Raw genomic sequence first — 40,418 nt, 5'->3', positions numbered from 1 at the left:
CGGACTCGAAGTCCTCGGTGAAGGGAGGTGTGAAGACGGGAAGGACGAGGTCCTCAACGGCCACATCGTCGATGTACCAGCCGTCGTAGGGAACGACACTTGAGTTGGTCCGAACGGCAAAACGGATCCGGAGGTTCGGCTGCCCCTTCCACTCGGAGAGGTCGATCTGCTGGCGGGCCCAGGGATCCCGGATTCCGGTGACGGAGTAACGGCGGATCCAGGTGGTTCCGTTGGTGCTGACCTCCACAACCCCCCAGTCTCCGTTTGTTTCGAAGGCGAAACGATCCCAGAAGGTGAGGACCGGGCGGTTGGTTCCGATCAGATTAACTGCCGTGACGATGGAGGTGTCGGATGAATCAGCGTAATTGGCGAAGGGAGAGTCGGTAACGGAGAATGTTCCCCCGTGAACGGCCTCGTCGGTGACACCCCATGTCCCGGTGGCAACCCAGGAATTGAGGTTTTCCATTGGATCAAGAAAGGGAATCGTGATGGAAACAGTTGTCGCGGATCGCTCGTTGGAAGGGGTGGTCGTGCCGTAGGTGTTGTAGACAAAGACCTTGTAGTAGTAAGTCGTCCCGATGTCCAGACCGGTATCGGTCATGGCGAGGGTGTTGACGTTGGTGAATTCACCGATCTTCGTGGAGGAGAGGCTGACGCTGGGGCTGGTGGATCGATAGACTTCATATTTCCAGAAGTCTCCCAGGCCGGAGGCGGACCAGGAGAGGTCAATGGTTTTAAGGTGGGGAACCGGCGGATCGAGGACGACACTGGCCGGCAGATCTTCGATGCGGATATCGTCGATCCAGATGTCCTCGTCGGCACCGCTGCCGTCGGTATGGGTCTGGATTCTCAGCCGGAGGTTGGGATAGGTCTTATAGGTGGAGAGATCGAGCTGGTAGCGGGTCCAGGTGGAGTCGTACCTCCAGTAGTAGTTGATCTGGGACCCGGAGACCTCGGCCCAGGAGACGCCGTCGTTGGTGGAGGCGTAGACCCGGAACCAGGTGTGGTATTCGAGATGTCCCCGGACCCAGTAGGTCATCTGGGGGCTGGTGGTGGAGGAGAGGTCGAGGGTCCCGGCCAGATCGAGCATGTTGGGGGTGGAGGGATAGGTGTTGCCCTCGGGGGTGGATCGGAGGGAGGTGGTCCCGCCGTGGGGATCATCGGTGACCTCGGTCCATCGGGCCCGGAGCCAGTTACCCAGGCCGGACTCGAAGTCCTCGGTGAAGGGAGGTGTGAAGACGGGAAGGACGAGGTCCTCGACGGCCACATCGTCGATGTACCAGCCGTCTGCGACAACGCAGCAGCCGTTCGTTCTTACGGCGAATCGGATTCTCAGATCGGGCTGCCCCTTCCACTCGGAGAGGTCGATCTGCTGGCGGGCCCAGGGATCCCGGGTCCCGGTGACGGAGTAACGGCGGATCCAGGTGGTTCCGTTGGTGCTGACCTCTACAACCCCCCAGTCATTATTGGTTTCGAAGGCGAAACGGTCCCAGAAGGTGAGGACCGGGCGTGCCGTGCCCGTCAGATCAACAGAAGTGGTGGCGGAGGTGTCGGATGAATCGGTGTAGAAACCCGGGCTGTCCTGAAGGCACCAGGTGCCGCCGTGGGCGGAGACGACATCGGTGGCAGACCATCCTCCGGTGAGCCACCAGTTATCCAGGTCCCCCTCAAAGCTGTCGTAAAAGGGAAGGGGGTTATTCAGCGTCTTCGTGCTGGATTCCGAGGCACTGTCGGGACTGTAGGCCCCATACTGATTTACAGCGTAGACGCGATAGTAGTACCACGTGTTGAGGGCAAGCCCCAGGTCCGTAAAGGTGGTTGTGGTCTGTTGATCCACTGTTCCCGCCAGGGGACTCGCTGCGGAAACACCTGTGGCCGTAGAACGGTGAATGGCATAGTGGCTGAAGTTGCCGTCCGTGTTCTGATCCCACGCCATGTCAATGGTGTGGGAGGTGACGTTGGAAAGGAAGGGAGAAGGAACAACGGTGGGCTGCTCTGAGACGGAGATGTTGTCGATGTGCCACCCGTCGGCTGTACCGGAGGCGTCCGTGGTGATCCTGAAGCGAATCATGACATTGGGAGTACGGTAGGGCGTCAGGTCTGCCTGGGCATGGCTCCACTCGGTCACCGTGTTGTTGGTAAACGTCAGCAGAGTCGTCCAGGAACTGCCGCCGTTCGTGGAAACCTCCACGAAACCAAAGTCACCTGCCAGAAAGGCATAGATGTGGTGAAAGGCCAGGATAGGGGCCGTCGACGTCGAGAGATCCAGGGATGTGGCAAGGACCATAGATTGAGAGGTTATGCTGTTGGTATAGTCTCCCCCAGGAGAGTCACTATAGGACCAGGTGCCGCTCTCCGCCCCCTCCTCTGTAAGGGCCCAGGGGCTTCCCAGCGACCAGAGACCCGCTCCCGCCTCGCCGTTGTCAAGGAAGGGAAAATCGATCCCGGCGGGGGTGACTACCTGTATTTCGTTGGAGAGGCTGTGGAGTTCGTTCGTTGTGAGGACCATGACACGGTAGTGGAAGGTTCTCTTGGGTGATGCCGTGATGTCGGTCGTCGAGGTGGATGTCTTTTCGGTGATCGTCTCCACGAGTGTAGCGGTCCGCCAGTCGAAACCGGCGGAAGTCGAACGGTAAATCCGATAGGCAGAGAAGTCAGACGCCGAACTCTCCGTCCATGAGAGAGCCACCGTAGTGGGTGTAACTGAACCATTGCTGAGAGATACAGCGGAGGGAGCTTCATCCACGCGGATATCGTCGATCGTCCATCCGTCCATGTTTACCGTCGCGTCCGAAGTCAGACGGAAACGAAGCGTCACGCTGGCAAGACCGTTGTAGGCCGATAGTGACAACTGCTCCCGTGACCAGTTGATGCTTCCCGTGTAGGAGGCGAGGGGTACCGGATCCCAGGAGGCCCCGTTATCTGTGGAGACTTCAACCCGGGCAATATCATACCCGTCTTCCAGGGTGTACCGGTGCCAGAAGGAGAGAACGGGATCCGTGGCCAGGGAGAGGTCCATCGCGGCCGCCTGGGTGAGGGAGAGGTCCACTCCGTTGGCGTAATTGCTCAGGGGGCTGTCGGTGAAGGCGTGGGTGGGGGAATGGCTGGCTGAGTTAGTCAGACCCCACGGAGAATCCAGAAGAAACTGGCCGGTTCCCGATTCGGCATTGTCAAAGAATGGATAGGCCAAAAGGAAGGAAGGGATAAGCGCAATAAGTGCCATACATGTAATAAAACTGCGTTTCATAGATCCTCCAGGACCCACAGGGTAAAAGCTATAAAAACCATTGATACATCCGATGAATATATCATATAGACCTGTCATTTGGTCTGGTATACCGGCTTAATTTGGAGAAACTCTCAAGTTCTTTATATTAAACAGTAATGATTGGTAATTTCTCTCTGGACCAGAAGAGGGTTTTCCGTTAGGATAGGCTCATGAGAGATCCCGGGAACGGGGTGATGGATCCTTGAGGGAACGATCTTCTTCCTTTTTTCAGGGAGCAAAGCTCAACCTTCAGCGATTGGGCATCGCAGAACACATGTACATGATCTTTATCGCGGTGGCCATTGGACTGCTGAGCGGTGCCGGGGCGATCCTTCTCCGCCTGGCGATCAAGGAATTTCAGGTTCCTTTCTTTGGAGAAGCAAACCCCAGCCTGGAGTATATCCGGGAAATTCCCTGGTTTATGAAGATCATCATTCCCGCTTCCGGCGGATTGATCGTGGGTGCGATTATTCACCTCTTCGCCCGGGATGTCCTGGGACACGGCGTACCTGAAGTCATGGAGGCGGTGGCGAGAAAAGGCGGTGTCCTTCGCCCGAAAGTCGTATTGACAAACATGGTTTCCACAGCCATCTCTATTGCTTCCGGCGGATCGGTCGGCCGTGAGGGACCAATCGTACACATTGGATCGGCCATTGGATCCGCCGTGGGACAGGCTCTGTCGATCATTGGAGGGAGGTTGAGAACCCTGGTCGGCTGTGGAGCTGCCGCGGGGATTGCTGCCGCATTTAATGCGCCGATTGCAGGGGCTCTCTTTGCGGTCGAAGTGGTTCTGGAAGATTTTGGCGTGGCCCATTTTTCTCCCATCGTGATCTCTTCGGTGACGGCCACGATTCTGTCCCGCCACACCTTTGGCGATTTTCCCGCCTTCGAAGTTCCTGCCTATGAGCTTGTCTCTGCCTATGAAATGATTCCCTATGCCCTCCTTGGATTGCTGGCGGGCCTGGCCGCGGTCCTCTTTATCAAGAGTGTCTATTTTTCGGCGGACATCTTTGACTCGCTTCGTATCCACCCCATTCTCCGGACTGCAATCGGGGGTGCCTGCGTCGGGATCATCGCTCTTGGATTTCCCCAGGTCTATGGTGTGGGCTACGAAACGATCAACCATGCCCTCCATGGCAATTTTGGAGGCATCCTTCTCCTGGGGATCCTGGCAGCAAAGATGGCGGCCACCTCCCTTTCGGTCGGGTCCGGGGCCTCCGGGGGGATCTTTGCCCCATCCCTTTTCATGGGATCGATGCTCGGTGGAGTTGTCGGAACCTATGCCCACCATGCTTTCCCCCATGAAACCGCCTGGATGGGCGCCTACGCCCTGGTGGGTATGGGTGCCTTTGTCGCGGGAACGGTTCACGCACCGATCTCGGCCATTCTGATCATCTTTGAATTAACGAACGACTATCGAATTATTCTTCCTCTCATGGTTTCCTGTATTATCAGCACCATCATTGCCACAAGACTCCAGAAATTTTCGATCTATACGCTCAAGCTCGTACGGAAAGGCATCCATATCCACCGAGGGAGAGACATCAACATCCTGAAGGATATCTCGGCCTTTGAATTTGCCCGGACCCAGGTCCTGACGCTACATCGGCATGCCAATTTTGATCAAATCATTCAGGCCTTTATCCAGCGAAGGGAAAATACGGTCTTTGTCCGGAACGATGACGGTACCCTGGCCGGAACGATTCACTTTGAACACCTTCGAAAGGTACTCCCCGAATGGGAGGATCTCAAGCACATCCTTGTGGCGGAAGACCTTCTCCTTTTACCTGATGTCACCCTGAGCCCTGCGGATACCCTCGATCGAGCCATGCGTCTCTTTTCAAAACGGGGAGAGGATGAACTTCCCATTGTCGGGGAAGACGGTATCTTTCTGGGAACGCTCAGTAAAAATGACACGATTGAAGTGTATAACCGGGAACTGTTAAAACATGATGTGGCCTTCGAAGTGAGGGAGGGAATCTCGGACACTTCCTTCATAAGCGAGTATCCGCTTTCGGTGGATTACATTCTCTCCTCGATCCGTGTGCCCCACCGATTCCAGGGTTCCACAATCGGAGATCTTGCTCTCCGAACCCGGTACCAGGTTGAGGTCGTTCTGATCAAGAGGGAAAACGGGGAAGCCGTCTTTCCTGATGCATCAACGGTTCTCGGATCCGATTCCACGCTCGTTGTGATTGGAAAAAGGGATGCGATCGAAAGGATTCGCGGGCTATGAAACGTGCCATCATGATTCTCGCACTTATTGCACTTCTGCGGGTTGTCCTTGCACTTGTCACTCCTGTCTCCGGGGACGAAGCATACTACTGGGATTGTGCCCGGAACATGGATTGGTCTTACTTCGATCAGCCTCCCCTTGTGATCTGGGCCGTGGCCTTGTTCCGACCCATTATGGGGAATACGTCCCTGGCCCTGCGGTTCCTACCCATCCTTGCTGCTTTTCTCTCGGGGTATCTTTTACTTTTACTCTCCCTCCGGCTTTCCGGAACCGTTCGTTACGGTCTGACCGCTTACCTGGTCCTGCAGCTTACCCCGCTCTTTTTCTTTGGATCGTTCTACCTGTCTACGGACAGCGCCCTGATCCCCTGCTGGCTCTGGGCCCTCTACGCCCTGGTCCGCATCCTTCGCGGCGACCCTCGGTTCTGGATCCATTTCGGACTGGCCACCGGGCTTGGGTTTCTGGCAAAGTTTCCTATTGTTCTGATCCTTCCCCTGGCATTTCTGATTCCCCGAAAATTTTGGAACTCGGTCTATGTTTTCCATGGAGCTGCCTTTTCTCTCCTTCTGACAGCCCCGGTATGGATCTGGGCCGGGCATCACCACTTTAACAACATCGCGTTTCAGCTTGTCGGCCGCCACGAAGGAGCTTCCGCAGGGATCGGTCACTTTTTTGAATTCTGGGCCGCACAACTTCTCCTTCTGGGCCCGGTTCTTCCCGTTCTCGCCGTTGGCCGGATCGTCAGACTCTGGAGATCCTGGTGGGAAGAACCCTGCCGACGAATCGTATTTCTCGCAGGATTCATTCCGATCGCTTTCTTTGGACTGGTTGCATTTCGAGACCATGCCGGGGCCCACTGGATTGCTCCGGGATTTTTCCCTCTGGCCCTCCTGATTACCCTTGACCGGCCCCTTACGAAGCGGCAGGTCGTCGGGTCACTTATCCCGGCATGTCTTATCATTCTCCTTGCCATGGTCCCTGTCTTCGCCCCCGGACTCCTGGCCCGAACCCACTCCATTCCCTCCAAAATTGCGGGAAACTTTTTCGGGTACCAGAGGCTTGCGGATCGTCTGAAGCAGGAACCTCCTGAAGTATTAACCGCCTCAACCTCGTATTCCCTTGTTTCCCTCGCCGGGTACCGTTCCGGCGGAAGCCTCTCTCCTCTGCTCATCCGATCGAGGGGAGGGCGGCACGGTCTGAGCTATCTCTACTGGCAGGAGCACCTGAACCTTGCCGGGAAAGATGTCCTGTTCTATTCCACAAGGGACGACATCATCAAGTATGCCTCGGAAATCTGCGAGCGGACCGATCCTCCCGAGTACCTGGACATCGTTACTGGAGGACGAACCGTTCGGCAGTTCATCCTGGTCCGGGGATACGACATCCAGAACGTCGAACCCTTTCTCCCGGAATAGAACAGCGGTTTAATTGAAGACCTGGAATTCCTTGCATTGGATGGTAGGATGGTAACGTCCCTGGAATTCATAATCTTTTCTGGTTAGATGTCGATGGGGTATCGTAATAAGAAAAGAATCAGGTTGAAAAAGTTGGGGGTTTACGTCAATGAAAACTATTTTATCGATCCAACTACAAATCCTTCTCTGGGTAATTCTATCCTTTTTCCTGTGCCTGGGCTGCGGCGCCAACGCTATTAAGGGTTCGGTGGAAAAAGTGGAAATTTCGTACGATATACATGGTCGTCATGTTGTGGAAACCTTTATGGGTAAGATAGATACAGCTTCAAGTTATCCGGCTTCCCTGTGTGTGAGTCCAGACGGCAGGCACATGGCGGTTGCAGTAAAGGATGGACTTAAAGTTGGCGTTGTTGTCGACGGTATCCATGTGGACAGCTATATGAAGCTTTTCTCTCCTTCCCGTGGTGGACCCCTCGGGGGCACCTTTCGATACAGTCCCGACAGTCAACATCTTACCTATATAGTGCGTGGATTACTTGGCTGGCATGTTGTCATGGACGGGGTGAAGCAGGACGGGTACAAAAAAGTGTCCCTTCCGGTCTTCAGCCGGGATGGTACCCGATGGGCCTACAGCGCGGAAACGGGAGATGGATCCTACCTGGTCACTTCTGATAATACATATGGACCTTATTCAAAAGTGATGATTCCAGTTTTCAGCCAGGATAGTCAGCATCTGGCTTTTATTGCGAAAGGGGAAACACAGTCCTTTTATGTGCTGGATGGCGTCACACAAAAAATCTACGGTCAAATTGTTATCGGTTCGCATCAGTTCAGTCCCGATGGAACTCGTTTTGCCTATGTCATTGACAAAGACAGTGGGTTGAATTTTGTTGTAGATGGAGAAATTGGAGAGTCATATCGAAATATCACTGAAATTATATTCAGCCCGGATAGTCGGCACATTGCCTATGCCGGGCTCGATTCTGAAGGTTACAGGGCGGTCATAGATGGGAAGAAAGGGAAACCCTGGAAACAGATCCAAAACCTTCAGTTCAGTCCGGACGGAACCCGGCTTGCCTATGTTGCAAAAAATGATGAACAAAATACCTTTGTTATTATTGATGAAACAACATGGGGTCCCTATCTCGATGCCGGCTCACCCGCCTTCAGTTCGGACGGGAAAAACATTGCTTGTCCGGTTCAGGGTCCCGATCGTACCTGGGTCGTACTTGTAAATGGTGACCCGGTATTTCAGGCCGAAGGTATCAGTGTAACTGCGGCATTCTGTGAAGAAGGAAACATTCTGGCCACCAGGGTCAGGGGATTTCATGGTTCCTATCTTGTTGTCGGTGACACGGTCCATCCGACTTTCGATCAAATCATGATCTTGCCCCCGTTTCAGGTAGAAGAAGGAGCAGGTATCTTGAGAAGCACAAGAAATGACGAGTTACAAGGGATCTTTCCACCCGGATGTAACCATTCCCTCTACACGGCCCGGAAGGGAAGGGAGAGTGTCCTGGTTATGGACGGAAAGGTGATACAGGAATTCCAGCAGGTCAATCAGCCGGAATTCAGTCCCGACGGCCGTCACGTTCTTTTCAGGGAAGTACGGATTTCTGACCGGCCCAATGATCTCCGCTCCAGCCCTCCGATTCCGGACTTGACAAAATATCAGACCCTGACCATGAATCTCGACGGCAGGTCGGGAAAAACCTATTCACGTATTCTTATGGGAAGCGAAAATTCCTTTGATGATTCCAACTCCTTCCACTATCTTGCGATGGTGGAGGATCATCTTCTTCTGGTGGAGGAAACCATCGTTCCCCTGGAGACGGGAGAAGTGTTAACGATTGACGCCATGATTCCCTCTGGAGCTGAAACGGAGGAATTGAAAAAAATACAATCTCCTGAACCGTTTGATGCCGATAGTAAAGATGATAGGGAAGAACCCCTGCAGTCTGAAGTTAAAAAACCTGCCCCCATAACCGTCGATCTGAAAGCTGGGGGTTATCAGTACGAGTTTGATCTGTCGAAGTGTCATATGTTCCCCGGGAAAAGAAATCGCTATCTTGACCTGGAACCCGGGACTATTCTGGTTCTGGCCAGCGACGAGGAAAGGCTTGAGATCACACCTCTTCGCAAAATTGTAAAAATTGGTCCGTTCGAGACCCGTGTTGTCGAGGAACGCGAGTGGAAAGATGGCAACCTTGTGGAGGTTTCCAGGAACTATTATTCGTACTGCTGGGAATCCATGGATATCTATTACTTTGGAGAAGATGTAGACATTTATCGGGATGGAAAAATCGTAAGTCATGAGGGATCATGGCGTGCCGGAGAGAATGGGGCCAGGCCCGGGCTGATCATGCCCTGGGATGCCCTGGTTGGGATGAAGTACTACCAGGAAATCGCACCCGGAATCGCCATGGACCGGGCGGAGGTCGTCAGTACCAATGAAACTGTGGAAACACCCAATAAGACCTTTACCCGCTGTATCAAAATCAGGGAAGGATCCGCTTTAAATCCCGGGGAAGAAGAGTACAAATACTATGCTCACGGTATCGGTCTGGTCAAAGATGGAGATTTACTCTTTGTTGAGAAAAAGAGTAATTTCGATTATTCGAGGTGACCGATCTGATCAAGATATTCCTGTTGGTTTGACACCTCCATCCCGGCGTGGTACAAACCCTCTATGGATGAATCCGCGATTTCAATACAAGAACTGAAAAAATCTTTTAACGGAGTTGAAGCCGTAAAGGGTGTCTCTTATGAGATCAAGAAGGGAGAGACCTTTGGCCTACTGGGTCCCAACGGTGCCGGGAAGACGACAACGATTAACCTCCTTGTCGGAATCCTGACTCCCGACAGCGGTTCGATCCGGGTCGACGGCTCCGACGACCCGACCCGGCCGGAGGTGCGCCGGAGCTTTGGAATCTGCCCTCAGTCCCTCTCCCTGTACGAGGAATTGACCGGGGAAGAGAATCTCCTCTTTTTTGGCCGCCTCTACCATCTTTCGGGAAAGCTGCTTTCCGAGCGGGTCCGCTGGGCCCTGGACTTCGCGGGTCTCACGGAACGAAAAGGAGATCGGGTCGTCCACTATTCGGGGGGGATGAAGCGGAGATTGAACCTGGTCACGGCCCTCCTTCACGATCCTCCGATTCTTCTCCTGGATGAGCCGACTGTGGGGGTGGATCCGCAATCCCGGAACCTCCTTTTTGATAATATTGAAAAACTACGGGCCGAAGGCCGCACCATTCTCTATACGACGCACTACATGGAGGAAGCTCAGCGACTCTGCGACCGCGTAGCCATCATGGATCACGGAGAAATTCTCGCGATGGACACCGTTGATGGGCTGATCCGGGCCCATGGGGGCCCCTCCGTAGTGGAAGTCGAGCTTGATTCGATACCTGACAAACCGGAAAGCCTTCCCGGGAGCCTGAACGGATCGCTTCTTAGGATTGAGACCGAGAGCCCTCTGGAATCGGTGGCCGATCTTGGGCGTACGGGCCTCTCCTTTTTAAATCTCAAAATCCATGCGGCGGACCTTGAAAATGTCTTTCTGAATCTCACGGGAAGGAGGTTGAGGGACCAATGAAAACTCTTCTCACCCTTGCGTTGAAAGATCTCCGTCTCCTGTGGCGAGACAAGTTCGGCCTTTTCTGGGTTCTCGTCTTCCCCCTTCTCATGGCGATCTTCTTTGGCGCCATCTTCTCGGGAGGAGGTGGAAATACGGCATCCATGTCCGTGGCCGTTGTGGATGAAGACGGCTCGGAGGCATCCCTCGCCTTTACCGAAAAGCTGAAATCTTCCGCGGCTCTGGATGTCCGGGAAATTTCCATCGAAGAGGCAAAAGATCAGGTTCGAAAGGGAAAGCTGGTTGCCTTTCTGATTGTGAAAAAAGGATTCGGAAATGCCGATCCCTTTTTTTCCGGGGGAGGCTCCCTTCTCCAGGTGGGCATCGATCCTGCCCGCAAAGCGGAGGCCGGGTATCTGGAAGGACTTCTGAACCAGGCCTATTATGAGACGCTCTTTTCGATCTATTCCAACCCTGCCAGGCTGAAGGAGAGAATCAGCGGGATCCCTGAGGAAATCGATGGGGATGACAAGCTGGACCCGGCGCAAAAAAAGGTCTTTTCCACCTTTATCACTTCGCTGGACACCTTTCTGACAGACGTGGATGAGGATGTTTACGCTTCGGGACCCGCCATGGGGGGAGTTGCCGTGGAAAAGGTCGATGTCGTTCGGGAGTCGGAAGGCCCCAGGAGCTCGTGGGAACTGACCTTTCCTCAATCCATCGCATGGGCCCTCATCGGATGTGTCGCGGCGTTCGCGATTTCCATTGTCGTAGAGAGAACTCGAGGTACCTTTCTACGGCTGAGAATGGCCCCTATCTCCCGGGCCCACATCCTGGGGGGAAAGGCTCTGGCCTGTTTTCTGGCCAGCCTTTCCGTCATCGTCTTTCTCCTTCTTGTGGGAAAGCTGATCTTTCACATACGGATCATGAGCCCGGCTCTCCTGGCCCTTGCCATCGTCTGTACCTCTCTCTGTTTTGTGGGAATCATGATGTTTATCTCCGTATTGGGAAAGACCGAACAGGCTGTGGGCGGTACCGGTTGGGCCCTTCTTCTTGCCATGGCCATGTTTGGAGGTGGGATGGTTCCTCTCATGGTGATGCCTTCCTGGATGAAGGGACTGAGCAGTCTCAGCCCCATCAAGTGGGCGATCCTGGCAACCGAGGGCGCGATCTGGCGAGGTTTTTCTTTTACCGAAATTGCCTTCCCCTGTTCCATACTCCTCGGTGTGGGTGCGGTTTTCTTTCTCACGGGCGTATGGATTTTTCGCAGGATGGACGGTTGATTCTTGAGCGATGGTATGGATTTCACAGCGAGATGATAGCAGGAGGCAAGATTGACCTTCACTGAAAAACGAACATTGGGCCGAAGCGGCCTCTCCGTGAGCCGGCTCGGTCTGTCCGGAGGATATGGTGTGCCCCGGGAATCGGTCGAAAAGGCCTTCTTTGTTCACAATATCAACACGTTTTACTGGGGATCGCTGAGACGGAAAGGGATGGGGGAAGCGCTAAAAAGCCTGGGGCGGAATCACAGAAAAGAACTGGTTCTCATTCTGCAATCCTACGATCATCTTGGATGGACTGTGGAACGATCGGTACGAAAGGGTCTCGATGCCCTTGGTTTCGACGTTGCGGATATTCTCCTTCTGGGCTGGCATAACCGTATGCCGGCAACGGGTGTCCTGAAGGGGGTCGAAACACTAAAAAAAGAGGGTGTAGTGAAATCTGTAGCCATGTCGGGCCATAATCGGAAGTTTTTTGGAAAGATGGCTGACCAGGATGGCTCCATCATTGATATCTTCATGGTTCGCTACAACGCCGCCCACCGGGGTGCGGAAGAAGAGATTTTCCCCCATCTTGCTGAAAAACAGCGGCCCGGGATCATGGCCTATACGGCGACCCGATGGGGAAAGCTGCTCAATCCCCGGAAGATGCCCCCGGGAGAGAAACCTCTTACCGCGGCGGACTGTTACCGTTTTGCCATTTCTCACCCCGCAGTGGATCTCTGCATGATGGGACCCAGGAGTGCGCAGGAGTTTGAAGAAGGGATCCAGGCCCTGGAAATGGGGCCCCTGACACAGGAAGAGATGGAACGTGCCCGGCGCATTGGTGACTTTATTCATCAGGGAAAGTAATGGTAGAAATGGTGTACGAAAGGTTGTCCCAACAACAGAATCAACGGGGAAAGGAATCGTGAGTCGGACACAACGCAGGCTTCCGGTATTCCATCCGCCCGTATTCCTCTTTGGAGCTATTCTGCTCATGGTCTGGCTTCATTTTATTTTTCCAGTCCTTCATATTCTTCATGGCCCCTGGTCGTGGACCGGTTTCTTCCCGCTGTTTCTGGGAGTGGGTGTCAACCTGCTGGCAGATCAAGCCTTGAAACGGGCCGGAACAACCGTTAAACCGAATGAAAAACCGACCACACTGATTACATCAGGAGTTTTCCAGATCACCCGGCACCCCATGTATCTTGGCTTTGTTTTGATCCTTCTGGGACTGGGCGTTCTGCTCGGCTCCCTCGCACCGTTGATTGTTGTGCCTCTCTTCATGGTTTTTCTGGATCTGACATTTGTTCGGGTGGAGGAAAACAATCTGTCCACAATCTTCGGAGAGAAGTGGGATCTATACCGGTCGTCCGTTCGACGCTGGCTATGAACTGTAAACCATACGATTTGAGGTTATAAATCATCAGCGGGTGAATATCCCGATGTGGTCTGCAACCCAGATGTCGGAATCGAAAATGCCTTCTTCGTCGATGAGCACATGAACGAAGTAGAGGTGCATGCCGTCCGCTGTCAGGGATGGTTCCCCCACATTCCCCCGTATCACAACCTCCGGGATTCCCCATCCTGACGGAGACCATTCGGATCGATAGATTGCGTTTCCTCCGTCCCGGTCGGAGACAAAAAAGAGAACCTGGCCTCCCTCCGCGAAGAAGGGCTGAAGGTCATTGCTGTCGGAGTTAATGGGGGGGGAAAGGAGAAGCGGATCCGACCATGTTCCGTCGATCCGTGTGGAAGACCAGATGTTGGAGCCTCCCAGACCGGCCGGTCGCAGGGATGTGAAATAGAGCGTGACGCCATCCGGATGGATCGCATGTTCTCCGTCCGGATAGGGTGAGTTGATCGGAGGACCCAGATTGACGGCGGGTCCCGGTATGCCGTCGATGATCGGAGCGGTGTAGATATCCAGAAAGTCTTCTGTCGGCGGATCCTGCTGGAATCCCGTATTGGTTGCCCGAAGGGAATGAAAATAGACGGTGGATCCATCAGGAGAGAAGCTCAATTCTGCATCGAAGGAATAATCGATACCCTTTCCCAGATCAAAAAAGTTCGAATAGACAAAGGTGTCCGGGTTTCCCTGTCGACGGGAGACGTGGGTACCGCTGGGAAACGAGAGGAGACGTTGTGTACACAGCCGGCTGTCGAAGTCCCGGGCAAACATATAGTACAGTGTGGACCCGTCCGCGGAAATTTCGATGGCGTCCTCTGGACAGGGGGAATTGATATTCTTCAACGGGCGGAGGTTGGAGAAATCGGAAACCAGGCTCTCAGGAGGAGAGTTGTCAGTTCGGGAATGGGGAGGCTTACGGCAGAGCCTGGGTGAGGGAAGATCCGGGGTCAGGGCGATCCTGGACCGGTCGGTTGTGTACAGAAGGGTCTGATTGGCATAGTCATAGTGGCAGATGTGGGGTTTTTCTTCCCGGTCCAGGTCGATGGCACAGTAGATCCCCACCGCATCTCCCGGAGACTCTGCTGTGGACACAGTCTCCAGGTGCCAGGTTCCCCACTGCAGGGTCGCGAGGTTCAACTGGCCTCCCTGGGGAAGAATCTCAAGGTAGGCAATGCGAACCGCGCCCGCATCATCGATATCCAACCCCGTATAGTACCCCGCACCGGAATCATCCACGACTTCCGTAATCCACTCCCCGGAATCATTGGAAACATGCATCAGCCTTCCCTGGCCCGGCGGGTCCAGAATGGGACCGGGATCGGAATAGCTGATATGGACTCTGCCCCGGCAATCGGTACCGATGGACGTATTCCAACCCACGTTGGGCGTGGAGTCCAGAATCGTATGTTCCCAGAATCCCTGCCGATTGGTGGCGTAGCCCAGGCCGGCCTCGGAGTTGAGATAGCTGATGTGAACGGAACCCCACGGATCGACAGCGATGTCGGTGTCATGCCCTGCATGGGGATCGGGGTCGACATCCTGCCACGTCCAGATTCCTGTGCTGTTGGTCACGTAGCGGAGGCCCCCTGAGGGTCCGGAAGGTGATCCGGTTCCCTCTTCGTTGCTGCAGCAGATGTGGACAAATCCGTTTCGATCCACGGCAATGGAAGCATCGGCTCCCTTCACCGTTCCGGATTGAATGGCGGTAGTGATCCAGGCTCCGGACCCATTCGTTGTGTAGAGGAGGTTCAGCAGGGTTGAGGGTGAAGAGAATCCGAGGCGGGTGTGAACAATGTGGACGGCTCCCGTACCGTCAATGGCAATCCGGGGCGTCATCCCGGCTCCCTCTTCGAGGACCAGGGACTGCCACGTTCCACTCTGATTGGTTGTATAGAGAAGGTTCCCGTAAGGTACATTACCATCCCCGGCCGGTTCGTCATACAGCCATTGAAACGATGCGATGTGAACGAAGCCTTCGGCATCTACCGCCAGGGAAGCATAATTGCCGCTCCCCGGTGTCGCGTCTGCAGTTTCAGTAATCCATCGGGCCTGAGATCCCGGGCCCGTCTCGCCGATGAGAGGGGACGGGCTCTGAGAAATGATTAGAATCAATCCGGTGAAAACGATGGAATATCCTCGCCGGATAAACATAACTGTTTATTGTAGCGTAGACCCGGTAAGGACTCAAATGTCCCGTGATCAGGGCTGGTGGCGGAAATAGGTTCGAATTTCCTCTGAATTTTCGGTATCCACGCAGGCTTCAAAACCGCGTTCCCGGGCCTTGTCGATAAGGGGAGCAGGGACAAAGGGGGTCAGGAGAAGAAAGACATCGCCGGGTTTCAGATTCTTCAGTTGATCCATCACGGCGGCCAGGGGATGGATTCCCTCCTCTAGGAGAGGGCGGCCGTCCAGAATGATTTCGGGTTTTGCTTCGGACGCCCATGGGGGCAGCGATTCGTTTTCGCGGGACTCGGGGAGGTCCGGGAGAGGAGATTGAGCGGCCCGGGCCCTGAGTTCCCGGACCAGAAAACCGGGGTCGAGACCTCCCACACGTGCGGCCTGGGCGAGAGAAGTGATCCTTGTCAGAGTTTTGCGGAGAACCGGGCTCGTGAGTTTCGAAAAAGCGGGGGAAAGGGAAAGAAGCGTCTCTTCAAGATCGGGATAGTGTTCCAGCAGCATGGCAACCTTCATCTCGGGAGTAATGGGGGGAGGATTCTGGGATGCCGTCACAGTGAAGATCCTTCGGGATCTCCGTACTTCAGCAACCGTCGTTCTCCGGTAAGAGCTCTGCGGCTGGTCAGATCCTGGGAGACTTCCAGGGTCCCAAGGTAGTTGCCCGGCTCATCGCGCAGGGCGAAATACTGGATCATGATGAATTTTCCTTTGAGCTCAATCCAGAACGATGCCTGATCCTCCCTTCCCGCTTTGAAGTCACTCAGGATGCGTTCGACGATATGAACGCTGGATGGCGGATGGCAGAGCTGGACCTTTCGGCCCAGAATGGCGCGGTTTCGATCGAAGATTCGCTCCCTGCCCTGGGTAAAGTAACGGACGGTGTCTTCGGCATCCACAAAGGTAAGATCAAAGGGGATCGTATTCAGAATGGCGGTCAGCTCACCGGGTGTCATCGATCCGCTGGGCAGGCGGACGCGGTCGGCAGGCTCTCCGGTCTGCTCCTTCTCTTTCAGAGTCACGCCCTCGGGCTTCCATTGGATAGTCGGGTCATAGAGGCAGAATCCGATCTCGAGACTCTGATCGGCGATGGCCATCCACTCGGAATCATTCAGGGTGTCCATGCACATCGGGAAGAGAATATGCTCTTCCTTGTAGATCATTTCTGAAATCGCGGAAAAGAGGGGAGAAAAGAGCGATTCAAAAACAATTTTCGCTTCCCCGACCGTAAAGGTGTCGGTGGTTTCAAAGACCGCAAGGGCATCCTTCATCAACGAACGGATTTCATCATCCTTTCCCCACATCACCGTCGGCGGGCCTTCGATCCCCCTGGATTCCAGGTACGGAAAGAGAAGGTTCTCCTTTCGGCGGTAATGTTTATCCACATCGGTGAGGGCATGCAGGTGGCGGCGGAGTGACATCATGAGGTCCGAGGCCTCAGACCCGTCGTCCAGAGTGGAGAGGGTGGCTGCGACCTTTTCCGCTTCCCCGATCTCCCACGAAAGGGCCCTGTTTTCCTCGATAAAGGTATGGACGGGATGTCCCGGTGGGATCGGTTTTGCGGAAGAAAGATCCAGGGCTCCCTTCATGGCCTGGGAATGGAGGTCACAGAGTTTCAGGATCTCTTCCCGCGGAAGCCCTTCATTCATGAGTTCCTGCTCAACTTCTACAACTTCGGCGTACGGTACCGAGCCCAGGGTCTGGATCAGCCGGGACCGCACGGCATCCGCCGTGTCTCCCTGATGAAGCTTGAGGATCATCTCCTTCAGAATGGCCTTCCGTGCTGCTGCGTTTTCCAGGAGTTCACTCATCGATTATCTCCCGTCAGACCCGCACCATGGCCAGAAGCATCTTGAAGGCCGTGATGGCCCGGAGAGCGTGGGGCGCATGGGCAGGCATCAGGATGCTCTCTCCCGGGGTTACGGTATGGGCGGTTCCGGAAATGATGACCTCCGCGGTTCCCTCAAGGACGTGTACAAGAGCATCGAAGGGAGCTGTGTGCTCACTGAGCTCCTGTCCCTGATCAAAGGCAAAGAGCGTGACGGTTCCCGACTGTTTCTTAATGATCGTTCGACTTACGATCGTGCTGGGCTGAACCTGGATAAGATCGGAGGTTTGAGAGACCACGCTTCCCGATTCAAACGTTGGATGGGACATTGGTTTTCCTCCCTTTTTACAAAAGGAATTTGTACAGCAGGTCAACTCTTCCCGTAAGGATCATCTTCCTTCCGGCATAACGCATGACCTCCCGGATGGATTCCCGGTAACCGGGACGGTAGCAGGGCATGGGACACTTCTTGCATCGCGGTTTTGGGTCCAGTGAACACATCATTCGTTTTGCCGCACCGTGGAGAAGGAGCCTGCTGCAGTCTTCACAGAGGTGAAGATTATGGTGTCTGAAGTAGAGTGCAAGCCTTCCCCGGGCGAGAAACCGTTCCCGGTTCTTTTCCGTGTGCAGATCCCTGCAGTAAATCTGAATGAATTTTGCCAGGACATCAATGTCTCTGCCGACAGAAATATCGGTCGTCATGGAAGGAACTTCCATTGACAAAGGATCGAGGGCGGGTCTGGTTTCCGTATTCATAATTAGGACTCCTATATATAATAGGCCGTATCATCCGTTTTGTCAAGTCCTGTGCTTTTTACGTTGGAGGGTTGGGCAGAAAAAAAGAAGCCTGAAAGGATTCTTTCAAGCTTCGGGAGGCGCCCCGGTTATCCTCAGGGAATTAAATTCTTTTATCAGAACATTCATACGCCGGGGTCTATTCCCGGGATGAGATTGGCTTAACGCATGAAAAGAAGGGTAACCCCTGCAATGGCCACAAGGGCCCCCAGTATGGCTCGAACCGTAATGCGCTCCTTCTCGACAACGGCAGAGATGGGTATGATGATGACCGGTACCATGGCCATGAGTGTTGCGGCAATGCCGGTAAGAGTCAGCTTGATGGCAACCTGAGACAGCCATACACCCAGATAGGGGCCGCAGATTACTCCGCCAACCAGGGGCAGAATCGCTCTGCGTTTATCCCGAAGGATAGACAGCGTTCCAGGATTTCGGTATACCAGAACCACCAGGCCCATGGCCAGGGTCGCGGCTGCCATACGGATGATCGTGGCATAGAGGGCGTCGATCCCCGTGTCCAGGGCGGATTTGGCCAGGACAAGCCCGATTGCCTGGCCGAGGCTTCCCAGGAGGCCGTACAGGACGCCCCGAACATTCGCCTGTCGCACGCCCGGATTACGATCCATGAGAACCCAGAGAATCCCGATCATGATGACAGCCATACCGCCAAGGGCCATGAGTCCCATCCGCTCGGAAAGGAACAGGAAGGCAATCACTGCCGTCATGGCGGGGGACATCGTGTAAATCAGCATCGTAAGACGGGGTCCGATGAGTACAAACGCTTCAAAGAGAAAGGCATCTCCAATGGCCAGACCCACGATTCCGCTCAGGGAGAGCATGAGAACCTGGTATGGCGTCACCAAAAGAGATCCGTTTGCCAGGAAATAGGTAAGAGCCAGCAGAAGGAGCCCGAGGGGAATCCGGTAGACGTTGACGGCAAAGGAACCGATGTGTCGGGATGCCACCGTGAAGAAGGTGGCAGTCCAGGCCCACAGGAACGCGGCAGTCAGAGCGGCAAGTTCCCCCTGCATGGATGGATCTTACGGAAAGGAGCCGTCGATGTTCAGAACAGAGATCGTGCGGCTTCCAGGATGGCCGGACAGGTGAGGCCGTAGTGCTCCAGGAGCTGCATGGGAGCCCCGGATTGGGCATAGGTGTTTTGAAGACCGACATTTCGGACGGGAACCGGATAATGCTCGCCAAGAATCCGCCCGACTTCGGAGGAGAGCCCCGCGGTCAGGAGATGTTCCTCGGCGGTTACCACCCGTCCGGTTTTCTTTACCGACCGGAGAATCCCGTCACGGTCCAGGGGACGCAGGGTATGAAGGTCGATCACCTCGGCAGAGATTCCTTCCTTCTGGAGTTCTTCCGCGGCATCCAGGGCTTCGGCCACCAGCAGGCCGATCGCGAAGATGGAAACATCGCTACCCTCCCGAACCACGTGGGCCTTTCCCAGGGTAATCGGTGTGCCCGGATCGTACAAAACGGGTGCCGGGGGCCTGCACAGTCGAATGTAGGCGGGGTGGGGATCTTCCGCAACCTGGCGTACCAGTTTTCGGGCCGCATGCTCGTCGGCGGGAACCACTACGGTGAATCCCGGCAGGGAAAGAGTGAGGGCAAGATCTTCAATCGCCATCTGCGAGGGGCCATCCTCGCCGATGGAAATACCTCCGTGGGAACCGGCAAACTTTACGTTCAGACCCGGGTAGGCAATGGAGACGCGCATCTGATCAAAACTCTTGTTGATCAGAAAGCCTGCAAAGGAGGAGACAAAGGGAAGATAACCGCTCAAAGCAAACCCGGCGGCGATGCCGGCCATATTGGCTTCGGCGATTCCTACGTTGAAAAACCGATCGGGATAGGCATTCCCGAAAAGGGCGGATTGTGTCGATTTGGACAGATCGGCGTCCATGGCGATGATTCCGGGATGGGTTCGCCCCAGTTCTACCAGGGTTTCCCCGTAGGCGACCCGGGTCGCCTTCCCCATCGTACGCTTTGTCATGGTGTACCTCCCAGTTCTCCCAGAGCCCGTTCCAGTTCGGCAGGTGTCAGAGCCTTTCCATGGTAGTCATTGTTTCCCTCAACGAAGGAGACCCCTTTGCCCTTGACCGTATCCGCGATGATGACCGTTGGCTTTCCATCTTCGCGGGCCTGGATCATGGCTGTATCGACGGCTTCCAGATCGTGGCCGTCGATACGGAGTGCGGTCCAGTTGCAGGCCTCCCATTTGGCCGCAAAGGGTTCAAGCTCAAGAATGTGGGAGGTTGCATCGTCCAGCTGGTACTTGTTGAAATCGACGATGGCTGTGAGGTTTCCAAGTTTATGGAATCCAGCGAACATGGCCGCTTCCCAGATCTGGCCTTCCTGACACTCGCCGTCTCCCAGGAGAACATACGTATGGTGTTCCGATTGAGAAAGCCGGGCCGCCAGGGCCACCCCGATTCCAATAGAAAGTCCCTGGCCCAGGGATCCCGTAGAGGCCTCCAGGGCGGAGATAAACCTTCGATCCGGATGACCCTGAAAGGGGGACCCCAGATTTCGAAGGGACATCATATTCTCGATCGGGAAATAACCGCTCAGCCCCATGGCTGCGTAAAGAGCCGGGACACCGTGCCCCTTGGAAAGGATGAACCGGTCCCGGTCCGCCCAGGCAGGATCGGAGGGATTGTGACGGAGATTTCGAAAGTAAAGATCCACCAGGATCTCCGCGATAGAAAGGGATCCACCCGGATGTCCCGAACCGGCGCGTGTTGTCGCCTTGAGGGACCAGATTCGAACCTGGCGCGCGAGATCCTTCAGTTTAGTCAGTTCTTCGCTATCCATGGCTGCGATTATACCGCCTTCTTTGCGGTTCGGGAGTACCCGTAGAGGAAGAGACAGAGACCGATAAAGAAGATGAGGCTCAGCCACTCTCCGAATACCGTTTCCCCGATTCCGAGATGAAACTGCTGACCGAAAAAGAAGGCCAGGACGGCGCTTGCGACACCCATCACCGATCCTCCGGCGATAAATCCCGAAGCGATGAGGGTGCCCTTGTCCTTCCTTACTTTGGAAAGCTCTTCGTCCGATGTGCTCTTTCCGACCCGGTATGCGACGAAGCCGCCTATCAGGAGGGGAGTATTGAGTTCGATGGGAAGGTACATTCCCAGGGCAAAGGCAAGCGGGGGAATGCCGACAAATTCAAGTACGATGGCCAGGACAATTCCGAAGAGGTAGAGATACCAGGGGGCTGCGGAAGATTGAAACATGGCGGTAAGAACGGCAGCCATGGCGTTGGCCTGCGGTGCGGCAAGAGGGGTGGGATGGGCATCCGTGGCAACAAATCCGTACACATTGTTGAGAAGGAGCATGACGATGCCCACGCAGGCGGAGGCAATCAGCGTTCCCAGGAATTTATACCGCTCCTGATGGTAGGGAGTGGAACCGAGCCAGTACCCGATCTTCAGATCGGTGATAAATCCACCGGACATGGAAAGAGAGGTACATACTACTGTTCCTATGATCAGGGCGGCCAGCATGCCTTCAGGCCCCGTCAGGCCGATCTGGTAGAGAATGAACGAGGAAATGATAAGCGTCATGAGGGTCATGCCCGACACGGGATTGACGCCTACGATGGCAATGGCCCGGGCAGCAACCGTGGTGAAGAGAAAGGAGATCACGATGGCAACCAGAAGAGCGGCCACCGCGTAGGTCCATGACTCGACAACCATCGTGCCGAAGAAGACAAAGACCGCGATAACGGATACGATGATCAGTGAAACCACGGCACCCATGGGCATATCCCGGTCCGTCCGCTCCGAAATATCGGCTTCACTCTTGGAAAAGATCTGTTTGAAACCCAGCGTAAAAGCGGAAACGATGATCTTCCCGTTTTTTATGATCCCGATAATCCCGGCCGCCGCGATCCCGCCGATTCCGATATGACGAACGTACTGGGCAAAGATTTCTTCCGCGGACATGGCTCCGATCCCGCTTGCACCGTGGAATACTGTCTCCCCGAAGGTGGGATGAAAGAAATAGACGAGGGGAATCAGGACAAACCATGAGAGAAAGCTTCCGCTGCAGATGATCAGAGAATACCGAAGTCCGATGATGTACCCCAGGCCCATAACGGCGGCACCGGCATTAACCTTGCAGACAATCTTGACCTTGTCAGCAATGAGAGTTCCAAAGGGGAGGATTCGTGTCGAAACGATTTCCTTCCAGAGTCCGAAGGTTGCAATGGCGAAATCGTAAAGGCCTCCGACCAGGGCGGCGATTACGAGTGTCAGGGCCTGACCTCCCGTCTCCGATTCGCCTGTTGCCAGAACCTCCGTTGTGGCCGTAGCTTCGGGGAAGGGCAGAAGTCCGTGCTGATCCCGGACGAAGTACCGCCGCATGGGAATCAGGAAGAGAATCCCCAGAATCCCTCCAATGAAGGAGGCCAGAAAAATTTTGAAGAAATCGGCCTTGAGATCAAGAATGTAAAGGGCTGGCAGGGTGAAAATCGCGCCCGCCACAATGACGCCCGAGGCCGCTCCGATGGATTGTATGATGACATTTTCCAGTACCGTGGACTTACGCCGGTAGAGGTTCTTCAACCCTACCGCAAGGATGGCGATGGGAATGGCCGCTTCAAAGACCTGGCCGATCTTCAGTCCAAGGTAGGCTGCTGCGGCCGTGAAAATCAGGGCCATGATCGATCCCCACAGAACGGAACGGAGGGTAATCTCGTGAAGCGCCTTATCTGCGGGAACGTAAGGACGGTAAATTTCTCCCGGCTTGAGAGGTGTGTACGCGTTATCCGGCAGCTGCCCTGCCCTGGGCTCGGTCATAGGGTCCTCCTCGAAGGAAATTCAATTGTAGAAAAATCAGAATTGAAGGGTTGAACCTTCAAGCAGTATGAGTCTTTTCGTACCAGATCTGGACCAGGTGGAGAATGGTCTCGGAGGCTTTTTCCATCCATTCAAGGCTCACCCATTCCTGCTTTGAGTGGATATTCTGCCCGCCCGCAAAGACATTGGGAGTCAAAAGGCCCTTGAAACAGAGCTGCGCTCCATCGGTTCCTCCCCGGATGAACTTGAGCCGGGGTTCCAGGCCGCATCGGCGCACGGCTTCCAGGGCGAACTCCACAACCCGGGGTTCTTCATTGAGCTTGTAAATCATGTTTTTGTACTGATCCTCAGTCTTGAGGATGATGTCCGCTTTAGGATAACGTTCCCTCATACGTGCACAGATATCCTGAAGAAGGGCCTTTTTCTGCTCGACGCCTTCAAGGGAAAAATCGCGAAGGATGAAACTGACCGTAACCTCTGAGACGTCTCCCTTCAGATTGTTAGGGTGGATGTACCCTTCCCGCTTCTCCGTGGTTTCGGGCGCCATGTCCGCAGGAAGGTGGGTGAGAAGTTCCGCAGTTATCCTCACGGCGTTGACCATTTTGTCTTTGGCATACCCGGGATGGACATTGTGGCCTTTTACGGTAAGGGTGGCACTGGAAGCCGTGAAGGTTTCGTTTTCGATTTCCCCCAGATCCCCGCCATCCATGGTGTAGGCGAAGTCTGCTCCGAATTTTTCAACATCAAAATGGAGAGTTCCCTTTCCGATTTCTTCATCCGGAGTGAAGGCGATCTTGATGGTTCCCCGCGGAATTTCGGGATGGGCCTGCAGGTACTCTACCGCCGACAGGATCTCTGCAATCCCGGCCTTATCGTCAGCACCCAGAAGCGAAGCTCCATCGGAGGTAATCAGGGTGTCTCCCTTGCAGCGGCCCAGGTTTGGGTTTTCCGTCACCTTGATGATTTCGGCCGTGTTCCCGGACAGGACAATATCCTCTCCATTGTAATCCCGGTGAACTAAGGGTTTCACGACTTCACCGGGTACATCGGGAGAGGTGTCGACATGGGCAATGAAGGCAACCACCGGAACGCCTTTCGCGGGTTGATTCGCGGGAAGCGTTGCCGTCAGGTACCCATAGTGATCAAGTTCGACATCATGGAGCCCCATGGAAACCATCTCATCCTTCAGGAGTCGAAGAAGGTCCCACTGCCTTTCTGAGGAGGGAAAGGTTTCGGACTCATAGTCTGATCTTGTGTCAATTTTCACATAGCGCAGGAATCGTTCAAGGATTTTATCTTTCATCGCCTGCACTTTATCACACAGGAAAGGGGTCGATCAACTGCAGGGAGAGGGATGATTCTGTGAAGGAAGGGGGAAGTACAGCGAAAAGATTGTGCCCTGATTCTCTTTACTTTCAACCGATATTTTCCCACCGTGAGCCTGTATAATCCCGTAGCTGATCGATAATCCGAGTCCCGTTCCGCTCTCCTTGGTGGTAAAGAAAGGATCAAAGATATGGTCAATGATGGAATCGGGAATGCCGACACCCGTATCGGAAATCTGCAGGATCGCATGGCTTTGAAGGGATTGCGTGACCACCGTAAGCAGACCTCCCTCGGGCATGGCATCCATTGAGTTCATAAAGAGATTTAAGAGAACCTGCTGGATCTGGTCAGGATCGGCACAGATTCGAGCCAGGTTGGGATCCAGATCGATCTCGTGACCGATTTTTCGGGAGCGAAGCTGATGGCGAAGAAGACGGATTGTCTGATCGACGGCATTGTTCAGAGAAAACGAAGAAAATTCCGGAGGGCTCTGTCTTGAAAAGTTCAGGAGCCCCCGTACAATCTTTCGGCAGCGAAGGCACTCTCCCACGATGAGTTCAAGATCTCTGCGGTATGGGTTTTCCGGTGGACAGGATTCGGCCATCAGGGAAGCGTTGGTCAGGATCGAAGTCAGGGGATTATTGATTTCGTGAGCTACACCGGCGGCAAGTTTTCCTACGCTGGCCAGGCGATCAGCCTGCATCAGCTGCCTCTGCATCGACTCGATTTTTTCTGATCGTTCTGCCACGGTGGCTTCCAGACCTTCGACAAGATCCCGATACTGTCGTGCCACTTCATTGAAGCTTTCGGCCAGATCGGCGATTTCTCTCGTGGATGGAACCGTCAATTCCAGGTTGTGATCTCCCCCGGCAATGGCTCTGGCCGTGAGGGCCATGTCGGTAATCGGATCTACGATAAGCCGATTATGATGTCGGGAAAGGAGATAGGCGACTCCAAGGGTGAGGAGAATAATTCCGGTAAAGATGAAGACCGGAGTTCGAGGATATGCAATCAGGGCGGTTTCCGGAATCCCGACCTCCAGCATCCCTACAGTCTGACGCTCCGAATCCAGAAGCGGCCTCAATCCCGTGAGAAAGAGACGCTCATCCAGGATATGTTCTTCGGTAATTCCTTCACCATCCGGCATTACATCGACTTCAGGGGAAACGGTTTCGCGGGATCCCAGTGCCTCGATAAGGTTGGAGGCCACACGTCTCCCCTGGACGGAGAGGGCAATCATCCCGATGTCCCCCTGTTTCATCAGGTATTCGTGAAAGATGGGGAAGGAGATCCGCTGGAGGAGGGCCCTGTTTCCATTCAGGATCACAATGCCGCTGATTGCGCCCAGGGGCTCGCCTTCCTCGGAATTGATCGGTGCCACGGCTTGGATGGCCAGGACGGTCTCTCTACCCTTCGGGGGTGCGACCCGGAAATCATAGAGAGCCAGTTCCCTGGTTTCAAGATGCCTGAATTCGGCGATTGGTTTTCCTTCTGCAAGTGCCTGATCGATCAGGTTATCGTACTCGTTCTGAAATAAGGGCCGGGGAGGGTAGACCGGATGTTCTCCCGTATTGACGATCCGGGCTCCGTGGAGAGGTTCAATGTTTCCGGGAAATCCCGTTTCAGCTTCCAGACCGGCAGGTTGCCGTATGAGGGATAGGAGATGAGCATCCTTCGCCATACCCACAACCGTGGATTGAATAAGCGACATTTCATTCAGAAGAAGACTGTAGGCGGTTTCCATGGCGGCAGAGACCTGGCGATCATTCTGGTGACGGATCTGGTGCCGGAGGTAAGCCGCTCCTCCTATGGCGACGACCAGATAGGGAATGATGAGGGCAAGGAAGATCGAAGTAACCAGTTCTTTTGCAATCGTGCGTCGTTTCCGCCTCATATTCCGACTCTTTCGGTTCCGTGCAGGGTCCAGAATTGCCTCCCGGGTTAACCGCCTCCTGGAAACGGGGCTTTGTCCCTTTGAGTATATCAGCCTCGTTGAGAGGGCCTCAAGTGATCAGCTGTCTGGAGAAAAGAAAACGCCCCGCCGGAAGCGGGGCGTAGTAGTGTCCTGCAGATCAGGCTCAGTTGCCAAATTCCTTGAACTGCTGGATCAGCTGTTCAAGCTGCTTCTGTTGTTCGATGGCCTTCTTTCCCTGGCGGGCCAGTTCCAGCTGCTGTTCACATCCGCCCTTGGTGTAATAGGTAATGGCGGAATTGAGATCGTCCCGTACGTGGTAAATGTGGCCCCAGTTGCAGTAAAGGTTTTTCAGTGCCTGTCCATCGTCGCTGGCTTTAAGCTTCGGCTCCGCTTCGCGGCAGGCCTTCTCTGCCTGGGAGAGGTTCCCCTGCCGGATATAGGCAAAGGAGAGATAGTACCAGGCGTAGCCGTTGCCTTCATTGGCCGCCTTTTCCAGGTTGGGTTGGGCAAGCTCCATGTCCCCGGCAAAGAGGGCGTCCTGTCCCAGGGCGTAGTAGTTGTCGGCTGAAGGATCGAGCTTCACCAGTTCCTTGGCGATTTGAATCGATTTCGAAATGTACGAAGCGCGTTTCTCGGGATCCTGCGTCTTCTGCATCTTGGTTCTGAATATCTTGTGCTTGAGGCGGAGGGCGTCATCCTTCCGGTCGTCATTGACCTTGTCCAGGATCTTCAAAGACTCGTCCAGACGATCGAGGTAGTAGTACGAATAGGCAAGGTAATAATTGGACAGGTCTCGATACTGTTCGTTCTTGATCTTTGCCAGATCTGCGGCCGCCACATCGTACTTCTTCTGGTAAAACCCGGTCAGACCGCGGAGGTAGTGAAGCTTGTCCTTCGCTTCTCCGGTCACCTGGTTTTCATCGATCTTTCCCAGGACCAGGGCCATGGTGTCATAGTCCCGATCCATCTGGAGAATCTGGGCATAGGCAAAGGCGACATCGGTGGAGTCGGGCTTCAACTCATAGGCCTTTTTAAAAGCTTCTTTGGCTTTCTCCGTCTCCTTCAGCTTCATGAGGCACTGGCCGAGCATCAGCTGGTACTGATAGACATCGGGGAAATCCTGGGCAAGAGTCTGGAATCGGGGAAGAGCTTCATCATATTTACCTTCTTTGAGAAGCTTCATGCCGTTTTCCCAGCGCATGTCACCCGCCCAGCCCATAATGGCCACGGCAAGAAGGACGAGGGTGAAGATTTTGAGTTTCATGGCAGCCTCCTTCTATAAAGACAATCCCAGAGGGACTTTTGTTCCCGGTTCAGGGTAAGATATCATTGTATCATGGAAGCTTTCGAGCCATATATGCTCAAGGCCCTCGGCCTCGCGAGGCAAGCCGCGGACCTCGGTGAGGTTCCGGTAGGGTGTGTTGTGATCCGGGACGGTGAGGTGATCGGGGAAGGCTATAACCGAAGAGAAATCGACAAGGATCCTCTCGCTCACGCGGAAATGGCCGCGATCCGGATGGCAGCCCGGAACCTGGGATCCTGGCGCCTGGAAGGATGTCAGATTGTCGTGACCCTGGAGCCCTGCGCCATGTGTGCCGGTGCGATCGTTCTCGCGCGGCTGGAAACCCTGGTGTTCGGAGCGGACGATCCCAAGGCCGGCTACTGCGGGAGCCTGGGGAACATTGTTGAAGATCCGAGGTTAAACCACAGGCCCACGGTGATACGCGGTGTTCTCCAGGACACCTGCAGTACTCTTCTGACATCCTTTTTTCGGGAACTTAGGTCGAGGTCTGACCGGTAAATCCACGGGTTCACAATCTGCTTTCAATCCAACCCGAATGAATCAATCGATCCGGCAAAAGTAGCGGGTCATCACCTAATCCGGGTATAATGCCCTTCTGATGAAGAAAAAAACTTCCTCCGCGATTCACCATGATCACGAGCTATTCCGTGTTCCCAGCCGGGAAGAACTGGATGATTTTACGACTAAGGATCCCTGGCGGGCTCTTCGAATTCTGGGGGAAGTCGTGGACGGTTTCGAAGCTCTCCACAGGGTAAGGGGAGCCGTGGCTATTTTTGGCTCTGCAAGAGTGAAAGAAGGTTCTCCCCACTATGACGCGGCAAGGGAAACGGCACGCCGGCTGGCGGTGAAGGGATTTTCGATTATCACCGGAGGCGGGCCGGGAATCATGGAGGCGGCCAACCGGGGTGCCCAGGATGGAAAGGGGCTATCCGTAGGATGCAACATTCAGCTTCCCTTCGAACAGGAACCCAACACCTACCAGGATATATCTTTAGAATTTCGATACTTTTTTGTGCGCAAGCTCATGTTTGTCAAATATTCCACCGCCTTCGTCATCTTTCCCGGAGGGTTCGGGACGATGGACGAATTGTTTGAGGCGTTAACCCTTTCCCAGACGGATAAGATTGAACACTTTCCCGTTGTGCTGTACGGAAGGGATTTCTGGGCACCTCTGGTCCAGTTTATCGAGGGCACCCTGGGAGATACGGGGTACATCTCCCCGGAGGATCGGATGCTTTTCACGATCGTGGATTCCCCTGAAGAGGTGGAGAACCACATCGTCTCCTTTGCCCGGAAACATCATATTCTGTAAATAATAAGGGGGTAACGATGATAGGAGTGTCGATAACTGTTTCGTTGAAGGGCGCCGAAGAAGAAGAGAAATTTCTCGGTGCCTTTTCCAAAGCCATGGAACACCTGGACCATATCGAGGGGCTGGAGGATTTCAAAGCCGCCAAGGTGATCGGAAAGGATTTCACCTACCATGTCTTTTCCCTCTGGGCTTCTGAGGAAGCCATTGAAGCATGGCTTGCCTTCCCGATATACCGGGACGTGATTCGAAAGGGAGGGGAAGATCTTGTGGCCTCCTTTGAATCCTACCGATGGACTCCCATCCGGGAGCCGCACCGGATTCCCTGACGAGGACCTTTGGATCTTCTCATCCCCGCCCTGGTCTACCTCAACAACTATCTCCACGACCTCGCCACGGCATTCTTTTTTGTGACCACGCTCTACGCCTGGTGGACCCGTGCCTGTCTTCCCGACGCCCCGCCCAACCTCTTCCGAAACTTGAAACGTTTGGCTCTGATGAGTTTTCTATTGATTCTTCTTCTGGGGGTGGTCCGCACGATTCACTACCGGACGTATGAATGGTTCCCGGCCCTAGAGCGAAGCCAGGTCACGATCCTTATCGGAAAACACGTTGTCCTTGCCGGGATCACGGCCTGGGCAGGCTGGGCCTGGTGGAAGATGGGACGATCAAGTTGGTAAATCTTGATTTTCATCAATTGTGGGGAGATTAAATGAAAGAAACAAAGCCTGAGGTTCTCAAACAAAATATCAGTACTTTTTTCTTGATGGTAACAGCCATTTTGTGCGGCGGCCTGATTATGGTCATCGAGATCCTCGGATCCAGAATTATTGGACCCTATTTTGGCGTTAGTCTCTTTGTATGGACATCCATGATTACGGTGACGCTTCTGGCTCTGGCGGCAGGCTACTATGCAGGGGGAATCTTTTCTGACAGGGGAAGAAATCCGGATCACCTTTACCAGTTAATCCTTGGTGCAGGAATCTATTGTCTACTGGTTCCTCTGATCAAAATACCAGTGCTCACTGCTTTTCAATCCTCGGGACTTCGCGTGGGTTCACTACTTGTCTCTTCAATACTATTCGGACCACCACTGGCACTGTTAGGATGTGTTTCACCCTTCGTGATTAAGTTGTACACGAAAGAACTCAAGAGACTGGGTCGAAACGTGGGTTTCTTTTATGCGATCTCTACATTTGGCAGTTTTGCAGGCACTGTTCTGACCGGATTTGTTCTTATTGCCCATTTCAGGGTATCCAGGATTATGCAGTTTGTAGGGGTTTTGCTGATACTACTTTCCGTCGTATACTTCCTCTGTTTCCGAAAAAAAATAGTCATACTTACTGCTTTTCTTCCCCTACTTCTACTTTCATTTTCCACTGAAAACTATTCTGTACTTCTCCAAAATGGCACCCGTGCGACACAGGTATACACTGCGGACAGCTATTATGGGAATCTCCAGGTCATTGATTTCTCCTACGGCCCGATTCATACGCGAGAGCTGATGATTGACGGGTTGGTTCAGGGCGGGATTGATATGAGGTCACGCCTCTCCATATATCCATATTCCTATTATCTTCAGCTGATTCCCATATCGATGAAACCTCAGGGAGACCGTTGTCTGGTGATCGGGCTCGGAGCGGGCATTGTCGCAACCTGGTATGGGCATCAGGGAATCACTACGGATGTGGTGGATATCGATTCGGAAGTGATCAGAATCGCCAGGGAATATTTTCAATTTGGCGCAACGGGAGAAGTCGCCTCAGAGGATGCCAGATATTTCTTGGCCAAAAGTAACAAAACATATGATTACATTATTCTGGACGCATTTACTGGCGATTCCACGCCATCCCACCTCCTGACACTAGAGGCATTGACACTGGTCAAGCAGCGCATGGCAGGTGATGGAATTGCAGCCATGAATATCATTGGATCTCTCGACCATAATTCCTACATGACAAAATCAGTGATCAAAACGATCCGACATGTATTTGAAAATGTGGATGTCATTCCTCTCTATGAGCAAGCCACTCCGGATGCCTATGGGAATATCATTCTGATTGCCTACGATGGCACAAAAAGGGATGTTGATATCTCCGTCGTCAACCGGTATCCGATTCATCCAATCCCTGAGAAGAGTGTTGTAAAATATTTTGGACGAATACATCCCATCGATTCCAATGAGGGCCTTGTTCTTACCGATGAGTATAATCCCTACAACATAAAGGACCTGTGGTTGAAAGAAAAACTTCGAGAGTCCATCATAGCCAGCTTGCCGCTCAAATTACTGGCAGTCTGATTATATGGGTATAACCATTCCCATTCACGTATTGAAAAGAATTGTTTGGGTGATAGGTTTCTGTATCATTTTCCTTTTAGGGCCGAGCTGCGGCAATTTATATAACAATCAGGGATCTTCGATCAACACTGTCGTTCTGGTCTCCATCGATACATGGCGCTGGGATGCCAACGGGTTCCTCGGGGGAAAGAGCCCTTCTCCAACTCCTTTCCTGGACGGGATGGCTTCCCGTGGCTTAATTTTCGCTAATGCACGAACTCCCGTTCCGCTGACCGGACCAAGCCATCGGAGTATGCTCTCCGGTCTGTGGCCCTGGAAAGAAGGGGTCCGCCATAATGGAGATATTCCTCACGATTCTTCCAGGCAGACACTACCCGAGCTGTTTCAGCGAAAGGGTTGGAAAACTGCGGCATTTGTCTCCTGCATTGTAGTTGACGACAGGTTTGGGTTTGGAGCAGGGTTCGATAAATTTGACAGTGCGGTGACGATCGGTGGAAAAATCGATGAAATTTTCATGGCAGAAAGAAAAGCTGATAAAACCATTCTAAAAGCGGTAAACTGGCTTCAATCCAATCTTTCAGAGAGCGACAAACTCTTTCTCTGGATACACCTTTTTGATCCGCACATTCCCTATAATTCACCGATTCACAATTTTCAGGGACAGAATGGAGAATACCTTTCCGAAGTGGCATTTGCGGACAGGCAGCTTGCGCTCTTATTCGATTCATTGAGCCGTATTCAAAGACCTGTCGAAAAATCGTTATGGTGTGTCCTGTCTGACCATGGAGAGGGACTGGGAGATCATGGGGAAAAGGCCCACGGACTTCTCCTCCATAGTTCAACTACGCGAATTCCTTTACTCATGTTTGGATCCGGGATTCCGCATGCTGTCAGGGTCGAACCGGTGAGTACGGTTGACCTTCTGCCTACCATTCTGGGTCAGCTGGGAGAAACATATTCAGAATGTGATGGAATTGACATTTTGTCTCCCCACCAATTGCCGGTCAGAGATATTCCGATGGAGACGCTGGCCGGTGCAAGAGAATTTGGACTTCCCCCCGTTTTCGGATTATGGAATGGTCAGTGGCTTTTTGAATCTTCATTGCGGCACCATCTATGGAATGCAGATATTGATCCGGAAGAAGCAAAAGACCTGGCAGCTGAAAATCCTGATATTGTTCTCCGTTTGAAACGAAAGAGGTCAGCGTATGGAACTCCTGTGGACCGGAGTGAAAAAAAACTCGATGAGGAGATGAAAAGACAGTTAGGTGCCCTCGGATACCTGACGGGGGTTTCGGATTCAATTCATGAGGACGTTAGAGATTTCGCTTATACGGGAGCCACCTGGCACTATGAACTGCTGAAATCGATGGCTGAGAAAAATTTGGACAGTGCCGAACAATTTGCGCGTCAATTTATTGACCGTTATCCCCATTCTCCTTCAATATTGCTGAAGCTTGGTTTTATATCCGTACAGAGGGAAAATTATTTGGAAGCTGAAACGAGATTTAAAAAAGTGATCGAGGAGAATCCGGATAGCGTTGCAGCTTTCCTGAATCTTGGGAATGTGTACTGGAAGATGAAAAAATACAATCAGGCTGAACAGTCGTACCAACACGTTCTGGACATCAATCCTGACGACTACTATGCGCTGTATAACCTTGGTGTCCTGCTTCAGTCTGAAGGACGAAATCAAGAAGCAGAAAAATATTTATCAAAATTTGTATCACTTTACCCGGAAAGCCAGCCGGCACGAAAGCTTAAGAGATAGAAAATCAGTACAGGCGTACCCGATCAAGGAAAGGAAGGTGAATCCCAAGCCTACCGGCTCGCTATGCTATAGTACCGTTATGTCAAGGATTCTCTTTGTTTCGACCCCCTACCACTGCGGTGTTGTGGAGGTGGCCGGGCGCTGGATCCCTCTCCAGTTCTGCACCCTTGCCGATGCTGCCGACCGGGCGGGCGTGGAGCCGGTCATCTATGATGCGATGTCCACGATGGTTACCCACGAAGACATTGAACTGGTCCTGAAAGACATGAAGCCTGACTATCTGGGTCTCTCTTCTATTACGGCCACACTACCCGACACGCTGGAGGTCGCCGCGGCAGCGAAACGGGTGTCCCCCGGTACGCGTGTAATTCTTGGAGGAGTTCACCCCTCTTTCTGCCCGGAAGAAATTTTCCAGACCTCCGATGCAGTCGATTTTATCGTGGCGGGAGAAGGGGAAATGACCCTCCATGAGCTCCTTTCCTCGCTTGAGGCGGAAACCGACCCATCCAGCGTGCCCGGTCTGGTTTTTCGATCGGATGGAAATATCGTAAAAACTACCCCCCGATCCTTTCTTGAAGATCTTGAAACCTACAAAGCCCGGTACGATCTGCTTGATTGGGAGCCGTACAAATATTTTGCAATTCCCGGTACTCGACTGGGGGCCATATCCACCTCCAGGGGCTGTTCCCACAACTGTATCTTTTGTTCTCAGCAGAAATTCTGGAAGCAGACCTGGAGACCCAGAGATCCCCAAAACGTTGTGAAAGAACTGGAGATGCTTTACTCCCGTTACCGCGTAAACGTCGTTCTCATCGGAGACGAATATCCCACATCGGACCGGGACCGGTGGATCGACCTGCTTGAGAGGATTCGATCCCTGAATCACCGGGATCTCTATCTCCTCATGGAAACCCGCGTGGACGATATTGTCCGGGATGCCGACATCCTTTCACTGTACCGGGAAGCGGGCATTGTCCATGTCTATGTGGGGGTCGAGGCGACCCGGCAGGAAACCCTTGACTACATCAAGAAGGATATCAACGTGGAAATGGGAAGGGAGGCTCTACGGCTTCTCCGGGAACACGGCTTTATTTCGGAAACTTCCTTTGTCCTCGGGTTTCCCGATGAAACGGCTGAAACCATTGAAGCCACGCTGGAGCTGGCTCACTATTACGACCCCGATTTCGCCCACTTTCTTACGATTACTCCATGGCCGTACGCCGACCTTTACAACGATGTCAAAGATTTGATTGCCGTGACCGATTACCGGAAATACAACCTTATCGACCCCATCCTTAAACCGGATGCCATGACGCTGGATGAAGTGGATCTGGCACTCGTGGATTGCTACCGGAAGTTCTATGCAAGAAAATTCGGCGCGGTCATGAAGGAAAAGGACGAATTCAAGCGGCAGTATATGATCCGATCGATGCAGCTCATAATGAAGAGCTCCTTCATTATTGACAAATTGAAGCGATTCCCCGTATGGCGGGCCCGGATCGAAAAAATGATGAAAACCTGGGTCTCCTGATTCCATGTCCTGGCGAATCAAGGTGATTGTTCCGATCCTCTTTCTCCATCTTCTGGCGATTCCTCTCCTGATGAGCCGGTACCTGCACTTTTACGAAGAGTCGGTCTGGGAGGGTCAACGCCTCTTTGCAGAGTCGCTGATGGAGAAAGTCCAGGATGAGATCGCCATTCACCAGATGATCACGCGGGGAGATCCCCACCTGATCGTTTACACGCTGGATAAACTTTTGAAATCATACTCCTTTCGAAACCTTTCCCTCTATGACAGTAAAGGAGAAGTCCTGGCAACCGCCGGAGGAAATCCTGATCATTCGCCGGCCAGTGACAACCGCGCCGTGATCCGAAAGACACCGGATGGAACAGTCATGGATCTTACCCTCTGGCTTCAAAACCGATCCACCTGCCAGACCTGCCATGGAACGGAAGAGAAGTTTCTGGGAGCCATCCAGGGTGTCTATTCGATGGCCCAGTCGGATTCCATGTTGAAGACGGCCCGGCTCCACACCTTTCTCTTTATCTTCTTCACCATTACCGTAGTCTTTCTTCTGGTTTATCTTTTTCTGGACCACTTCGTAACGCAGCCGGTTCATCAGGTCATGAAGGCCTTTCGAAATGTGGAAAGGGGCCAGCTGGATACCCGGATTGATCTGCGCCGCAAGGATGAGATTGGAACAATGGCCCATCAGTTCAACGAGATGGTAGACTCTCTCCGGAAAGCCCGGAAAGAGCTGGAATCCAGCCATCGAGAGGGGATGGTCCGGGCCGAACAGTTGGCTACCGTCGGAGAAATCGCTGCCGGACTGGCCCACGAGGTAAAAAATCCTCTGGCCGGAATTTCCTCGGCCCTGGAAGTCATTCGTTCAGAAGTTGGAGAGGAGTCCCCCTACTTTGAAGTGATGGGACAGATTGTCGATGAGACGCGGAGAATTGCCGGGATCATCAACCAGCTTCTGAACTATGCCAGGCCCAGAGTGCTCCACTCCCAGAGCTTTGAAATTGAAGCGGTCATTTCCGACATCAGGGCGATCTTTTCTCCCCAGTGTGCAAAGAAATCAATTACCTTCACCCTGAAGATTTCCGATGATCCCGGGTCGATCACGGCGGACATTGACTATCTGAAACAGATCTTCCTCAACCTTCTGCAAAATGCCCTGCAGGCTATATCCTCCGGGGGAGAGATCACGCTGGAAGTACGTTCAGATGCTGATGATATCCTTTTCCTGATATCGGATACGGGTTCCGGAATGGATGAGGACACTCTGGCTAAAATATTCCAGCCCTTCTATACCACAAAAATTGGAGGAACAGGACTGGGACTTCCAATCGTGAAACGGCTGATTTCCGATATGGAGGGAACGATCCATATCGATTCATCTCCCGGCCGGGGAACACAGATTACGGTTCGTCTGCCCAGGAAAGGACGTTATGAAGATTCTGATCGTTGACGACGAAAAACTTCTCCGCTGGTCCCTGGCCAAGACCCTTCAGAAAGCCGGATACTCCACCTGCGAAGCAGGCACCCTGGCGGAGGGGAAGGAAATGGTTGTCAACGAGGAGCCCGATATCGTTCTTCTCGATGTCAATCTTCCGGACGGTACTGGCATCGATTTGCTGAAATGGGCAAAGAATGCCTTTCCCGACATGATGTTTCTCATCATCACGGCACAGGGACGGATAAAGGATGCTGTCTCCGCCCTGAAGCTGGGTGCGTATGACTACCTGGAAAAGCCTCTGGATATGGAGGATCTGATCCAGCACATCCAGCGTGTCCATGATGTAATTGAGCTCAAGCGGGAAATCTGGCGTCTTTCCAAAAGCGAGGTGAAAGAACAGAGTCAGATCCTTGCCGCCTCCTCAGAAATGCTGGAAGTGGTCCGGCTTGCCCACACCGTTGCGGAAAGCGGCGCCCAGACCATCCTTCTTCTGGGAGAGAGCGGGTGCGGAAAGGACCGGGTCGCTCACTATATCCATGAACATTCCTCCCGGCGGTCCGAGCCCTTCATGATCATCAATTGTGCCGCCCTTCCCGAAACACTCCTGGAAAGTGAGCTTTTCGGCCATGAAAAGGGAGCGTTCACCGATGCCCGGACCCAGAAGAAGGGAATCCTGGAACTGGCAGATCGAGGAACCATCTTCATGGATGAAATTGGAGAAATGGCCCCCGCCATGCAGACAAAGATGCTGCGGGTCCTGGAAGACTGGACCTTTAAACGTATCGGGGGAAACCGGGATATCCATGTGGACGTCCGGGTCATCACCGCAACCAATCGGAATCTCGAGGATATGGTGAAAGAAAAACAGTTCCGGGAAGATCTCTATTACCGGCTGAACGTCTTTCCCATCACCATTCCTCCTCTTCGGGAGCGGCCGAAAGATGTGGAGCTGCTTGCAAACCATTTTATCAACAGTTACAACATGAAATTCAATAAACACGTCCTCGGGTTCACAGATGAAGCTATGGCCGCTCTGAAAGAATACAGCTGGCCGGGAAACGTCAGGGAACTACGAAATGTTATCGAGCGGATCATGATCCTCCAGTCCGGAGATACGATTGATATCCACCACCTGCCGATGCCGGGAAGAGAAGTGAAGGTATCGAGGGAAGACGTGTTCCCTGCGGGTACCCTGCCTCTGGAAGAGGCGGAACGCTTACTGATTGAGCGAGCCCTGGCGAAGACCGACGGCAATGTAACCCAGGCGGCCGCATTGCTCGAGGTAACCCGGGACACCCTTCGTTACAAAATAAAAAAGCACAACCTATAAAAGCTGGGAACTGGCATTTATTTTGCATTCTCTCATGGGTGATGTCCCTCAAACGAGCCTTACTTATCAGTCGGGATCCCGCCTTTTCCTGGGCCCTTCAGCGGCTCCTGGAGGAGCATTCCTGTGGGCTGGAACAAGTCTACACCCTGCTGGAAGCGAAAATTCGCCTCCAGCGGTTTTCCTATGATTACTACTTTCTCGACAGTTTCAAACCCTTTGAGGTGGAGATGTTCCTGCAGGATGTTTCGGATTCCGGTCAGATCTTTCTTGTCGATTCCGAACGTTCTCCTCTGGAATTCGATCGATGCTGCCATCTTCCCAAGGGGTTTCCCCTAGAGTCCGTGATATCCTCTTTACGTGCTCATCTTCAGCCGTAACTACGGGGAGGTCCTCGTGAAGTTGTTTATTGTATTTACTTTCTGCATACCAGCGGTGTTTGCGTGGGCGGGGGAAATGCCCCACCCCTCGGTTGTGGATCCATCCACGGCAAAATGTGAACTTTGCCACGAGGAACTCCTGAAAGGCAAGGTACATCCGATTGTGGAAGAGGGATGCACCAACTGCCACGAGATGTCGAAAAAAGAGGGAAAAACCGTCGTATCCCTGATGATGGAAGGGAATGACCTGTGCACGATGTGTCACGCCGAAATGGAAGATGTCTTTGAGCGATCTTCGATGCATGGTGCGGTGGAGGACTGCCTGAACTGCCATGTTCCCCACGCCAGTGAAACCGATCACCTTATGAAAGCGACACTCCCGGACCTATGCATGGAGTGCCATGACCGGGACGAGCTGAAAACCAGGATTCACAAAGGACAGCCGGTTCACGCAACGAACTGCATCCTCTGTCACGACCCTCACGGTAACAACCGTCCCCATATGTTGACAGGAAAGGTGCAGCACCCCCCTTTCGCAGAGAGTTCCTGTGAAGCGTGTCACCGGGCTACCCGAACTAAAAAGGCACGACTGATTGTAAAAGAACCGGACCTCTGTTACGCGTGCCATGGTGATTTACCAGATAAATTCAATGGAACAAGTATTCATGGCCCGGTGAAAGAGGGAACATGCACGAAGTGCCACGATCCCCATCAGTCTCCCTATCCGAAATTGCTGGATGAAAAAGGATCCAATCTTTGCTTTGAATGCCACAAGGAGATCAAGGTTCTTGTCGAGGCAAAGGCACACAGCCCCGCAAAGGAAGACTGTTTCTCCTGTCACGGCGTTCACGCAACAGGCAGGCCCCATCTTCTTTTGGAGGACATGATGCCGGAAGATTCAATCGCGAGCCTGTGCGGAAGCTGTCACGACCTGGACGACCTGAAGGGCAAGCACCGGGGGGCGAAGATGGAGAGTCTGGACTGCACCGGATGCCACAATCCCCATGGAAGTAAGGACGGGAAACTCCTTCAGACTACATCGGTCCATCCCGTATTTGAAGATTGTGACAACTGTCATACAGAAGGCACGAAGCTCATGGAAGAGGATCCCGACCTCTGCGCCATGTGCCATGACGACGTAGCGGAAAAAGCTTCGAAGGCTAAGGTGGCTCATCCCGTCATGGAGATGGGCTGCACGAACTGCCATACGCCCCACGTGTCCCGGGAAGCTCATCTATTCAAAGGACCCCAGGTGGAGGTCTGCGGCGCCTGCCACTCGATGGAATACACCGTCTATCACGGCGTGATCGAGTCAGTAGGATGCCAGGCCTGCCATGAACCCCACGGGGGAAATGGAGAGACTCTCCTGAAGGTGGCCGGTAATGGTCTCTGCCTACAATGCCATGATAAAGAGGCGAAGGTTGATGATATCCTTTCTGTTCAGAACAATGATGTTAAACGCATCTCTCTTGATCCTCAGAAAAGGATGGGTCATCCGATTCTAAAACACCCTGTATCCGGAGAGGTCTTTGATGTGAACAAGGTGAAAATGCCAAAGGAAATAAAGAGTCTGGGATGTCTGAGCTGCCATAATCCACATGGAGGAAGTTCAGGTCGTTTGTATGCAGCAAACAAGGAGTCCTATAATGAGCTTTGTGCAATGTGTCATTCAAAATAAAGGTTGTGCCGCTTTCGCTGTTTTGATTCTGGTCCTTGGATCGGGTTGTTCAACCTCTGCGCATAATCCTTCGAGATCTTCAGACGTTCGTGAGATTGTCTGGCCGATACCTCCACAGCCAGCCAGGGTGAGGTTTTTGGATATTTATCGTTCCAACAGGGATGTGGAGGCGAGAACGCGCCGGAGCATTAAAGATGTTCTTCTGGGGATAGATCCGGACGAGCTTGCCATCCGGCTCCTTCGCCCGGTTGATATTGCCACGGACTCCCGGGGACGCATCCTCATCAGCGATTCGAAAAACCCCGGTATCCATGTCTATGACCTGCGGGAACACAAGTTTGAGATTTACGGCAGAGAGGGCAAGGGAAAGCTGGATTGGCCCATGGGAATCGATGTGGACAGGCAGGACAACATCTATGTGGCCGACCATAAACAACAGCGGGTGGCAAAGTTCGACGCACAGGGGAATTTTCTATATGCTCTCAGCGGATTTCTCAATCCGGTGGGTGTCGCCGTGGATAAGGTCCGATCCCGGTTGTTCGTAGTGGATTCGAAGCAGCACCAGGTCAGAGTTTACACTCTGGAAGGTGAACTGCAGGATACGATCGGCGAGAGGGGATCAGAAGAAGGACAATTTAATTTTCCGACCTTCTGTGATGTGGATCAAAACGGAAACCTTTATGTCGTGGATACCGCCAACTGGCGCGTGCAGATCTTTGATGCTGACTTTAATGCGGTGGGTTCCTTCGGGACCCTTGGGAATAATCCAGGGCAATTTACGCGCCCGAAGGGAATTACAGTGGACAGGCGGGGAATCATTTATGTGGTGGACGGAGCCTTTCAGAACATCCAGATGTTTAGTCGAGACCTTGAACTCCTCCTGGTTCTTGGAGGACCAGGGAAAGGAAGCGGGGCTTTCAAGATGCCGATCGGGATTCATATTGACGGACAGGACATGATTTATGTCGCTGATTTTGGCAATTCAAGAATGCAGAGGCTGGAGTTTCTGACAGAAACCTATGACCAGCTTGAAACGGAGCGGTAAGGGGCTATCGGGTCACGGGACGGATAGGAAAACCAGAATTTAAAACCAGGAGGAGTATCTCCCTGGATGAAAACCTCCTTTCTGGTTCACGCCCTCCCTTTCGTCCAGAAAGTACGGGTAATTCGGAAAACCTGTTCGAAAGTGGGTGAAATCCCCCGTAAAGCCGGGGGATTTCACCCTGGTTGAGAACCGGACTGGATGGTTGCACCAGCTGAAAATTGTTCTAACAGGCGATATGGGGTTTCATCGCGTCATCATGGATAAGAGTTTGGACCTAATCTGACGGATATAAACTGAATCAGGACAGATGACTCTGAAGATTTTCTG

The 40,418-nt window shown here is 53.3% G+C and carries 32 protein-coding genes; 19 read left to right on the top strand and 13 right to left on the bottom strand.

Annotated elements, in window-relative coordinates; translation table 11 throughout:
• The coding region (locus tag PLD04_04275; GenBank protein ID HXK67536.1) for an immune inhibitor A at positions 1–3,247 on the bottom strand (3,247 nt) is incomplete at its 3' end.
• Between the two features lie 223 nt (positions 3,248–3,470).
• Here PLD04_04275 and PLD04_04270 point away from each other — a divergent pair.
• The 7 genes from PLD04_04270 (at position 3,471) to PLD04_04240 (ending at position 13,148) form a co-directional block, all read left to right on the top strand.
• Positions 3,471–5,504: a chloride channel protein gene (locus PLD04_04270; GenBank protein ID HXK67535.1), complete on the top strand. Its 2,034-nt coding sequence runs from the start codon at positions 3,471–3,473 to the stop codon at positions 5,502–5,504.
• The gene (locus tag PLD04_04265) at positions 5,501–6,919 is read left to right on the top strand and encodes a glycosyltransferase family 39 protein (GenBank protein ID HXK67534.1); all 1,419 of its coding nucleotides are present in this window, start codon (positions 5,501–5,503) and stop codon (positions 6,917–6,919) included. The genes PLD04_04270 and PLD04_04265 overlap by 4 nt, the downstream gene beginning before the upstream one ends.
• A 148-nt stretch (positions 6,920–7,067) precedes the next feature.
• Complete coding sequence (locus tag PLD04_04260) at positions 7,068–9,545, top strand: hypothetical protein (protein ID HXK67533.1); 2,478 nt, start codon at positions 7,068–7,070, stop codon at positions 9,543–9,545.
• A 63-nt stretch (positions 9,546–9,608) separates the two neighbouring features.
• Positions 9,609–10,514 (top strand): ABC transporter ATP-binding protein, encoded by a 906-nt coding sequence (locus tag PLD04_04255; protein ID HXK67532.1) that lies wholly within the window; start codon positions 9,609–9,611, stop codon positions 10,512–10,514.
• Positions 10,511–11,776, top strand: a complete 1,266-nt coding sequence (locus PLD04_04250) for an ABC transporter permease (protein HXK67531.1) — start codon at positions 10,511–10,513, stop codon at positions 11,774–11,776. The genes PLD04_04255 and PLD04_04250 overlap by 4 nt, the downstream gene beginning before the upstream one ends.
• Positions 11,777–11,827: 51 nt before the next feature.
• On the top strand, positions 11,828–12,625 hold the full coding sequence (locus PLD04_04245; GenBank protein HXK67530.1) for an aldo/keto reductase: 798 nt from the start codon (positions 11,828–11,830) through the stop codon (positions 12,623–12,625).
• A 58-nt stretch (positions 12,626–12,683) separates the two neighbouring features.
• On the top strand, positions 12,684–13,148 hold the full coding sequence (locus PLD04_04240; protein ID HXK67529.1) for an isoprenylcysteine carboxylmethyltransferase family protein: 465 nt from the start codon (positions 12,684–12,686) through the stop codon (positions 13,146–13,148).
• A 33-nt stretch (positions 13,149–13,181) separates the two neighbouring features.
• Here the strand turns inward: PLD04_04240 and PLD04_04235 are convergent, their stop codons facing one another.
• The 12 genes from PLD04_04235 to PLD04_04180 form a co-directional block, all read right to left on the bottom strand.
• Positions 13,182–15,317: a hypothetical protein gene (locus PLD04_04235; protein HXK67528.1), complete on the bottom strand. Its 2,136-nt coding sequence runs from the start codon at positions 15,315–15,317 to the stop codon at positions 13,182–13,184.
• A gap of 48 nt (positions 15,318–15,365) precedes the next feature.
• A complete protein-coding gene (locus tag PLD04_04230) occupies positions 15,366–15,896 on the bottom strand; it encodes a DUF1858 domain-containing protein (GenBank protein HXK67527.1) in 531 nt (176 codons plus the stop codon).
• Positions 15,893–17,149, bottom strand: a complete 1,257-nt coding sequence (locus tag PLD04_04225; protein HXK67526.1) for a DUF438 domain-containing protein — start codon at positions 17,147–17,149, stop codon at positions 15,893–15,895. The genes PLD04_04230 and PLD04_04225 overlap by 4 nt, the downstream gene beginning before the upstream one ends.
• Positions 17,150–17,162: 13 nt before the next feature.
• Complete coding sequence (locus PLD04_04220) at positions 17,163–17,495, bottom strand: cupin domain-containing protein (protein ID HXK67525.1); 333 nt, start codon at positions 17,493–17,495, stop codon at positions 17,163–17,165.
• A gap of 16 nt (positions 17,496–17,511) precedes the next feature.
• On the bottom strand, positions 17,512–17,922 hold the full coding sequence (locus tag PLD04_04215; GenBank protein HXK67524.1) for a nitrous oxide-stimulated promoter family protein: 411 nt from the start codon (positions 17,920–17,922) through the stop codon (positions 17,512–17,514).
• A 200-nt stretch (positions 17,923–18,122) separates the two neighbouring features.
• On the bottom strand, positions 18,123–18,992 hold the full coding sequence (locus PLD04_04210) for a DMT family transporter (protein HXK67523.1): 870 nt from the start codon (positions 18,990–18,992) through the stop codon (positions 18,123–18,125).
• A 32-nt stretch (positions 18,993–19,024) separates the two neighbouring features.
• On the bottom strand, positions 19,025–19,963 hold the full coding sequence (locus tag PLD04_04205; GenBank protein HXK67522.1) for a transketolase C-terminal domain-containing protein: 939 nt from the start codon (positions 19,961–19,963) through the stop codon (positions 19,025–19,027).
• Positions 19,960–20,784, bottom strand: a complete 825-nt coding sequence (locus tag PLD04_04200) for a transketolase (protein HXK67521.1) — start codon at positions 20,782–20,784, stop codon at positions 19,960–19,962. The genes PLD04_04205 and PLD04_04200 overlap by 4 nt, the downstream gene beginning before the upstream one ends.
• 8 nt (positions 20,785–20,792) lie before the next feature.
• Positions 20,793–22,775 carry an oligopeptide transporter, OPT family gene (locus PLD04_04195; GenBank protein HXK67520.1) on the bottom strand — a complete coding sequence of 661 codons (1,983 nt, stop codon included), beginning with the start codon at positions 22,773–22,775 and terminating at the stop codon, positions 20,793–20,795.
• A 58-nt stretch (positions 22,776–22,833) separates the two neighbouring features.
• Positions 22,834–24,078: a peptidase T gene (gene pepT / locus PLD04_04190; GenBank protein ID HXK67519.1), complete on the bottom strand. Its 1,245-nt coding sequence runs from the start codon at positions 24,076–24,078 to the stop codon at positions 22,834–22,836.
• Positions 24,079–24,111: 33 nt separating this feature from the next.
• Entirely contained in the window at positions 24,112–25,995 is a 1,884-nt protein-coding gene (locus tag PLD04_04185) for an ATP-binding protein (GenBank protein HXK67518.1), read from the bottom strand.
• Between the two features lie 184 nt (positions 25,996–26,179).
• Positions 26,180–27,280 (bottom strand): tetratricopeptide repeat protein, encoded by a 1,101-nt coding sequence (locus PLD04_04180; GenBank protein ID HXK67517.1) that lies wholly within the window; start codon positions 27,278–27,280, stop codon positions 26,180–26,182.
• Positions 27,281–27,352: 72 nt separating this feature from the next.
• On the opposite strand from PLD04_04180, the gene tadA reads away from it, so the two are divergent.
• The 12 genes from tadA (at position 27,353) to PLD04_04120 (ending at position 40,091) form a co-directional block, all read left to right on the top strand.
• Complete coding sequence (gene tadA / locus PLD04_04175) at positions 27,353–27,817, top strand: tRNA adenosine(34) deaminase TadA (GenBank protein ID HXK67516.1); 465 nt, start codon at positions 27,353–27,355, stop codon at positions 27,815–27,817.
• Positions 27,818–27,917: 100 nt separating this feature from the next.
• The gene (locus PLD04_04170) at positions 27,918–28,631 is read left to right on the top strand and encodes a TIGR00730 family Rossman fold protein (protein ID HXK67515.1); all 714 of its coding nucleotides are present in this window, start codon (positions 27,918–27,920) and stop codon (positions 28,629–28,631) included.
• Between the two features lie 17 nt (positions 28,632–28,648).
• Positions 28,649–28,957 (top strand): antibiotic biosynthesis monooxygenase, encoded by a 309-nt coding sequence (locus tag PLD04_04165; GenBank protein HXK67514.1) that lies wholly within the window; start codon positions 28,649–28,651, stop codon positions 28,955–28,957.
• A gap of 9 nt (positions 28,958–28,966) precedes the next feature.
• The gene (locus tag PLD04_04160; GenBank protein HXK67513.1) at positions 28,967–29,308 is read left to right on the top strand and encodes a hypothetical protein; all 342 of its coding nucleotides are present in this window, start codon (positions 28,967–28,969) and stop codon (positions 29,306–29,308) included.
• Positions 29,309–29,340: 32 nt separating this feature from the next.
• On the top strand, positions 29,341–30,927 hold the full coding sequence (locus tag PLD04_04155; GenBank protein ID HXK67512.1) for a fused MFS/spermidine synthase: 1,587 nt from the start codon (positions 29,341–29,343) through the stop codon (positions 30,925–30,927).
• Positions 30,928–30,931: 4 nt separating this feature from the next.
• Complete coding sequence (locus PLD04_04150) at positions 30,932–32,698, top strand: sulfatase-like hydrolase/transferase (protein ID HXK67511.1); 1,767 nt, start codon at positions 30,932–30,934, stop codon at positions 32,696–32,698.
• A gap of 79 nt (positions 32,699–32,777) precedes the next feature.
• Positions 32,778–34,229 (top strand): radical SAM protein, encoded by a 1,452-nt coding sequence (locus PLD04_04145; protein ID HXK67510.1) that lies wholly within the window; start codon positions 32,778–32,780, stop codon positions 34,227–34,229.
• A 4-nt stretch (positions 34,230–34,233) separates the two neighbouring features.
• Positions 34,234–35,673, top strand: a complete 1,440-nt coding sequence (locus PLD04_04140; protein HXK67509.1) for an ATP-binding protein — start codon at positions 34,234–34,236, stop codon at positions 35,671–35,673.
• Positions 35,654–36,991, top strand: a complete 1,338-nt coding sequence (locus PLD04_04135; protein ID HXK67508.1) for a sigma-54 dependent transcriptional regulator — start codon at positions 35,654–35,656, stop codon at positions 36,989–36,991. Before PLD04_04140 ends, PLD04_04135 begins: the two co-directional genes overlap by 20 nt.
• A gap of 41 nt (positions 36,992–37,032) precedes the next feature.
• Positions 37,033–37,368, top strand: a complete 336-nt coding sequence (locus PLD04_04130; GenBank protein ID HXK67507.1) for a hypothetical protein — start codon at positions 37,033–37,035, stop codon at positions 37,366–37,368.
• Between the two features lie 16 nt (positions 37,369–37,384).
• Complete coding sequence (locus PLD04_04125) at positions 37,385–39,046, top strand: cytochrome c3 family protein (GenBank protein ID HXK67506.1); 1,662 nt, start codon at positions 37,385–37,387, stop codon at positions 39,044–39,046.
• 163 nt (positions 39,047–39,209) lie between these two features.
• Positions 39,210–40,091, top strand: a complete 882-nt coding sequence (locus PLD04_04120) for a hypothetical protein (protein ID HXK67505.1) — start codon at positions 39,210–39,212, stop codon at positions 40,089–40,091.
• Positions 40,092–40,418 lie beyond the last annotated feature (327 nt).

The sequence above is a fragment of the Thermoanaerobaculia bacterium genome, from assembly GCA_035593605.1.
Taxonomy (GTDB): Bacteria; Acidobacteriota; Thermoanaerobaculia; order UBA2201; family DAOSWS01; genus DAOSWS01.
The sequence above is the reverse complement of the archived record's forward strand: the minus strand, read 5'-3'. Positions and strand labels throughout refer to the sequence as shown.

Excerpts from the sequence above, each read along its gene's own strand:
- tadA (HXK67516.1), top strand. The coding sequence starts at position 27,353 with ATGGAAGCTTTCGAGCCATATATGCTCAAGGCCCTCGGCCTCGCGAGG.
- PLD04_04215 (HXK67524.1), bottom strand. The coding sequence starts at position 17,922 with ATGAATACGGAAACCAGACCCGCCCTCGATCCTTTGTCAATGGAAGTT.
- PLD04_04185 (HXK67518.1), bottom strand. The coding sequence starts at position 25,995 with ATGAGGCGGAAACGACGCACGATTGCAAAAGAACTGGTTACTTCGATC.
- PLD04_04220 (HXK67525.1), bottom strand. The coding sequence starts at position 17,495 with ATGTCCCATCCAACGTTTGAATCGGGAAGCGTGGTCTCTCAAACCTCC.
- PLD04_04250 (HXK67531.1), top strand. The coding sequence starts at position 10,511 with ATGAAAACTCTTCTCACCCTTGCGTTGAAAGATCTCCGTCTCCTGTGG.
- PLD04_04265 (HXK67534.1), top strand. The coding sequence starts at position 5,501 with ATGAAACGTGCCATCATGATTCTCGCACTTATTGCACTTCTGCGGGTT.
- PLD04_04170 (HXK67515.1), top strand. The coding sequence starts at position 27,918 with ATGAAGAAAAAAACTTCCTCCGCGATTCACCATGATCACGAGCTATTC.
- PLD04_04145 (HXK67510.1), top strand. The coding sequence starts at position 32,778 with ATGTCAAGGATTCTCTTTGTTTCGACCCCCTACCACTGCGGTGTTGTG.
- PLD04_04135 (HXK67508.1), top strand. The coding sequence starts at position 35,654 with ATGAAGATTCTGATCGTTGACGACGAAAAACTTCTCCGCTGGTCCCTG.
- PLD04_04155 (HXK67512.1), top strand. The coding sequence starts at position 29,341 with ATGAAAGAAACAAAGCCTGAGGTTCTCAAACAAAATATCAGTACTTTT.
- PLD04_04195 (HXK67520.1), bottom strand. The coding sequence starts at position 22,775 with ATGACCGAGCCCAGGGCAGGGCAGCTGCCGGATAACGCGTACACACCT.
- PLD04_04130 (HXK67507.1), top strand. The coding sequence starts at position 37,033 with ATGTCCCTCAAACGAGCCTTACTTATCAGTCGGGATCCCGCCTTTTCC.
- PLD04_04140 (HXK67509.1), top strand. The coding sequence starts at position 34,234 with ATGTCCTGGCGAATCAAGGTGATTGTTCCGATCCTCTTTCTCCATCTT.
- PLD04_04210 (HXK67523.1), bottom strand. The coding sequence starts at position 18,992 with ATGCAGGGGGAACTTGCCGCTCTGACTGCCGCGTTCCTGTGGGCCTGG.
- PLD04_04165 (HXK67514.1), top strand. The coding sequence starts at position 28,649 with ATGATAGGAGTGTCGATAACTGTTTCGTTGAAGGGCGCCGAAGAAGAA.
- PLD04_04225 (HXK67526.1), bottom strand. The coding sequence starts at position 17,149 with ATGAGTGAACTCCTGGAAAACGCAGCAGCACGGAAGGCCATTCTGAAG.
- pepT (HXK67519.1), bottom strand. The coding sequence starts at position 24,078 with ATGAAAGATAAAATCCTTGAACGATTCCTGCGCTATGTGAAAATTGAC.
- PLD04_04150 (HXK67511.1), top strand. The coding sequence starts at position 30,932 with ATGGGTATAACCATTCCCATTCACGTATTGAAAAGAATTGTTTGGGTG.
- PLD04_04255 (HXK67532.1), top strand. The coding sequence starts at position 9,609 with ATGGATGAATCCGCGATTTCAATACAAGAACTGAAAAAATCTTTTAAC.
- PLD04_04205 (HXK67522.1), bottom strand. The coding sequence starts at position 19,963 with ATGACAAAGCGTACGATGGGGAAGGCGACCCGGGTCGCCTACGGGGAA.
- PLD04_04235 (HXK67528.1), bottom strand. The coding sequence starts at position 15,317 with ATGTTTATCCGGCGAGGATATTCCATCGTTTTCACCGGATTGATTCTA.
- PLD04_04200 (HXK67521.1), bottom strand. The coding sequence starts at position 20,784 with ATGGATAGCGAAGAACTGACTAAACTGAAGGATCTCGCGCGCCAGGTT.
- PLD04_04260 (HXK67533.1), top strand. The coding sequence starts at position 7,068 with ATGAAAACTATTTTATCGATCCAACTACAAATCCTTCTCTGGGTAATT.
- PLD04_04180 (HXK67517.1), bottom strand. The coding sequence starts at position 27,280 with ATGAAACTCAAAATCTTCACCCTCGTCCTTCTTGCCGTGGCCATTATG.